The organism is Nocardia sp. NPDC004260, assembly GCF_053603155.1.
The window spans coordinates 57,672-112,982 of the sequence record NZ_JBSGEZ010000005.1 but is presented as its reverse complement, the minus strand read 5'-3'; the positions used below and the strand labels follow the sequence as shown (position 1 = coordinate 112,982).

The following is a 55,311-nucleotide window of genomic DNA, read 5'->3' as shown; positions in this document are numbered from 1 at the left end:
ACGGAGACGACGCGGCACGCGGACATCATCCTGCCGCCGATCTCGCCGTTGGAGCGCGAGGACGTCAACATCCTGTTCCCGGTGTTCAGTGTGCGCAACAATCTGCGTTTCGACGCGCGCGTGTTCGAGCCGCCCGCCGATGGGCTGGAGGATTGGCAGATCATGGCGCGGTTGGTCACCGAAATGGTGCCGTTGCCTGGGCGGCGGCTCACCGCGCGGGTGCTCAACGCGGTGTTCGATCGGGTCAGCCCCGTGCGGATCGCCACGCTCGGGGTGGCGGCGGGGCCGTACGGGGTGTTGCGGCGGGGTCGCAAGGGTTTGACAGTGGGCAAGGCGCGTGCGGCGGCGGGCGGTATCGATCTGGGTCCGTTGCGGCCGAGGCTGCGGTCGCTGCTCGGGACGAAGGATCGGAAGGTGCATGTGGCGCCGGAGGATTTCGTGGCGGCCGTGCGTGAAGTTCTCGCGGACGCGCAGCGGGGTCAGGCGGTGACCGCGCCTGCCGACGGCTACGACTTGAAGTTGATCGGTCGCCGTCATCTGCGCAGCAACAATTCGTGGCTGCACAATGTGCCGTCGATGGTGAAGGGGCGCGATCGTTGCACGGCGCTGATGCATCCGCAGGATGCGGCGGCGCGCGGGTTGCGCGACGGTGAGCCGGTGACGGTGCGTTCGCGCACCGGGGCGATCGTGGTGCCGTTGGAGGTCAGCGACGACATCCGGGCCGGGACGGTGGCGATCCCGCACGGGTGGGGACATCAGGAGCCGGGTGTCGGGTGGACGGTGGCGGCGTCGCTGCCGGGCGCGAATGTGAACCTGCTGCACGATCCGGCGGTGACCGACACGTTCTCGGGGACGGCGGCGGTGAACAACACGTGGGTGACGGTGACGCGGGCGTCGGTCGACTCCGGGGAGCGTGTGGACCTCAGCGAGCGCGAACCCGCGCCGACCGCTTGACGAGTGTGGACCGCGGGGTGGGCGGCCATCGCGAGGTCGGTGGTTCAAATCTCCCCCGGTTACCGCATGCAAGGCGCGTTGCGGGGCTATAGCCGTGACTGGGAACAGCTTCAGGCCGACACGCGCGAATGTTGGCATGATGGGCGCGCCTCCACCCGCAGGCACTGAACACCGATGTCTCGCAACGGGCTGTTGAACCGTGAAGCCAGGGCGGGTCACGAGACACGGTCGACCCGGACATGAATCCGGCGAGTCCGGTTCCGACGGGCCCGACGGATCAGGGAGAACCGATGACAAGCGATGCGCTCGAACGTTTGCGGCGGATTCTCCCGCCGTCGCCGGCCAGCGCGGAGTGGGCGGCGCTGGATCTGCAGGGGGTGGCGGAGGCCGAGGCCGCGTTGGGGGTCCAACTGCCGCCGGACTACCTGGACTTCCTCGCGGTTTACGGCGCCGGGACGCTTGACGACGAGCTGCTGATCGCGGCACCGGCGACGGCGCCCGGCCACCGGTACAGCACGAGTGTGGTGGAGATCACCGGGACGTTTCGCCGGGCTGCCGCCAAGCCGTACAGGGCCGAAATTCTGGGTGACGGTGACAGGTATATCCAGTGGGGTGTTGATGGCGGTGGCGACTACTACTACCTGTGGCGCGTCGAGGGTGAATCGAGCGCCGAGTGGCCGGTGTGCGTATTCGACGACGAATTGACGGTCCTGCCGTACGGGATGGTGGAATTCCTGGCCAGAGGCTGTACCGGAGGCCTTCCCGGCGATCTGCAGGGCAAGTTCCGCAGCGACGGCCACGAATTCCTGCACTGGCAGGACCGGTACCGCCGCGACGTCGAGCAGTACGGGTCCGGGTCATACATCCCCGGCTGAGCGACTCGCTCCCGCTCCGCCGTTGACTGCACCTGACTATGAGCATCGAACGCTGACGGCCCCCGTTGGTGTCGTCCCCCGCGAGGTGGGTCATTTGCTCACCTGGTCGACGCGGGTGCCGTCCAGCCAGGGTTGGGGGTCGGCCAGGAACGGGGTGTCGGCGAGGCGGTGGAGGTCTTCGAAGAAGGCTTTGGTGGTGCGGGCGGCCGCGGTGGTGGTGCCGACGGAGACGAACCCGGCTTGTTCGGCGTCGAGGCCGCGGGAGAGGGATTTGTCGGAGCCGAAGTAGACGGCGCGTTTGAGTTCGGCGACGACGACCGGGTTGCGGGCGGCCAGCCGGGCCGCGGTGGCCTGGGTTTCGGCGAGCAGGGCCTCGGCCGGCAGTACGCGGTTCACCAGGCCGAGACGCAGCGCTTCCTGGGCGGTGAACGGCGTGCCTTCGAGGGTGACCTCGATGGCTTTGGCGGCGCCGAGCAGGCGGGTGAGGCGTTGGGTCGCGCCGCCGCCGGGGATGAGGTTGGCCAGCGTCTCGATCTGACCCAAGCGCACGTGGTCGGCGTCGGCGGCGTAGCGCAGATCGCAGGCCAGCGCGATTTCGTGCCCGCCGCCGAGTGCGGGTCCGTTGATGGCGGCGAGGTAGGCGACGCCGGAGCGGTTCATCCGCAAGGTGGTGCGTTTCCAGCGGTAACCCCAGACCAGGCCCGCACCGAGACCGCCGCCGTGGCGTTCGACCAGGTCGGTGGCGCCGGGAACGTGCAGGACGGCAGCGGCGGCGCGCAGGAACGGTGCGGCGGCGCGAGCGGGGACGAAGGGGCGTGGTTTCTCGATCATGCCGCCGAGGGCGGCGGGGTCGGCGTGGGTGAGGAAGCGGCCGGGCAGTCCTCCGGTGAGCACGACCGCGCCCACGGTGTCGTCGATATCGACCGCGGCGGTGAGAAGGTCGAGGTCGCGGACGACCGCGGTGGTGACGAAGTTCCACGGGGGCGCGACGACACGCGCGGTGAGTACCCGCCCGGACTGGTCGAGTTCGATGGTTTCCAGGGGCAGGTCGGCGGCGGACATCGGCGGCTCCTTCGGTGCGCATGTCGGCGGTCGGGACGCGATAACGGTTCCACGCGAACGCGTTTCGGAAGCGGTCCAGCGCGGTCGTGGACTACACCGTGATGGTGCGGATACACGGTGATGGTGCGGACCGGCGGGGCCGGTCCGCACCATCGGTCAGGCCGTGGGCTTGTGGACGCGGGTGTCGTGGAATTCCAGGAATGCCGCGAGGGTCGGCTCGGGTGCCTCCAGTTGCGGGTAGTGGCCGATTCGCGACAGTTCCACGACATCGGGGTCGGTGATCAGTTCGCGGTAGCGGTGCACCATGTGGCCGCCGGAGACGGGATCGGACAGGCCGTCGACGAGCCGGACCGGGACCTGGGCCTGCTGCAGTGCGCCCACCCAGCGCGTGCGCTGCTTGCGGCGTTCGGCCATGTAGCGGATGAGTTTGTGGCCGTTGCTTTTGCCGTGCCTGCTGCACCACAGCAGCCAGAACTGGTGCAGTTCGATGTCGGTGGGTTTGGTGTCGGGCCCGAATACCGCGGCCAAGCTGTGGTGGAAGGTGCGTTCGGTGCCCAGGACGCCGATCAGCGGGCCGAGCGGGCTCGCCAGCAGCCGCTGCACCAGGCGAGGGCGGTGTGCTTCGGGGAACAAGCCGCCGTTGAGCAGGCACACCGACTCGATCACCAGGGATTCGTCGCCGGCCGCGCGGCGTTCGGCGTCGCGGGCCAAAAGCTCCTGGGCGACGGTGTCACCGTAGTCGTGGGCGAGGATGTGGTACCGGCTGATGCCCTGTTCTCGCAGCAGGTTCTCGTGGATGTCGGCTTGGTCGGTGATGCGGTAGTCGTAGTGGCGGGGTTTGGCCGACCAGCCGAATCCGATCATGTCGGGGGCGATGACCCTGGCGAATCGTTCGCACAGGGCGGGCCATATCCGATGCCAGTCCCAGGACGCGGTGGGAAATCCGTGGATGCACACCAGCGTCCCGTCGGTGCCTGCGCCTCCGTCGCGCCAGAAGATCTGGTGGCCGCGATGAGTGTGGCGTCGTCCGTTCGCCCGCCAGGACGCGAACTCCTCCATGTCTACCTCCTTGTCGTGGACAAGCATGGCGCGTGTGTGCGCCCGGGCACAGTAGTTCGGTCGGTCGTGCACGTGTCATCTACCGCGCCGACCCGATAGCCGATCGTGCGCTCTGGGAGAATTTCACCGTGCATGTCGCGATCGGCCTGGTTGTTCTCGTCGCGTCGGCGGCCGCGTTGGCGGCGCTGGCGCGACGGTTCGGGATCTCCGAACCGCTGGTACTGACGGTGGGTGGGGTGGCGGCGTCGTATTTGCCGTTGCTGCCGGAGATCCATTTGGAGCCGGAGATCATTCTGCTCGGTTTCCTGCCTCCTTTGCTGTATACGGCCGCGATCCGCACGTCGCTGGTGGATTTCCGGGCGAATGCGCGCACGATCGGGTTGTTGTCGGTGGGGTTGGTGTTGTTCACGACCTTCGTCGTGGCGGTGGTGGTGTGGTGGCTGCTGCCGGTGCCGTTCGCGGTCGCTGTCGCGCTGGGTGCGGTGGTGGCTCCGCCGGATGCGGTGGCCGCCACGGCGGTGGCGCGGCGGATCGGGATGCCGCGGCGGATCGTGACGATCCTGGAGGACGAGTCGCTGTTCAACGACGCGACCGCGCTGGTGGCGTTGCGGACGGCGCTGGCGGCGATGGTGGGCACGGTGTCGGTGTGGGCGGCCGGCGCCGATTTCCTGCTGGCGGCCGGTGGCGGCGCGGCGGTGGGAGTGGTGGTGGCCTATCTGCTGGCGATGCTGCGGCGGCGGATCACCGACCCGGTGATGGACACGACGTTGTCGTTCCTGGCGCCGTTCGCGGCGTATCTGCCCGCCGAGGGCATCCACGCCTCGGGGGTGATCGCGGTGGTCGTGTGCGGGATGATCCTCGGACACAACGCGCCGGTGTGGCAGAGCGCCGCGTCGCGGATCTCCGAGCGCATCAATTGGCGCACGATCCAGTTCATCCTGGAGAGCGCGGTGTTCGTGCTGATCGGGTTGCAGGTGCGCGGCATCGTGGAGGGTGCTTGGCGCAGCGAGCTCGACCACGCCACCCTGCTGTGGTCGGCGGTGGCGGTGCTGGCCGCGACGATGCTGGCGCGTCCGGTCTGGGTGTTCGGGTCGTCGCTGTTGTCGCGCAGTCTCGGTGGTGGCGACGCGGTGCCGGTGAGTCATCTGGTGGTGGTGTCGTGGGCGGGGATGCGCGGGGTGGTGACGTTGGCGGCGGTGCTGCTGCTGCCGCAGGACACTCCGTTGCTGGCCGTGCTGCGCCTGCTGGCGCTGGTGGTGGTGGCGGGAACGCTGCTGGTGCAGGGCACGTCGTTGCCGTGGCTGGTGCGGTGGCTGCGGTTGCGCGGGCCCAGTCGCGCCGAGGACGCGTTGCAGAAGGCCAACGTGTTGCAGCAGGCCACCGCGGCGGGTTTGGCCGTGCTCGAGCGGGAGGTCACGCCGGACACGCCGCCGGGGGTGGTGCAGACGTTGCGTGATCGCGTCCTGTGGAAGGCCAATGCCGCCTGGGAGCGGTTGGGGCGGGCGGAGTCGGAGCTGGTGACACCCACCGCGGAGTACCGGAGGCTGCGGTTGGCGATGTTGCAGGCCGAACGCGAAACGGTTTTGCGGGTACGGGATTCGGGCACCGTCGACTACGAGATCCTGCAGCACGTGCTGGCGCAGTTGGATCTCGAGGAGTCGATCATCGATCGCTACGACGAGACCGAGGAAGAACGGGTCGAACCGCTGGCCGCGGCGGGGGCCGACGACGCTTGCGCGCATCTGCGGGATGCGCCGCTGGTGCGTGCGCAAGGCGGGCCGGACGAATGCGGCGAATGTCTCGCGGAGGGGCAGGCATGGGTGCATCTGCGGATGTGCTTGTCGTGCGGGCACATCGCCTGCTGCGACTCTTCTCCGGGCAATCACGCGACCAAGCACTACGCCGCCAGCGGGCATCCGGTGATGCGCAGTGTGGAGCCGGGAGAGGCGTGGCGCTGGTGCTATGTCGACGAGCTGCTCGGTTAGCCGGAGTGGGTCAGCGCTGGGCGTGGGAGTAGATCAGGCGCGCGTATTCGGCCAGCAGCTGGTCCAGTGACAGGTTCTCCCCGCCCGCGGCGATCTGCTGGTAGCCGACGAGCATCGCCATGCCCAGTGAGGTGACCACGGCGGCGGTGTCGTTGTCGCCGACGACTCCCTTGATCGCTTTGTGCACGGTGCGCCTGCGGGATTCGTCGACGCGCTTGAGTGCGAGGTTGACCGATTCGTCGTTGGCCGCCCAGGCGCGGATGGCGGCTTCGGCGGAATGGTGCAGTCCGGCGGCGAGGTCGGACATGGCGCGGATGTCGTCATCGGGGTTGCCCTGGTTGAACGGCATGGTGCCCAGGATGCGCACTTGGCGGTTCTCCCAGTGTTCGAGCAGGGCGTCGACGAATCCTTGCCAACTGCCGAAGTGGTGGTAGAACGATCCGCTGGTGACGCCGAGCTGCCGGCACAGGACGCCGATGTTGAGACCCTTGAAGCCGAGATCGGCGAGCACTTCCAAGCCGGTGTCGAAGTACTGCTCCTTGGTGACCACTCGTGACATACGCGCGCCGTTCTCTTCGTTCGGTCAGGGGGAGGGACCGAACAGTACCCCATCGTAGCGTCGGCTGGACCGACCTCGGGAAGTACCGATGCGTACGCCGAGAAGGCGCTTCGGTACCTGTTACCTGCTGAAGTATTCAGCGCGCGTGGGTGATCTGGCCGCGCGAGACACGCGGCGAATAACAGAGCAATCGCTCTGTTATAGTGACGGCATGCCCCGCCCCCGGACCCACGACCCCGACACCGTGCTCGACGCCGCAGAATCGCTGGCCGTTCGCTCCGGCCCCGCCGCAGTCACCACGCGCGCGGTGGCCGCCGCCACCGGCGTGTCCAACGGCGCGATCTACCACACCTTCGGATCACGCGCGGAGCTGCTGGCCCGCACCTGGTTGCGTGCCGCGCGCCGCTTTCTCGACCTGCAAACCGCGCTGGTCGACGCGGCATCGGACGACCGAGGCGACGTCGAGGCCGTGGTCTCGGCCGCGGAGGCGCCCGCGCTGTTCGCCGAACGCCACCCCGCGTCGTCGCGGCTGCTGCTGGCCGTGCGGCGTGAGGAGTTGCTCAGCGAGGTGCCCGAAGGTGTCGCCGCCGAGCTGGCCGCCACCGACGCGGTGCTTGTCGAGTTGCTGGTGCGGCTGTCGCGGCAGTTGTGGCAGCGCGGCGATCGCCATGCCGTCGACGTCATGACGCTGTGCCTGGTCGATCTGCCGACCGCGGTGCTGCTGCGCCGCGACCGGCTGGCCGATCCGCGCGCACGGGAATACCTGCGCAGCGCCGTGCGGGCCGTGCTCGCCGTCGGTCCCCCACCCCTGTGACCCCTGTTTTCACCCCCTACCGGAAGGACCCCCGATGCCTACGCTCGACTACCACGACAAGATCGCCGTTCTCGACCTCGGTGGCGACGAGAACCGTTTCTCCCCCGACTTTCTCGACCAGCTCGGCGCCCACCTCGACACCGCCCTCGCCGACGGCGCACAGGGCCTGGTCACCACCGCGAGCGGCAAGTTCTACTCCAACGGACTGGACCTGGGTTGGCTCGGCGCCAACGCCGATCGCGCCGAGTGGTACGTCGCGCAGGTGCAGGCGCTGTTCGCGCGGGTGCTCACCCTGCCCGTGCCCACCGCCGCCGCGCTGCCCGGGCACGCCTTCGGCGCGGGCGCCATGCTCGCCATCGCCCACGACTACCGCGTGATGCGCGCCGACCGCGGCTACTTCTGCTTCCCCGAAGTCGACATCCACATTCCCTTCACCCCCGGGATGGCCGCGCTGATCCAGGCCAAGCTCACCCCGAAAAGCGCCGTCGCCTCGATGACCACCGGCCGCCGCTTCGGCGGCCTCGACGCCGCGGCCTACGACATCGTCGATGCCACCGCCGCCGAAGGGGCCGTCACCGACTCCGCCGTAGCGCTGCTGGCCCCGCTGGGTGGTAAGGACCCCGGCACGCTCGGTGCGATCAAGAACACCATGTACGCCGCCGCCGTCACGGCACTGACCACCTAGCGCTCCGACCACCGTGCGGGGCGCACCGGAAATTGCTGCGTCGCAAGAATTCTCCCTCGTTTCGTGGGGTGATATTTCCTGACGGATTGCTGTGTCGCGCCTTTTCTTCGGCTTCACGGTGAAGTCGTCGGCGGAATGCAGCGCGGTGGGAGCGGGAATCTTTCATCGGACCGGGTGCTGGCCGAAGCCGGAGAGATGGCGATGAACCCCCAGTTCAGCGCGTATCAGAGGTTGAACGCCGGCGGTCACCCCGTCCGGTGCCGGTCGGTTTCTGTTTATTCATTCCACATTCACGAGAAGGACGATCGCGTCATACACGCTGCTGACTTCGTGTTTTCTACCGAAACGGAGCGATCGTGGAATTGCTGACAGTTATCGCCGACCTCATGACCGCCGTGTTCCAAGCCGGCAGCGGCAGCGCGGCGTGACCCGCCCCGCCGCGGCGGTCGGTCCGCGACCCCATCGCCCGGGCCGGGCGGGCAGCGGACTTCGCACGGCCGGATCCACCGATCCCGTTGCCGCGGAAGTGGTTCGGTCGTGCGCGGACGAACCGGTCGCGGATCCGGAAACGGGCGAAAGCGCCCCGCCGAGCACGGCCGGACACCTGCGGTCCGGGAAAGCCGGGTGTACCGAACGGGGTTGTGCGATGACCGAACCGAACACGTCCTGCGCCGCATTCCAGCACAGCGCCGCGATCGATCCCGACGCGGTGGCCGTCCGGTCCATCGGCGGCGAACAAACGCTCACCTGGCGGGTGTACGCCGAAGAGGTACCCGCGGTCGCGGCGGGCCCGGCCGCGTTGGGTGCCGGCCGCGCTGGCCGACGTGCACCCCACCATCTGGGGCGCGGTGCCGCGTGTGGGAGAAACTGAAGGCCGCCATCGAATTCTCCGTCGCCGCCGAACCCGACGACGCCCGGCGCGGTGCGCTGCGGTGGGCGCTGGATGTGGCGGCGCGCAAGGCCGACGCCCAGCTGCGCGGCGAACCGCTCCGGCAGGCGCTTGCGGCGGGCGCGTGACAGTTGGGACATCGGTGATGTTCTACCGCGTCGGCTATCGGTGAAGTCTGACGCCATCGGCGAGCGGCTCCGGCGCGCCTGGGTGAGTCCGGCGAACGCACTCAATGGAAACCCCACCGATCACCGGATGTACGCCACGTGGGAGGCGCCCCCCGGCAGGACGTTCAGGGGCGGTGTTGCAGGGAGGACAGTCCCCATAGTTCCGCGATGCGCCCGTCACGTATCCGGAAGATTTCGAGCATTGTCGGCTCTGGCTGGTCCGGGATGCCTTGCACGCTGGTGCGGACGGCGACGGTGTTGTTCTCGACGATCATGTCCTCGACGGTGACCTGCGCCTCGGGGAATGCCTCATGGAACCGCTGCCAGGCTCGGGTGACGCTGTCGGGACCTGTCATGTCGAGAGGGTGGCTGTAGAAGTCGGCGGTGAAGATATCTTTCGCGGCATCGTAGTTGTGGGCGTTGAACGCCGCATACATACGTCGAGCCACCGCCCGCACGTCATCGGTCACGAGTTTTCCTGTTCGGTTGTGTTCGCGCGGATGCGCCGCAGCGCATCGAGCGCGGTCTGTCGTTGTTGCCCGGGGATGTCGTCGGGCAACCGTCGCTGGTATTGCTGGTGTGCTCGAGGTCGGCGGCTGTTTGCTCGCCGAGGGAGTCAGCGCGGTGTGGGTGTAGCGGTTGTCGGCCGGGTCGAGCCGACGGCCGGGCAGCCCCTGGGTTTCCAGCTGCTTGACCAGCCGGGTGAGACTCCCGCCGTCGATGCCCAACGCTCGACGCAGGTTACTGCGGCCTGGTCTTCCCCGTCACGCCGCCGCCGGATCAGTATCTGGACCTGAGGGGGACTGCGGTCGACGTGCCGGGCGAACGCCTGCCGAAGTCATCGAGAGTTGATGTGGTCCTCAGGCAACCCCCGCGGTCGGTGACCTGCCGGAACCGGCGGGATCGGTCAGCGGTGGAGCTGACCGATCCCGTCCACTGCCACGTGACCACGGCGGCGTCTGGACGGATGGCGCCCGCTCGCCTTCACCAGGTCTTGCCGGCCTGCTCCCGGATCGTGTGGTTGATCCGGTTGAAGAAGTTGGTGATTGCGATGTTCAGGATGATCGCGGACATCTGCTTCTCGTCGAAGTGGGTGGCAGCAGCGTCCCAGATCTCGTCGGTCACTCCCGCCGAGCCGTCCTGGATCCGGGTGGCGGCCTCGGCCAGCGCGAGCGCTGCACGTTCCTTCTCGGTGAAGAACGGGGTCTCACGCCAGGCGGCGACGCTGTGCAGCCGCTCCTCGGTCTCTCCGAGCTTCTTCGCCGACTGGACGCCAGCGAACACACACGGGCCGCATCCGTTGATCTGGCTGGCCCGTAGATGGACCAGCTCGAGCACGAGCGGGTCGAGGCCACCGGCGTGAATCGCCTTGTGGAGATGCTCGATCCCTGTGAGCAAGTCGGGACTCGCCACAATCTTCATGCGTGTTTCCATGGGTCCTGCCCTTCGTCGGTTTACGTGCGCCGTCCGGCCCCGTCATCCAATGCCCCCTTGGCCGAGATCGTCTGCGACAGCGCCTCACGCGCTCGCAGGCATCAGCGACCACCAGGTCGCGGTGCTGCTTCGGCGTTGGATGGGATGGAGACGATCACTGGCGATCCTTCCGGGGCTTGCGGGGATGGAGGGATTCGCCGCGAGCGAGCATGTCGACATACTCGGCCAGCTTGCGGTCACGAGTCGCCGGGCGCTTGACAGTGTTGAGCCGGTAGGCAATGGCGTAGCGATTGGCTGCGTCCAACCGGTCGAACGTGGCGGCCGCGGCGGGATTGGCTGCCAGCGCTCGAACTAGGTCGGGCGGGGTCCGCATGTCGGCCTGCCCGCGGTAGGCCGCTTGCCACCGCCCTTGCGCCTTGGCCCTGTCGACGGCCGCGATCCCGGCCGGCTGCATCCGCCCGGCTTCGGTGAGGCGGGCGATGTGCTCGACGTTCCTGGCGGACCAGGGGCTGTTGGGCCGGCGGGGCGTGAAGCGCTGGCGATAGCTGTCGTCGTCACGTCGTGCGATCTGCCCGTCGATCCAGCCGAAGCACAGCGCCTCGTCGAGCGCTTGCGCGTAGGTCAGGGTCGTCGTCTGACCGCCCTTCTTGTGCAGCACCAGCCACACGCCCGGATGGTCGGCGTGATGACTGTCCAACCAGGTGCGCCACGCCTCGGCGTCCTGGACGAGCAGCTCCGCGAGATCGGACACGGCGCGGCGCTACGGTGTGGCCGCGGGACGGGGACTCAGGCAAAAAGGTTGGCCGTCGGGATCGAGCAGCACCCGCCAGCGCTGAGCTCCGGGTTGGAAGTCGGGTTGGCTGGCTCCGATCGCGCACAGGCGCTCGGTCGCCTCGTCGAGGTCGTCGACCTGCAGGTCGAGGTGGAAGCTTTTGACGCCAGCTTCGTCGGGCCACTGCGCAGGCCGGAATCCCTCGATCTTGCCGAAGCCGATCTTGATGCCGTTGCCTTCGACCATCCCGTAACTGTCGTCGCTGTAGGTGACCTCCCAGCCGAGCGCGGCCGCGTAGAACCGTGCCAGCCTCGCTGGGTCCGCGCTGTCGATGTTCAGCATCGACAGCGCCGCCGTCGACTCACCACGCCCGGATGAAGTATGTGTATGACTCATACATGTAATCTAGAGCGGTGACGCGAAAACAGTCAAGCCGCCAGCACGCAGCCAACACCCTGGGCGCGTTGAGCCTCATAGTCACCGACCGCATGAACTCGGCCATCGAAGCGGTCGCGGCCCTCGGCCCGTCGGCTCCCGCCGCGCTGACCGCCTTGCACGAGTTCCTCGACGGCGGCACGGTCACCCAGCTGAGTTCCATGCTGGGCCTGTCCCACTCCGGCGCAGTCCGCCTCGTCGATCGCCTCCGAGCCGAAGGCCTCGTCGAGCGGGCCGGTGCGCAGGACGGAAGGGCCGTATCCGTCGTCTTGACCCCCACCGGCCGTCGCATGGCGGTGCGGATACTTCAAGCACGGGAGGCGTCGCTGACGAGCGCGTTATCGGCGTTGTCCGCGGACGAGGTCGACAACCTGGCGGCAACGCTGGACGCGATGCTGACCACGGTCACCCTCGCCAGAGCCGAGGAACGCGCGGCCGGCACTCACGACCGTTCACAACCTTGGCTGTGTCGCCTCTGCGACTTCGCAGCGTGCGGTCGAAGCGAAGGCAACTGCCCGGTCAACAACGCGATTACGACCAGCAACCAGAGCTAGCGCGACAAGGCAACTCGACCCGGAGCCGGCGCTGATCACACTCGAAGAACCGGTACACGCTCACAGCTGAAAGGTGAGCCGCTGCGGGTGCACGTAGTCGGCCGGATCGTGCAGGGTGCGCAGTTCCGGTCGCCGTGGCGTGGAGATCCGTTCCAGTTCCGCGCGCAACGGTGCGTCGTAGGTCGCCGCGCTCGCGGTGAGTCCGGGCAGCCAGTTGTCGTGATGGCTCGGCACGAACAGCGCGGGGGTGAGGGCTTCGATGTAGGTGCGGGGATCGCGCAGGCCGTTGCTGATCTGGTTGTAGCCCTGCACCGCGCCGATCTGCACGTCGGTGGCCGGGAGCGCGGCGAGGGTGTCGAACACCTGCGGGGCGCGTTCGGTGAGCGGTCCGGTCGAGTCGTGCCACACCAGGCACAAGCCCGGCACCCGGAACTGATACAGCAGCACCCCTCCTTCGGGGTCGCCCAGCCGCGGCACACCTTGCAGCAGACCGCTCAGCGTCGGCGGGTGGGTGAGCACGATACCCGGTTCCGGGCGGGGAAAGAAGCGCGGTGATCCGCCGACGGGATCGGGTGGGGTGCGTGCGGAGTGCAGGTGCCGCACGACGGTCACCTCGACCGCGCCCACAGCGAAATCCTTCCTGGCGCCGATCGCGGTGCCCGCGTCACCGTGCACGGCGGTGGGGAACGCCGGATCGGTGACCTGTGCGGCGATGGTCGCGCAGTGCTCGGCGGTGCCGTGCACGACCGCGCCGGTGGCTGCGGCGATGCGGCCCGCGTCGGCGGCGTGGTCGAAGTGGCCGTGGCCGATGAAGATCGCCGCGGGCGCCAGGTCCACCAGGTCCTGTGGGGTGGCGGGGACGTAACCGGTGCTGGTCAGCCGGGGCACCCACGCGTCGAGCAGGAACACCGAACCGCCGATGGCCAGGGCGAAGGTGGTGCAGCCGAACCACGACAGCACGACCCGGTCGGTGCGCAGTGCGCCGGTCCGCGGGTCGACGGTGTCGGCGCCGAAGAAGCGGGCGCGCGCGGCGATCGTGCGCGGGTCGGCGGGATCGGCCGGGGGCCGCAAGGGGCCCGCGCTGAGGGAGGTCAGTTTGCCGCCGGGGCCGAACAGGCCGAGGCCGGGAAGCTTGCACACCCCCGTACCCCATCACGCGCGGGGGATGCGGGCAAGAGACCGGCTACAGGCGTACGCCCAGCAGGGCGTCGACGGCGGTGGCGATCAGCGCGGGCGCGTCGGTGTCCTGGCCGCCGTAGTCCAGTGCCTGGCGGGCCCAGTTGTCGAGCGCGTCGAGCGCCTTGGGGGTGTCCAGATCGTCGGCCAGGTGCTGGCGCAGGCGGGCGACGGTGTCGGTGGCCGACGGGCCGGCGGGCAACGCGGCGGCTTCGCGCCACAACTCCAGGCGCTGCTGCGCCCGCTCGAGCAGGGCGTCGGTCCACATCCGGTCTTGCCGGTAGTGGCCGGCCAGCAGGCCCAGGCGGATGGCGGACGGGTCGACGCCGCCGCGGCGCAGCGTGGACACCAGCACGAGGTTGCCGCGGGACTTCGACATCTTCTCCCCGTCCAGCCCGATCAGGCCGGCGTGCACGTAGTGGCGGGCGAAGCGGCGGCCCGCGATGAGCGACTCGGCGTGCGCGGCGGAGTATTCGTGGTGGGGGTAGATCAGGTCACTGCCGCCGCCCTGGATGTCGAATTCCGGGCCGATGCGGTTCAACGCGATCGCCGAACACTCGATGTGCCAGCCGGGTCGGCCCGGGCCGAACGGGGCGGGCCAGGACGGCTCGCCGGGCCGCGCCGAGCGCCACAGCAGCGCGTCGATGGTGTCGCGTTTACCGGGACGGTCCGGGTCGCCGCCGCGTTCGGCGAACAGTCGCTGCATGGTGGCGCGGTCGTAGCCGGATTCGTAACCGAACTGGTCGGTGGCGTCGGCGCGGAAGTAGACGTCGGGGTACTCGGCGTCGTCGACGACGTAGGCGGCGCCGGAAGCCAGCAGTTTCTGCACGAATTCGACGACCTCGTCGACGGATTCGACGGCGCCGACGTAGTCGCGGGGCGGCACGATCCGCAGCGCGGCCATGTCCTCACGGAACAGGTCGGTCTCCGCCGCGCCGAGGTCGCGCCAGTCCACGCCGTCGCGGGCGGCGCGTTCGAACAGCGGGTCGTCGACGTCGGTGACGTTCTGCACGTAGTGCACGTCGTGGCCCGCGTCGCGCCACAGCCGGTTGACCAGGTCGAAGGTCAGGTAGGTCGCGGCGTGCCCGAGGTGGGTGGCGTCGTAGGGGGTGATGCCGCAGACGTACATGGTGGCGGTGGAGCCGGGGGTGACCGGGCGCACCAGACGGTCGGCGGTGTCGTACAACCGCAACGGCGGTCCTGCTCCAGGGACGGTGGGGAGGGCGGTATCGGACCAGGACTGCATGCTTACGAGGGTAAAGGTGTGGTGGAGATCATCGGCCCCCGGCCCGGTCGCCGCGCCCCTGCGGCCGGTAGGGTCGCCTGCCGCGACCTGCGTCTTCCAGCAAATCGTGGGATGTCAATAATTACGGTTTCGCTGAATCAGCTGTCGGTGCCGCGGGTGGGATCGGTGACGGTGTTGGGGCCGATCGCGAACGTGCCGTCCAGTTCGGGGATGTCGGGATCGGTGTCGGCGAGCGCGAGCTGAGTGAATTCTCCGCGCGCGACATCGAACTCGAGTTCGTGATAAGCGACCGTATCGCCCCAGTCCGCGGAAGGCAACGAGATGAACCGCATGGTGAACCGCCCGGAGTCCACCGAACCCTCGGTCATGACGTAGACGCCGAAGTGGTTCTCCCCCGCCGAGCTCAGCCAGTAGACCCCGTTGTCGTAGAGGTGCAGGTCGGTGTCGGGGTAGGGCTTCTTGTCGTAGAGGTGCACGTAGTGCAATGCGATGCGATAGGTCGGCGCGCCGACGACGACCCGCACCACCGGCGCCGCGCGATCGGGAGTGGAGTGGGGCATCGCGTCCTCCTCGTCGTCGCACCGAGCTCGAAGCTTCAACTGTGCCAGGAAACCTCGCCCACGGCAGCGGTCACGATCAGAACGCAGGCCACGGAATGGGCCGGGAGGTGCGCGGCACCGGCATCACCGGGTCGTCGAGCACCTTCTGGGTACGTTCGATCAACGCGTCGATCTCGGCGTCGGTGATGTGCTCGCCGAGGGTGTCGGCGAACGCGCCCGGCAGCTGCTTGGCGAACGCGGTGATGTCGGCGATCAGCCCGTCGTCGATGGGCTGCCCGGCCCAGCCCCACAGCACCGTCCGCAGTTTGTGGTCGGTGTGCAGGCAGATGCCGTGGTCGACGCCGTAGACCTGCCCGTCCACCCCTTCCAGCGCGTGCCCGCCCTTGCGGTCGGCGTTGTTGAGCAGGACGTCCAGCACCGCCATGCGCTGCAACCGCGGATCGTCGGCGTGGATCAGCGACACTTCGTTGCCGACGTCGTCCACCGCGCGCAGCACCTCGCGGAAGCCGTCGGGCACCGCGCCCGCCGGGCACAGGCCGATCAGGTCGAGGCGGTCGCCGCGGTCGGTGTGGTTGTCCGCGCTCACGACCCAGCGTTGCACCATGCCGGAGCCGAAAGGGCCGTCGCGCAAGATGGTTTCGGGGATCACGCCCCAGCCGATCGCCTCGGAGATCAGATACGAGGCGACCTCGCGTCCGGCCAGGGTGCCGTCGGGGAAATCCCATAGCGGTCGTTCGCCGCGGATCGGTTTGTAGACCACCCGCAGGGGTGTCTCGCCGGCGACGGTGTCGTTCACGTCGCAGACCAGGGTGACGTTGCTGGCGGTGCTCACCCGCCCGACCACGGTCAGTTCACCGTTGTGGAATCCGTCCCCGGCCTCGGCCACCGAATCACTCCTCCATTTCGGCCGCGCCGAAGATCTCACCGCGTTTGTAGCCGTTGGTGCGCACGCACATGTGCCCGCGCGCCGACAGCGGCTCACCGCACAGCGGGCACGGCGGGCGGCCCGCCGCGATCACCCGGGTGGAGCGCAGCGCGAATTCGCGGGCCTGGATCGGGGTGAGGAACACCCGCACCGCGTCGGGGCCCTCTTCGGTGTCGTCCAGGACCACCGACTCGTCGACCTCGGTCTCGGTGATCGCCAGCAGTTCCACCACCACCGCGCCCGCGTCGGCGTCCCAGCCCAGGCCCATGGTGCCGACACGGAACTCGGCGTCGATGGGGGTGACCAGCGGTGCGTTGTCGGCGACGTCCTCGGCCTGCGGGGGCACTTCGGCGCCGAAGCGGCGCGCGACCTCGTCCAGCAGCAGACCCATCCGGTCGGCGAGCACCTTGACCTGCTGCTTTTCCAGCAGCACGCTGACCACGCGCGGTTCCTGCACGGCCTGCAGATAGAACGAGCGATCGCCCGGCTCACCGACGGTCCCGGCGACGAAACGATCGGGGGTGCGGAATACATGGATTGCGCGTGACACATGCACCTCCTGATATGACCCTGATCGACTACCCGCGGCGCGGGGATCCCATACAACGACCGCTCGGTTGTTTACAAGGAATCTCGACGCTCCGCATTCCCATTATCCGCACTTGCGCTATTGCCGAGCTCGCCACCGGGGACTGGTCCGGAGACCTCGCCTCCCGGCGTCGACGACGCCGCCGTCTGCTGTTGACCGCCGGAGGCGGCGAGGGCCGACAGGTCGGCGCCGGTGTCGTTGAGCCGCCACACGTACGGTGCGGTCGGGGTGTAGCGCACGACGCTGAGCGAGGCCGGTTCGACGAGGATCCGCTGGAAGCCGTCGAGGTGGATGCCCAGGGCGTCGGCGAGTACCGACTTGATCACGTCGCCGTGCGTGCACGCCACCCACAGCGCGTCGCGGCCGTGCTGCTCGGCCAGGGCGCGGTCGTGCTCACGGATCGCGGCGACCGCGCGGGCTTGTACGTGCGCGAGCCCTTCTCCGCCGGGGAACACCGCGCCGGAGGCGTGCCGTTGCACGACCTTCCACAGCGGTTCCTCCAGGAGTTCGGCGATGGGCCGCCCGGTCCACTCGCCGTAGTCCACCTCGAGCAGCCGGTCGTCGAATACCGGTTCCAGCCCGAACTTTTCCGCCAGCGGCGCGACCGTGCGCTGGCAGCGCAGCAGCGGGGAGTGCACGATCCGTTCGATCGGCAGCCCGGCCAGTCGTTCGGCCACGGCCCTCGCCTGCTCCTCGCCGCGCTCGGTGAGCTCGACACCGGTGCTGCGACCGGCCAGGGTGCGGGCGGTGTTCGAGGTCGACACACCGTGCCGCAACAGGATCACCGTCATGCGGTCAGCCTAGCGATCATGTCGCCGAGACCACCCCGCCCGCCAGCAGACCCATGAGGATCGCGCCCAGCACGATGCGGTAGCCGACGAACCAGTACAGCGAATGCCGTGCCACGAAACGCAGCAGCCACGCCACCGACGCGTAGCCGACCGCGAACGCCAGCACGGTGGCCACCAGCAATTGCGGTCCACTGGCGTTGAGGCCCTCACCAGCGGGTTCGAACGCGTCCGGCAGGCTGAACAGGCCCGATGCGGTCACGGCCGGGATGGCCAGCAGGAACGAAAACCGTACGGCCGCTTCGCGCTCCAAGCCCAGGAACAGGCCCGCGGTGGAGGTGGCGCCCGAGCGCGAGACACCGGGGATCAGCGCCAGGCACTGCGCGAAACCCATGGCCAGCCCGTCACGGGTGGTCAGTTGCTCGATCGGGCGATCCTTGCGGCCGAAGTGTTCACCGGCGGCGATGACCAGGGCGAAGAAGATCAGCATGAACGACACCAGCCACAGATTGCGGGCGCCGGTGCGGATCTCGTCTTTGAGCAAGAATCCCAGCACACCGATCGGGATGGTGGCGATGATCACATACCAGCCGATGCGGTAGTCGAGTTCGCGCTGGGCCTGTTCGTCGAAGACGCGCTTGTGGTCGGCGGTGATGACCGGAAGTCTCGTCGTGGGCTGATCGTGCAGCGGGATCTGCTGGCGGCCGCGGGTGGTCAGTTGCTCGCGCAGACCCGCGAACCAGGCCAACAGGATCCGCCAGATGTCCTTGGCGAAGTACACCAGCACCGCGGCCTCGGTGCCCAGCTGGGTCACCGCGGTGAACGAGGCGCCCGCGTCGTCGCCGAAGAAGACCGACGAGACGATGCGCAGATGCGCCGAGGAGGAGATCGGCAGGAACTCCGTCAGTCCCTGCACCAGACCCAGCACCAAGGCCTGCACCCAGGTCATCGACTCGCCTACCACGAACCATCCTCCACTTCCGCGCCGAATACGCGTTGCTACCTGGGCATTGGTGCGGCGATCGGTCGATTCTTCCTGACCACCGCGCCAATCACGCAGCGACAGTACAGTGTCGAGGCCGCGGCGGCGTGCCCGGCCGTGGTGCTGCCGCCACCGCGCGGGTCGCGGGTGTGCTCGCCGCACCCGGGCGCGACCCACTGTGCTGGTGGCCGCCGAGTCGCGTATCCACACTCTAGGCTTGGCGCCGTGACGAATGCGCGGACACGGTGATGGAACAGCGGACGGTGGGCCGCAGCGGCCTGCGGGTGTCGCGGATGGGCCTGGCGACCCATACCTGGGGTGCGCACACCGACGCCGAGGACGCGGCGGGTCAACTGGTGGCGTTCGTCGAGGCGGGCGGCACGCTGGTGGACACCTCCCCCGCCTACGCGGGCGGGGCCGCGCAGCGGATCCTGGCCGAATTGCTCGGTGACCTGGTCTCCCGCGACGAGCTGGTGCTCAGCGGTTGCGCCGGGATCGCGCCGTGGGGATTCGCCGCGGCGGGGATGCCGGAGGCGGCGCAGGTCACGGTGGACACCTCGCGGCGGGCGCTGCTGCGGCAGCTGGACCGCACGCTGCTGGAGTTCGGCACCGATCATCTCGACATCTGGAATGTCGCGGTGTGGGATCCGCGGACGCCGTTGGAGGAGGTCGCCTCGACGTTGGAGCAGGTGGTGCGCTCGGGCCGGGTACGTTACGCGGGGGTGCGCGGGTTCGGGGCTTGGCAGCTGGCCAGTCTGGCCGCGGTGGCGCCGGTGACCGCGGCGCAGACGCCGTATTCGCTGCTGGCGCGGGGGGCGGAGACCGATGTCGTGCCCGCCGCGCGGTTCCACGGTGTCGGGGTGATCGCCTCGGCGCCGTTGGCGGGCGGCATCCTCACCGGCAAGTATCGCGACGGTGTTCCCGCTGATTCGCGCGGCGCCGACGAGGCGACCGCGGCGGAGATCCGCAGTGGTCTCGACGACCGCGCCACCCGGGTGGTGGATGCGCTGGTGACCGCCGCGGACGGGTTGGGCACCTCGCCGCTGGCGGTGGCGCTGGCCTGGATCCGGGACCGGCCGGGTGTGGCGAGCATGATCGTCGGCGCCCGCGATATCGGGCAGCTCACCGGCGTGCTGGCCGCGGAGACCCTGGAGTTGCCGCGGGCGATCGCCGCGGCCCTGGACGACGTCAGTGCACGCGCGGAGTGACACAGATTAGCCTTGCCTGCATGAGCACTGCAGCGGCCAGGGGTGGGAGTCGGATCCGAACCGGATGGCGGAGCGCCCTGCCGATGTTGTTCGCGGTGAGCGGGCTGGCGGTGGTGGTCGCGTGTGGCGCCGACGCCGGGTCCTCGCACGGCGGGCACGGGCCGACGACGGCGACGCTGACCGATCTGGATCCGGTGCCCATCGGGCCGGAGCCCACGCCCACGCTGCCGGTGACGGTGCGTTCGTTCGACGGCGCCGAGGTGACGGTCACCGACGCCTCCCGCGTCATCGCCGTGGATCGCTACGGCACCCTCGCCCAGATCGTGTACGCGCTCGGGCTGGGGCCCAAGCTGGTGGGCCGCAGCACCTCGGCGGCGTTTCCCGCGGTGCGGGATGTGCCGAACGTGGCCGGGGGCAACGGGTCGCTGAATGTGGAGTCGGTGCTGGCGATGCGGCCGTCGGTGTTCTTGACCGACACCACCAGCGCGGCGCCCGCGGTGCGTGAGCAGTTGCGTGCGGCGGGGGTCACGGTCGTGTACTTCGATCCGCAGCGCACGATGGACGGGGTGGTGCCGCAGATCGAGGCGGTGGCGAGCGCGTTGGGGGTGCCGGAGCGGGGGCAGGCGCTGGCGCGGCGCACCCGCGACGAGATCGCCGCCGCGAGCGCCGCGGTGCCCGCGCAGGACCCGCAGCTGACCATCGCGTTCCTGTATCTGCGTTCCACCGCGATCACGATGCTCGCCGGGCCCGGGTCGGGTGCGGACGCGTTGATCGCGGCGCTGCGTGCGCGGGACGCGGGCGCGGTGGCCGGGGTGAAAGAGCCGTTCACGGCGATCACCAGTGAGGCCATGATCGGCGCGGCGCCGGATGTGCTGCTGGTGATGTCGGACGGGTTGAAGTCCGTCGGTGGTGTGGAGGGGCTGGAAAAGGTGCCGGGGATCGCGCAGACCCCGGCGGGCCGCGACCGGCGTGTGGTGGACATGTCGGATGCGGTGCTGCTGAGTTTCGGGCCGAACACCGGCCGGGTGATCGCGGCGTTGAGCGCGGCGGTGTACGGCACCGGGCACGCATGAGCGTCTCGGAGACGGACACGGCGCGGCCGCCGGTGCCGCCGCTGCCGAAGTCGCGGGGACGTTCGCGGGTGCTGCTGGTGTTCGCGGTGGCGGTGGCCGGGCTGGTCGCGCTGGCGGTGGCGTCGGCGGCGATCGGTCAGGTGCCGACGACGCCCGCGGAGGTGGCGGGCAGCGTATTGCATCGGATGGGGCTGGATGTCGGGCCGATGCCCGCGCATCCTGCCGGTGAGGTGACGTTGTGGCAGGTGCGGTTCCCGCGGGTGGTGCTGGCGATGCTGGTCGGTGCGGCGCTGGCGACAGCGGGTGCGTTGTTGCAGGGTGTGTTCGCCAATCCGCTCGCCGAGCCCGGCGTGATCGGGGTGTCGGCGGGGGCCGCGGTCGGTGCGGGCACGGTCATCGTGGTGGGCGGGGCGTTCGTGGCGGCGTGGTCGGTGGCCGCGGCGGCGTTCGTGGCGGGGCTGGCGACGACGTTGCTGGTGTATCTGCTGGCGCGCTCGGGCGGCCGCACCGAGGTCGTCACGCTGGTGTTGACCGGTGTGGCGATCAACGCGTTCGCGGGCGGGTTGATCGCGCTGCTGCTGTTCGTGGCCTCCCCCGCCGCGCGCGATCAGATCGTGTTCTGGCAACTGGGGTCGCTCAACGGGGCCACCTGGGAGTCGGTGGGTGTGGTCGCGCCGCTGGCCGCGGTCGGTGTGGCGGCGGCGGTGCTGCTGGCGCCGCGGCTGGATCTGCTGGCGCTCGGAGAGTCGGCGGCCCGCCATCTGGGTGTCGACGTGGAGCGGTTGCGGCGCAACGTGATCGTGGTGGTGGCGATCCTGGCCACCGCCGGTGTCGCGTTCACCGGCATCATCCTGTTCGTCGGTCTGATCGTGCCGCATCTGGTGCGGATGCTGGTCGGCCCTGCCCACCGGATCCTGATTCCGCTCAGCGCCGTCGTCGGCGCGGTGGTGCTGCTGGCCGCCGACGTCGCCGCCCGCTCCCTCGTCGACAACGCCGACCTGCCGCTGGGCATGCTCACCTCCCTCATCGGCGGCCCGGTCTTCTTCTACCTGCTGCGCCGCACCCGCGCCCGGGCCGGAGGCTGGGCATGAGCGGGCCTCGCCGAGTGGCGCATGGCTGCGGCGGACGCCGAGAAGACCTCTCCATGGTGTGCTGCTCGACGGGAGATGCGGGGTGAAGGTGCGGGTTGTGCACGAGGTGCCGGGGTGGCCGCGGCGGGGAGATGTGACGGTGCGGGCGTCGGGGGTGAGTGTGGAGCGGCGCGGGGGCGGGCAGGCGCGGCGGGTGCTCGACGGTGTGGATTTCGAGGCGGTGGCGGGGCAGGTCGTCGCTCTCGTCGGGCCCAACGGGGCCGGTAAGTCGACGTTGCTGGCCGCGTTGGCCGGGGAGTTGGCGCCGAGTGCGGGGACGGTGGAGCTCGACGGGCAGCCGTTGGCTCACTGGACGACGTTGGACATGGCCCGGCGGCGGGCGGTGTTGCCGCAGACCCACACCGTCGGGTTCCCCTTCACCGCGCGGGAAGTGGTGGCGATGGGCCGCGCGCCCTGGGTGCGGACCGAACGCCGCGAACACGACGAGAAACAGATCGCCGCCGCGATGGCCGCCACCGATGTCGCTCATCTGGCCACGCGATCGTTCCCGACCCTGTCCGGTGGTGAACGCGCCCGGGTGGCGTTGGCGCGTGTGCTGACGCAGGACACCGCCACCCTGCTGCTGGACGAGCCGACCGCCGCGCTGGACCTCGGCCACCAAGAGGCCGTGCTGCGTCTGGCCGCCGAGCGCGCCGCCGACGGTGCGGCGGTCGTGGTCGTCTTGCACGATCTGGGTGTCGCGGCCGCCTACGCCGACCGCGTCGCGGTCTTGGACTCAGGTCGCATCGCCGCCGACGGTCCACCGCGTGCAGTGCTCACCACCGAACTGCTCACGCGGGTCTACCAGCACCCGGTCGAAGTGCTCGACCACCCGGTCACCGGGGCGCAACTGGTGCTGCCGGTGCGCCGCTGACCGCAGCGGCCCCGCCTAACCGTCGGCGACGTCCGTGTGGTCCTGTGTTCGCGACCGTCAGCCGTGCCGGGGATACAGCCGGGTCGAGCCCAGAGCTGCCGTCAGGGAGACCTGGTCGTCGCGTCTCGGAGGCCGCGGGTGGCGGGGTCGTCACCGACCGCTCGCGCGGGCGGGACCGGGCGGGCGAGCCGGTCTGGTTTCGGCACCACGAGAGCCTCTCCGGTGCGGACCGCCGCGCGCGTCTGGTCCGGCTCGGGACGCTGAGGGTTGGTGCCTGTCGATCCGTGGACGCGATAGCCGCGTCGCCCGGTGCTGCCGAGCTCACACAACCGGTCGCGTGAAGCGGTGAGATCCTTTGTGCGTGCAACAGCGGGCGTAGCCGATCGACGTGCCGGACATGCCCGAAAGCGTAAACGATTGCCGGTGTCCTACCGCCAGATCAGTTTCAGCACCGCGGGTGTCAGCAGCATGCGGATGACGGTGGCGTCCAGGATCAGGGCGGCGATCATGCCGTAGGCGATGTATTTCATCAGCACCAGATCCGAGAACCCGAACGCACCGGTGACCACGATGAGGATCGCGGCGGCGGAGGTGATCACGCCGCCGGTGTGGGCGATGCCGTAGCGGATGGCCTCAGGTGCGTCCGCGCCGGCGGCACGCGCCTCCGACACCCGCGACAGCAGGAATACCTCGTAGTCGGTGGACAGCCCGAACACCACCGTCACGATCAACGCCAGCACCGCGAACATCAGCGGCCCTGGCGTGAAGTGGAAGATCCCCGCGCCGTGCCCCTCGACGAACATCCAGGTGAGCATGCCGAGGGTGGACACGAGGCTGAGCGCGCTCATGGCCACCGCTTTCAACGCGAGCACCAGCGAGCGGAACGCCGCGTACATCAGCGCCAGTGCCGCGGCGACCAGGATGGCCAGCAGTACCGGCAGGCCGTCGAGCAGGCCGTTGATGCTGTCGCGTTCCAGGGCCGGCACGCCCGCGACCATCACCTGCGTGCCGGGCGGTTGAGGAATGGCGCGCAGTGCGGCGATCACCCGGTCGGCGTCGCGTTTGTCGGTCAGCCCGGCGGCGAGCACGTTGATGCCGTCCTTGGTGGGTGCGGCGGGTTCGAAACGGCCGGTCAGGCCGGGGATCTGGTTGGCGGCGAAGCGGATGTCGCTCAACTGCTGTGGGTCGGCGCCGAGCACCACCAGTTTCAGTGGCTCGGTGCGGAAGCTGGGAAACAGGGCGTCGAAACGTTCCTGCGCCACTCGCGCCGGGTTGTCGTCGGACAGATAGCGTTCGCTCAGGCCGCCGAATTCGATGTGACGTATCGGGATGCTCAGCGCCAGCAGGGCCAGCACGATCGGCACGGCCACCGCCAAGGGGCGGCGCATCGCCCACAGCGCCAGGCGGGAGAAGAAGCCGGCGTCGATCTGGGCCTCGGTCTTGCTGCGGGAGAAGCGTTTCCACCCCAGGAAGTCGATGCGGCGCCCGACGATGCTCAACGCCGCGGGCAGCGCGGTCACCGACAGCAGTGCCGCCAGCAGCACCGAGCTGATACCGCCCAGCGGCACCGAGCGCAGCACCCCGTTGGGGAAGATGAACAGCGCCCCGAGGCTGAGGGCGATGATCGCGGCGGAGAACAGCACGGTGCGCCCGGCGGTGGCGACGGTGCGGGAGGTGGCCTCTTCGACGGTGTGGCCCGCGGCGAGTTCCTCGCGGAAGCGGGTGACGGTGAACAGGCCGTAGTCGATCGCCAGGCCCAGGCTGACCAGGGTCATCACGGCGCTGGCGAAGACGTTGACGTCGAGGTGGTCGGTCAGCGCCCGCAGCGCGCCCTGGGTGCCCAGGATGGTCATGCCGCCGATGAGCACCGGCAGCAGCGCGCCGATCACGCCGCCGAACACGAAATACAGCAGGATCGCCACCAACGGCAGGGCGATCATCTCCGCGCGTTTGATGTCGCGTTGCATGCCGGTGTTGATGCCTTCGACGATCGGCTGCAATCCGGCCAGTTGCACGGTCGTGCCGCCCGGGCCGGCGCCTGCGCGTCCGGCGCCGAGATGGTCTTTGATCGCGGCGTAGTTCTGCACCGTCGCGGTGCCCGAACCGCGCAGGCCGACGCTGGCGAAGGCGTGGGTGTGCGCGGCGTCGGTGGCCTGGGCGGAGAACGGGCTGTCCCAGTAGCTGTCGATCTTCTGGATGCGGTCGGGGTAGGCGGCCAGCAATCCGGCCAGGTGCTGGGTGACCGGGCCGCGGACGGCCGGGTCGTCGACAGTGGCGCCGTCGGGTGCGGTGTAGAGCAGGATCAGGTCGCTGTCGGTGTCGCGGCCGAAGGTGCGGTCGGCCAGTTCGGCCGCGGCCACCGATTCGCTGCTCTCGTCGAACCAGCCCTCCTGGGTCAGCCGCCCGGCCAGGTCGCGGCCGTACCAGCCGGAGACCAGCACGAACAGTACGAACAGGGCGAGAACGAGGTAGCGGTTGCGGTGGACCCACCGCCCCCACCGCAGTGATCCGGAACGGCGCATCGCGTCGCGGGTCAGCCGCAGGCCGGGGTGCGGTAGTCGGCCGAGCGCAGGATGCCGCACAGGTCGGTGCGCGAGATCTTCCACTTGCCGTCGACGAGCACGAAGTGCACGACGGTGGTACGGACCGCGGCGCCGGTGCCGTCCTTGTCCAGCCGCATGGTGGCGGTCAGGGTGCCGTCGTGGTTGTCGAACACCGGATCGGTGACGCCGTAGACGGCGCGCGGGTTGTCCTGCAGCGCCTTGTACATGTCGGGGATGGCCTGGCGGAAGGATTCCCCGTCCTCGATGAGGGCGGTGCGTTCGCTGTCGGGCAGCGCCGGGTCCAGTGCCCGCTTGATCTGGGCGTCCAGGTCGGCGGCGGTGGGCAGCGGCGGGTGGGCGGCACGGGAGGACACGGCGATCGAGGACGACAGCGACGCGTTCGCCGAGGACCGGGCGGCATCGACGGCGGCCTCGTCGGTTCCGGTGTCGCACGCGGCGACGACCGCCGTCAGCAGCAGACCGGCGGCGGCGAGCGCGACGCGGGCGAGTGGTGTGTGGGTCATCACTTCCTACATACCTTCGATGACGGAGCTGATCCGTCCCAGCAGGGCACGCACGGTCGTGACGTCCCGTCCCGCGGCGGCCTCGATCGCCGCGGTGTCGGGGATCATATCCCGCACCAGGGCGGCGACACTGCGCTCGTCGTCGAGGTCGATGTCGGTGACCGTGGCGTCGGCGGTGGCGAGCACGTCCTCCGGGCCCGGGACGGCATCGCCCAGATCGCGGCGGTAGATCTCCAGTGTCAGGGTGGCGCGGACCGTGCGGAACGCGAACGGGTGGCCCTCGGCGGTGGTGCCGAAGCCGTGCGCGTGGGGGCCTACGGTGATGTCGTCGATGACAAATCCCGACGTATGGTCGGCTTTCAACCCGGATCTCCCTGTATCGGACAGTGTGGTCTCCACCGTAGCCGCCGCCGCCGACATTCCGCTCGAGCCGCCACCCCGGTCGGTCGGTTGGTTGCCGCATCATGGTCAGATGGTGAGGTTGCGGAAAATTCGTCGGTAGAAGGAGTTCGGTGGATGCGCCCTCGCGGCTCGCTCGTCTCGGTGTTCGCGGGTGCGGCGGTGCTGGTACTGCTGGCCGGCTGCTCCTCCGGCTCGGGCGGCCCTGATCTGCCGACCAGGGAACCGGCCACCCCCGCGGTCGCGCCTGCGGTCACGACGCCGCCGGTCGGGCGGGTGCTGCCCGCCGGTCCGCTGGCCGAGCTGCAAGCCGATTACGGCGGCGGGTTGCTGGCCGGTCTGGACGGCTCGGTCCTCACCGTGCTCGATCCCGCCGCAGCCGCGCCGGTGGTGCGCACGGTGACGTTGCCCGATCGCGCCAGCGGTCTCACCCCGGGCAAGCCGGGTGAGATGCTGGCGGCCGCACCGGGGCGGGTGCTACGGGTGGACCTCGCCTCCGGGGCGGTGTCCGCGGTGGCCGTCGACGGCGATGTGCGGTCGGTACATGCACGCCCCGACGGCGGGTTGCTGGTCGGAACCGCCGACGGCCGGGTGCTGGACCTGGCACCTGACGGTGCGGTGACCCGCACGGTGTCCGGGCTCGTCTCCGCCGACGTGCTGGCCGAGGCCGAGGGGAAGCTGACCGTGCTCGACCGGCATCAGACCGCCATTTTCGAACTCGAGCCGGGCGAACAGCGCCCCGGATTGGCGCTGCGCGCCGGTGATGGGGCCACGCAGCTGATCGGCGACACGCGCGGACGGTTCGTGGTCACCGACACCGCGGGCGGCGAACTGCTGGTCTACACCGCGGGACCGCTCGTGTTGCGGCAGCGTTTCCCGGTAGGATCTTCGCCTTACGCACTTGCCTACGATCAGCGGTCGGACACCGTGTGGGTGACGTGCACGCAGCGCAACGAGGTCGTCGGATTCGACCTGTCGACTGGTATACCGAAGGAAGTGGGCCGCTACGCCACCGTCAGGCAACCGAACTCGGTGGCTGTCGAGCAACGCACCGGTGATTTGTTCGTGGGGTCCGCGACCGGCGACGGTCTGCAACGGATCGGTGCGGACGATCGGAAGAGAGGGCACTGATGGCTCTGACACCGCACGCGGACGAGGATCCCGCGGCATCCACCGAACCGGCAGCGCATCGGGGGCGCGGGCGCGCACTGCCCGCGGGCTGGGAAACCACCAGCGACGACTACGAGTACGTGCCGTTGCGGCTGCCACCGGATGTCACGCGGGTGACCGCGTCCATGCGGCTGGCGATCCAGGCGGAGTTCGGCGGCTGGGAACTCTCGCGGGTGCGCGCCTACACCGACGGCAGCAGGCGGGTGCTGCTGCGGCGGCGAAAATCCGCACTACTACCCCAGCCCGAACCCGGAATGTGAGCCGATGTACGCCCTGCTACTCCGACTGATGTTCCTGGTCGCGCCGGAACGCATCCACCACCTGGTCTTCGCGGTCATGCGGCTGGCCGCCCGGCTCGCGCCGCTGCGCTGGGCGATGAGCAAGGTCCTCGTCAGCCGCGATCCGATCCTGTGCGCCGAGGCATTCGGGGTCGAGTTCCCCGCGCCGCTGGGCCTGGCCGCCGGTTTCGACAAGAACGCCGACGGTGTGGATGCCTGGGCGCCGCTGGGGTTCGGTTTCGCCGAGATCGGCACCGTGACCGCGCAGCCGCAGCCGGGCAATCCGGCGCCGCGGCTGTTCCGGCTGCCGGCCGACCGCGCTCTGATCAATCGGATGGGGTTCAACAATCACGGCGCCGCCGCGGCCGCCGAACGGCTGCGTGCCCGGCGCGGTGGGGTGCCGATCGGCGCGAACATCGGCAAGACGAAGATCGTGGCGCCCGAGGCCGCGGCCGCTGACTACGCCACCAGCGCCGCGCTGCTGGGGCCGCTGGCCGATTTCGTCGTGGTCAACGTCAGCTCCCCCAACACGCCGGGCCTGCGGGATCTGCAGGCGGTGGAATCGCTGCGGCCGCTGCTGCGGGCGGTGCTGGACAGTGTGCGGGTGCCGGTGCTGGTGAAGATCGCGCCGGATCTGTCCGACGAGGACATCGACGCGGTCGCCGATCTGGCCGTGGAACTCGGCTTGGCGGGCATCGTGGCCACCAACACCACCATCCGCCGGGACGGTCTGCGCACCGACGCGGCGCAGGTGGCCGCCATGGGGGCGGGTGGCTTGTCCGGTCCGCCGGTCGCCGACCGTTCGCTCGAGGTGCTGCGGCGGCTGTACCGGCGGGTGGGTGATCGGCTGGTGCTGATCTCGGTCGGAGGTATCGAAACCGTCGACCAGGCGTGGGAACGCATCCTGGCCGGGGCGACGTTGTTGCAGGGCTACACCGGTTTCATCTACGGCGGCCCGTTCTGGATGCGCAGGATCCATCGTGGGCTGGCGCAGCGGTTGCGTGCCGGGGGCTATCGCAGCATCGGTGAGGCCGTCGGCGCGGAGCACAAAGCCCACGCCTGAATCAGGTGAGTCAGCCGAGCACGAACGGTGGTTCGGCAGTGCGGGTGCGCACTCGCCGGGATCGCGGTCGATGCCCCGGCGGTGCCGGATCTCCCTTCGGCCGCAATTGCTGGCCCAGCCGAGCGGCCATTCGCTTGGCGAGCAGGATCACCGCGTGGTCGCGCAAGATGCCCAGTTGGTCGGCATAGGCCTCGACGCGGGCCTGGGTCATGCGGTCGTGCACGACGTGCGGGTCGCTGAGCAGTTCGTCCAAAGACATCCCGGCCAGTGCCTGGCCCCGGGTCAGCCGCCGGTCCGGTAGCCAGCTCAGCCGCCAGCTGTCGGTCGCGTCGGTGTCGCGGTAGGCCGATTCCGGGGTTATGTCACTGGTCATCGTCCATTCGGTGGTGTGTATGGTCATCGCGGTCTCCGGTGCAACAGGTGGAGTGAGGCCGGCTCCAGGGTGCTGAGTTCGATGATCACGAATGCCTCCTGTCGTGCATCCGCTGGTGCGGCGCGGTGGAGGCGCCGCATCGTGTGTTCCGCCGGTCCGGCGGGCGCGGGGGTGGGTGTGCCCGGGCCGGAGAGGTCCGATGCCGGGCCGGGTGGTCCAGAGGGTGGCTCGCTGTGCGGCGGCCGGGGGCACCGCGGTATCGGGCGAGTCGGTGGGCGTCGCGCGCCGATGGTGGCGTGCGAGGCTGGATCGGCGCGGTGGCAGGTGCCACGGCTGCGGAGTTCAGGAAACGGAGTGGGCCCTCGGGCCGAGAGGCCGGGGGCGCTACGGCGTGTGGTCGGCGTACCGCCGCGAGGCGGTGATGACCGGTGCGTTGCCGCGGGGAGTGTCCGGCGGCTGGTTCAGTCCCTCACCCGCTTGGGCACCAGCTCGGTATCGGATCCGCCGGAGCGGTGTTGCCGTCGCCGTCGCGGCTGCCGTATCTGAAGAATCATTCTCATCACCAGCCCTCCCGATGTGCCTGGTGGTGCGATGGGGATCGCCACATACAGTGTGGCATTTGCCGCTCCCCGCGCGCAATTGCCGTTGTAATTTGGTAATTGACAATTTGCCCGCTGGCTAAACCCGATTTGCGTGGCCAACATGCGCGCGACGGCCCGGTGTCGCGCCGATAGAGGAGGGTGGCATCGCCATGGTCCCGCAGGATTCGGGAATGGTTGCCGTTCGCAATATCCTCACCCGCTTGTGCAAACGCTCCGGCCTGAGCTCGGATCGGTTGCGCAACACCGAGATCGACGTACTACCCCTGCTGGATCTGCTGGCCGTGCGGCAGTACGCCCGACGTGCGGGCGTCGACCGGGAAGAGGCGGTGCTGCCGCTGGTGCGCGAAATGGCGCTGCGCTTGGAGCCCACCCACCGGCTCGTCGTCGACGCGGAACTGTCGCTGGGGCTGTTGCGCGAAAACCCGCCTACCGGAGTGGATCCCGCCCGGCTCTACGCGCCGGACCTGGGCGAGCGGCGCGAATATCTCGCCGAGCGATGGGCGGTGTTGCACGAAGCCCTTGGAGCGCAACCGATTCCCGGCACACTCACGGTGCGCTCACTGCGTGGCGCTCCCGAGCGCCGGGCGTTCACCGAACTGGCCGCGCGACTGGCCACGGCATCGGTGTTCGACGGCGCGCACGTCGTCGATTTCGGTGTCTCGGCGGAAACCGCTGCGGCCGAAACGGTCCCGGTGGACGACCGCGGTGTGGTCACGGTGATCGGCGACGCGGTCATCGACCACATGTACGTGGTCGACCGTATCCCCGGCTCCGGCGCGACCGCGCGCGGCAGCTACCGGGAGCATCCCGGCGGCAAGGGCCTCACCCGTGCCGTCGCCGCGGCCCGGCTGGGGCTGCGGGTGCGGTTGATCTCGGCAGTCGGCGACGACGACGCGGGCGATCGCATCCTGGAATACCTGCGCAGCGAACGCGTCGAGACCGAACTCGTCAAGGTGGTGCCTTTCGCCCCGACACCCGTGACCGCGGTGATCGTGGCCCGCACCGGCGCGGCGAGCACGATCGGCTGCAAGGACGAGCGAATCCGGTTGAGCGCGCAGGAATTGCGCACCGACGCGATCCGGTCGGCGATCGCCACCGCGGACGCGGTGCTGCTGACGTTTGAGCAACCCACCGGCGTCATCGAGCAGATCATGGGGCAGCTGCGCGAACTGCCGCGGCGGCCGCTGGTGGTGGTGCATCCGGCGCCGCGATTGGAACGCCCGCAGTACCTGTATCAGCATCTCGGGGCGGTGGACTACCTCGTCGGCGGCGACAAGGACCTGCAAGCGCTGGCGATGGCGGGCGATGACGCGACCCGGTGTGGCGAGCCGACCGCCACACGGCTGCGCGCGCTCGGCGTCGGCGCGGTCTGCGCGATCCAGGATTTCCGGTGCGAGGTGTGGTCGGACCAGGTCAGCGACCGATTCCAGCCTTTCCCGACGGCGCTGGAGGACTCGGTGGGCGCTCACGCTGCCTTCTCCGCCGCCCTGGTATATCGTCTCGTTTCGACGCGCCGCCCCGCCGAACGCAACGACTACGTCTGGGCGACCGCCGCAATGGTGGCGACGCAATCGATCGGGGATGTCCCCGCGGCAATGCCACTGGTGAGTGAGGTCGAGCGAATTTACAAACTCGCTACGGAGGAGCATTGACCAAAGTTGTGGATCCTGCCGACACCGAGCATCGGTTCCGTCGCAACGGGCATGATCTGCGAGTTCGGGTGGTGGAGTTGACCGGGGAGGGCGAGAAGGGGCACCTGCTGTTGTTCGGCGCGGTCGCCGACGGCTGCCTGGTGCGGGTGCACTCGCGCTGCCTCTACGGAGAGGCGCTGCGGTCGCAGGACTGCGACTGCGGGCCGGAACTGGACAAGGCGCTGGATCTCATCCAGGCCGCGGGCGCGGGCGTGCTGGTCTACCTGGAACAGGAGGGCCGCGGCGCGGGCCTGATCGCCAAAGCGCTGGGCTACCGGCAAAGCGAGCGCTCGGGCGCGGATACCTTCGCCAGCTACGAAGCCCTCGGCTACCCCGCCGACGGGCGCACCTACGTGGCCACCGCCCGCGCACTGGCCGAACTCGGACTGCGTTCGGTGCAACTGTTGACCAACAATCCCGCCAAGGTCGAGGCCCTGCGGCAGGAAGGGTTGCGGGTCACTCCCGTGCCGTTGCGGACCCGGGCGCTGAGCGAACGCGCCCGCGAGTACCTCGAGGCCAAGCGCACCCGGCGCAAGCACTGGATCCCGACAGACTCCGCGCCGTGGGCGTTCGACGAGCACGACAGCGATTCCACCGGCGAACTTCGGGGGGCCGTGGACGCGGTCGTGCTCGCACCCGGTGAGAACGTCCGTCCGCGTCCAGGGCCCGGCGCCGCGCCGGATCTGATCGGTGCCTGAAGGATTGTTGAAGTTTGCCCCACCCGGCTTCCCGCCTGTGGCTACCATGAGTGAGTCGCGCCACATGTGGCGCGACTCACTCGTAGGACCGACAGCGCCTTCATCGCGCTGTGTCACGACTTCGAGTCCTGGATCGGGCGCCGGCGCAGACCGGCGCCCGGTTCATGCCAGCGCTATCGGGAACAGGGATATGACGACAACAGAAATCGGATACGCGCATCAGTCGGGCAAAACGGTGTACACCGTTCCCGCCGCATTCCAGGAGACCGCGCGGCTGCGCCCCGACCAGATCGCCTTGCGCAAGGTGGGCGGCACCCAGCAGTACACCTGGCGCGAGTACGCCGAACGGGTGCGTTCGATCGCCGCGGGCCTGGCCGGGCTCGGCGTCGGCCACGGCGACACCGTCGGCATCATGCTCACCAACCGCCCCGAGTTCAATCTCGTCGACACCGCCGCCCTGCATCTGGGCGCCACCCCGTTCTCCGTCTACAACACCAGCTCCCCCGAGCAGATCACCCACCTGTTCACCAACGCGGGCAACAAAATCGTTGTGACAGAACAGGTTTTCCTCGACCGGATCACCGCCTCCGGCGTGCCGGTCGACCACATCATCCTGGTCGACGGCCCCGCCGAGGGCACCGTCACCCTGGAAGAGGTGGAGGCCGCGCCCGCCGCCGACTTCGATTTCGACGCCGCCTGGCAGGCCGTCGGCGCCGACGACCTGGCGACCCTGATCTACACCTCCGGCACCACCGGACCGTCCAAGGGTGTGGAGATCACCCACCGCAATGTGCTCGCCCAGATCATCGTCCTGGTCAGCGGCCCGCTGCAGGTCGGCCTGGACGACCGGGTGGTGTCCTACCTGCCCGCCGCGCATGTCGCCGACCGGATCTCCGCCCACGCGCTCAACCTGCTCACCGGCATCCAGATCACCACTGTCCCCGACCCCCGCGAAGTCGCCGCCGCCCTGCCCGATGCGCGCCCGACCAGCTTCTTCGGTGTCCCGCGCGTCTGGCAGAAGATCAAGGCCGGTGTCGAGGGCAAACTTGCCGAAGAACCGAGCCCGGTCAAGAAAGCGCTGGCCAACTGGGCGATCAGCACCGGAATCGCCGCCGCGCGCGCCGATCTGGCGGGCAAAGGACGCAGTCCCCTGCTGAGCGCGCAGCATCGGATCGCCGAGACGCTGGTGCTGTCCAAGCTGCGCCACGCCTTGGGCCTGGATCAGTTGAAGGTGGCCTCCTCCGGCGCCGCGCCCATCCCGCCGGAGACCCTGGAGTACTTCCTCGGCCTCGGCTTCACCGTCAGCGAGGTGTGGGGCATGTCGGAAACTACCGGCGTGGGCACCTACACCGAACTGGACAAGCCCCGCCCCGGTTCGGTCGGGCGCGCGGGCGACGGCGTGGAGGTGCGACTGGACGCCGATGGCGAGGTGCTGGTGCGCGGCGCGATCGTCACTCGCGGCTACCGCAACATGCCGGACAAGACCGCCGAGGCCATCGACTCCGACGGGTGGCTGCACACCGGCGACATCGGCACCTTCGACGCCGACGGTTACCTGCGGATCGTGGACCGCAAGAAGGAACTGATCATCAACGAAGGGGGCAAGAACATCGCTCCCAGCAACATCGAGAACTCGGTGAAGGCCGCCTCCTCGCTGATCGGTCAAGTCGTGGCCATCGGTGACGCCAAGCCCTACATCGCCGCCCTGATCGTGCTCGACCCCGACGTCGCCGCCCTGCGCGCCAAGGAACTCGACGCCACCGGCGAGGACATCGCCGCCCTGGCCGCCCGGCCGCAGATCGTCGACGAAGTACTCGCCGCGGTCCAGGCGGGCAACGCCAAACTGTCGCGCGTGGAACAGATCAAACGCTTCACCGTCCTGGGCGCGGTCTGGGAACCCGGCGGCGACGAACTGACGCCGAAGATGTCGCTCAAACGCGCGCCCATCGCGGCCAAGTACAGCGCGGAGATCGAGGCGCTGTACGCCAAGGAGCCCTCCGATCAGGTGGTCAGCGTCAAGTAGTCCGGCGAAAAGCGCTGTGGGCACAGGGCATCACGCCTGGGTCCACAGCGCTTTTTGTGGTTCCGGGCCCCAGGGGCGATGATCGTGGCCACCCGTCATGCGACTGCCGCCACGCGCGACGCGACGCTCAGAACCGTAGTTCGCGGACAGTATTGAGGTCGATGCCGTGCCGGGCGTAGAGCTTGATCGTGTTCTCGCCGGTGAGGTCGGCTTCGGTGTAGCCGAGCAGCTCGGCGATCCGGATCACCTCATCCTTGGTGGCGGCTTCGATCTCCAGATACGGCGGGATCCGCGGCCAGGCATCTACTTCGAGCTGCGCGCCGTCGAGGACGAAGCTGACCCGCTTGGTCTCCTGATAGGACTTCGCGGTGAAACCCAGCATCTCGAGCAGGGCATTGGCGGTAGCGAAGTCGTCGACGCTCACCTCGACTTCGTGGGTGCCGTCGATGGCGTCGCTGGTGATGTGCTTGACGGCGAGCGTGGTCCCATCGCCGTTGTCGCGCAACCGGATCCACTTCGAGTCATCGCCCGGCGCGATATCGTAGACGTAACGGTGCGCTCGCCGGGTTTCCGGCCGCCTTTGTCGATGATGTGCCATGCGATGGGGTCGATGTAGAGGATCTTGGCTTCGTGCTCGATGGGCACTGCTGACTCCTGTTCGGATCGGCGGTCCATCGAACTTACCCGGCGCCGGATGCCCGGCCGTGCGGTGTTCACCGGACCTTGTGGACTCGTGTCGTTGCCGCTGTGAGGATTTCGGCCGCCGGGGTCTCGGGGCGCAGTCCGGCGACCGGGCTGCCGTCGAGGTCCACGAGTGTGGAGCGCGGCTCGTTGCCGGCGAAGGAGGCGGACCGCTGGTGAGAACATCGCGCATGAGATCTTTCCGGCGGCCAGCTGCCCCTGGCGGATGAAGTGCTCGATCACGCGAAAACTGCCGGGTTCGCAGTCGAGCGGGTTCATGCGCTGGGCCCGCATTATGCGATCACGCTGCGACACTGGGCGCACGCGCTGCAGACCCGCCGTGTAGAGGCGATCGCGATGACCTCACCGGAGACCTACGACAGCACCTGCGGTATCTCAACGGTTGCGCCGACTTCTTCCGGTAAGGCTATATCGACGTCATGCAGTTCAGCCTGGCAAAGATCTAGCGGCACCCGACCGTGGTGGCCGGGCTGAACGCGAAGCTGCTGGACGAATAGCTGATTCGTGCCGCAGCTTCGCGTTCAGCGGTGATGGATCACATCATCGGCATGCAGGGAAACATCTGGTTCCACCAGGCACGCGCCATGGCCATAATCTGATCCAAGGTCATCATCGTCGTCCTCCTGTATCGGATGAATCCCGACCCACTACCGAGCTACCCCGCTGACGCCACTTCTATCAACACAGCCGCCCCGTTCCTCCGGTCGGCCCGCCACGGCACGTATTCGCCCATGAGAGCCGAGCTTCGCGTGCGGACCGGTGTGTGGCTGGGCGCCATCATGAGTCGAAGACGGCAGCGACGTAGAGCTCAGCGAAGAGAGCTGACCCGGGCGGACGACGCCGAATCGAAACGCGGCGGGTGACCGCGATAATGACGGCTCGGGCCGTGCTGGTGTTCTCGGCGCGCTTCGAATATCGCGTGACGCCTATGACCCTCGGTCTGGGCAGATGCCGACCGTTGACCGAGCCCTCGTTTACCACCCATCGTGGATACGGACACTGGAAGCGGTCGCAGATCTCGGGAGGGCAGACGTGGATCGCAGGAAGCTCCTTGCCACAGCTCCATTCGCCGCCGTCGCGGCGATCGGGCCATCCCGCGACTGGCTGCTGAACACTCTGGATCAGCTACCGGATGAACGTCGGCGAGTACGGCTCGAGGACGTCACCGCGGTGAAGAACATGTTCGGCACATTCCAAGAGATGGATATCTTCCAGGGCGGTGGCTCGGGGCGGCTGGTGCTGGCGGCCTACATGAACGAGCACGTGTACCCGCTGCTGCGGCGCGCGCAGAAGACGTCCGCGTGGCGCTGTGCGGTGCGGTGCGGCGGCCGAACAGACCTACCTGCTCGGATGGATGGCGTTCGACAACGGTGAGCGCGGCACGGCGCAGCGGTATCTGATCCAGGCGCTGCGCTTGGCCGAAGAGTCACGTGATCCCGCGCTCGGCGCGCACATCCTCGCCGGACTGGCCGACCAGGCGACCTTGCTCGGGCATCCGCACGAAGGCCGACGCCTCGCCCAGGCGGGTCGCCAAGGCCTGGCGAAGGTGGACGCGCCCGCTTGCCTCGCGGACTTGTGGACCTTGGAGGCTCGCTCGCTCGCCGTCATCGGTGACAAGGCAGGTGCGGCGCGTGCGATCAACGCCGCGGAAAACGCGTTCGCTCGGGTCGAGCCCGATCGTGAACCCGAATGGGCACTGTTCATCGATCAGGCATACATCTGCGGTGAGTGGGCGAACGCGTTTCGCGACCTAGGACAGACGGAACAGGCCGCATCGCACGCCCGCCGATCGATCGCCTACGCCCGTGCGCAGGACCGTGCACGGCGAGGAGCGCTCTCGCACGCCGCGCTCGCGGTCACCCACCTGCAAAGACGCGACCTCGAGGCCGCTCACGCCACCGGCGTGCGGACACTGGATCTCGCCCGAAAGGTCAAGTCCTCTCGCTCCGTGGAAGCCGTGCGCGACATCCAGCGGCGCATGGTCGCTTTCGGTCCACATCCTTTGGTCGCGGACTTCGCCGAACGCACCCGATCCTTGCTCGCGGCCTGACCGCGCAGCAGCGGGCTGGAAGGCTCGGCTTGCCCGGGATTTGCCTGGCTAGCTCAGTTGCTCGACGGCGAAGCCGACCAGTAGCACGGCGAATCCGCCGATCTCACCGACGATCAAGGCGGCGAGGACGAAACGCATCGACGGCGGCGGGTTGCGCATCTGGTTGTCGGTCTCGCGCTGTAGTCCGAGCCGGATGTAGTTCGCGATCGTCACCACGAACAGCAGGATGATGGCCCCTGCCGCGGTGGCGTTCACCGCGGTCGGCCAGCCCGACAGCTCGACGAACCACGCGATCAATCCGGTCGCGAACGAATACAGCAACGCGGCCCGGTGGGCGATGTCGACGTAGGGGTGGGCGAGACCGTCCGGCGAAGTGGTCATCGCCTGCCACTTCCACACGCCGAGCGCCAGCGCCCACAGGAAGATGAGCCCGGCGAAGAAGAGCACCCAGGCCGTTTCGGTGCGAATGATCAAGTTCTTACCCTCATCGATCCCTCACGCGCCCACTTGGGCGGCTGTCCAGCGGCAGCGTAGCGCCTGCGAACGGCCAGGGCGCGACGAGAAACGGGTCAGCGCTGGGAATACCGACTGGTCGAATCAAGTTGCCGGTTCGAGTTCGCCGTACGGAACCAGATGGGCGCGATCCACCGTGCTCTGCCAGCCCCGCTCGGTCGCCGCCAGGGCGTGGCCGCTCGCGGCGGGATCCCTCGGCCACGGCTCGCGCAGGTGGATCTGGATATCGTCCTGCAGAACCTGCACGAGCTCCATCGCGAACCCTTCGGCGTCGTACTGCCCAGGTCGCTGGGATCCAGGGCTATGGCCGTGCCGACCTCCGGCACCGAAATGCTCTCGGGATCGGACGCCCCGCCAGCTCGTGGAAGCGGCGCCACCGTTCGGGGTACTCGGTGCCGAGCTTTGCCGAGAAGCCGAGGGACCGTTCGATATCGGCAGCGAGCAGGCGCGCGCCTCGGACCGCTTCGGAGATGTCCATAGGGCGATTCTGCGACGGCGCAGGCCGATTCACGCCCGCGAATTCCTGTTGCATGAGCGCTGCCAGCAGAAAGCGCCGTGGCCCCGAGCGTTTCGCTCAGGGCCACGATCGTGCGGCGGTTCCTACTTCTGCTCGTAGGTGGCGATCAGGGTCGCACGAGCCAGCGTGTGGGAGAACAGGTTGAAGCCCAGGTAGGCGGGGCTGGCGGTCTCATCGATGCCCAGGCTCTCGACGTCGACGGCGTGTACGACGATGAAGTAGCGGTGCGGGCCGTGCCCGGGCGGAGGGGCCGCGCCGACGAAGCCGTGGAAGCCGCCGTCGTTGCGCAGGGTGATCGAGCCGGTCGGCATGGCGCCGCCCTCTTCGCCGCTGCCCGCGCCCGCGGGCAGGGAGGTCGCGCTCACGGGGATATCGGCGACGACCCAATGCCAGAAGCCGGAGGCGGTGGGCGCGTCGGGGTCGTACACCGTCACCGCGAAGCTCTCGGTCTCCGCGGGGAAACCCGACCAGGACAGCTGCGGGGAGATGTCGTGGCCTCCCGCACCGAAGATGCCGCTGACCTGCTCGTTCTTGAACGGCTGCCCGTCGGTGACGTCGTCGGAGGTGAGGGTGAACGACGGCACCTTCGGCAGCGCGTCGTAGGGGTTGTAGGTCATGAAACCTCTCTTCCGGATCGGATCAGCTGTGCAGAAGGAAGTGTTCCAGCACGCGGGTGCCGAACTCGAGGGCCTGCACCGGCACCCGCTCGTCGACGCCGTGGAACAAGGCGGTGAAGTCCAGCTCCGGCGGCAGCTGCAACGGCGCGAAACCGAAGCAACGAATACCCAGGCGCGCGAACGCCTTCGCGTCCGTGCCTGCGGAGAGCATGTAGGGGACCGTGCGGCCGCGTGGATCGTGCGCCAGCACGGCGTTGTTCATCGCGTCGACCAGATCGCCGTCGAAGGTCGTCTCGTAGGCGTCGAGCTTGGTGATCCACTCGCGTTCGACGTCGGGGCCGATCAGCTCGTCCACCTCCCGCTCGAACGCCGCCTGCCGTCCGGGAATCACACGGCAGTCCACCACCGCTTCGGCGGTCTGCGGGATCACGTTGGCCTTGTACCCGGCCTGCAGCATGGTGGGGTTCGCCGTGTCGCGCAAGGTGGCGCCGATGATGCGGGAAATGGTGCCCAGCTTCGCCAGCTGGCCCTCGATGTCGGGGCCGGACGGATCGAACTCCAGACCCGTCTCCTCGGCGACGGCGGCCAGGAACGCGGCCACCGAATCCGACAGCACCAGGGGAAAGGTGTGCTTGCCCAGCCGCGCCACCGCCTCGGCGAGGATGGTGACCGCGTTGTCCTCGTGCAGGAACGAGCCGTGGCCCGCACGGGACTTGGCGCGCAATCGCATCCACCCCAGGCCCTTCTCGGCGGTCTCCACCAGATACAGCCTGCGTTCGGTGCCGTCGGGCCGCGGCACGGTCAGCGAGAACCCGCCGACCTCCCCCACCGCCTCGGTGACGCCGTCGAATAGATCGGGGCGGTTGTCCACCAGCCACTGCGACCCCCACTTGCCGCCGTTCTCCTCGTCGGCGAGGAAGGCGAAGACCAGATCGCGCGGCGGCACCGTGCCCTCGAGCTTGAACTGGCGGGCCACCGCCAGCGCCATCCCGACCATGTCCTTCATGTCGATCGCGCCGCGGCCCCACACGTAGCCGTCGCGCACCGCACCGGAGAACGGATGCACGCTCCAGTCCGCGGCCTCGGCGGGCACCACGTCCAGATGCCCGTGGATCATCAGCGCGCCGCGACTCGGGTCGGCGCCCTCCAGTCGCGCGAAGACGTTGCCGCGCCCGTCCGCGCCGGACTCGACGTACTCGGTGACATACCCCGCTTGATGCAGTTGGTCGGCCACCCACTGCGCACACTCGCGCTCGCCTTTGGTGGTGGCCAGGTCGCCGGTGTTGGAGGTGTCGAAGCGGATCAGCGTGCTGACCAGCTCCACCACTTCCGACACCGCGCGGGAGTTTCTGTTCGGGTCGAATCCTTCGCCAGTTGCGGACACGCTCCCTTTCCTACCACCTGCGCGGCAGGGCGAACGTGCCGACGGGGTGTCGCGGCGCGGCGATGCGGCCCGCACGGTGCGCGATCAGCCGTGACAGGGTTGTCATCAGGGTGATCGGAACTCACACCGGATCAGGCGGCTGGACCTTGTCGGGGAACACCACCCGCACGAAGGCCCAGAACCGGAACACCATCCCCAGCGCGGTGCCGATCAGCTGCGCGGCCACGAAGTCGGCCACGTTCTGGGTGAAGCGGGAGACCTCGGGCACCTCGAGATGCAGCACGTACCGCGACACCCACAGCGGCGCGGTGTTGATCGCGACGGCAAGGAAGCTGACCAGGTAGAACAGCGCGGCCTCGTGATGACCGCGCCGCCCGCCGCGTTCGTCGAAGGACCACTGCTTGTTGAGCACATAGGACAGCGTGATCGCCGCCAGCACCGCGACCACTTTCGCCGTCACCGGATGCGGCTCGAGCACAGTGCTCTTCAAGGTCAGGAACACCGCGGTGTCCAGCGTGAACGCCGCGACACCGACAGAAGCGAAACGGAATAGTTCTCGACGCCGTGCCTCGCCCCCCAGCGCGGACGTCACCCGAGCGAAAACGGGGCTTTCGGAAAACAGCACAGGTAAAGTTTCCGGCACATGTCCCTACCCCACAACAAGATCGGCAGATTCACCGCACCGCCTGTTGCGCGAGTGCACGGTCGGTGGATCGCGGGCAGGTGAGTAGCGTGAAAAAGACCAAGCGGCACGCCCGCTCCCGGCCGGACCGCGTCGGCGCGGAGCCGATCGCCGTGATCGGCATGAGCTGTCGCTTCGCCGGCGGCGCCGATTCTCCGGAGGCGTTGTGGCGGTTGCTGATCGAGGAGACCGACGCGATCGCCGACGAGCCGCCGCCCGGTCGCTGGTCCGGCGACCACCGCGGGCGCGATCGCGCCGCAGTGGGCAAGACGGTGTCGGTCGCGGGCGGGTATGTGGCGGATGTCGCCGGTTTCGACGCCGAGTTCTTCGGGATCACCCCGCGTGAGGCGGCCGATATGGATCCGCAGCAGCGCTTGGCACTCGAATTGGCCTGGGAAGCCTTCGAAGACGCGGCGATCCGCCCCGACCGGGTACCGGACACCGGCGTGTATTTCGCCAACAAATTCAACGATTATCGCGCCGTCAAACTCGCCAGGGGCGTCACCGCCATCACCCCGTTCACCAGTACCGGAGATGTCGAGGGTGTGATCGCCAACCGGGTGTCGTACTTCCTGGGTTTCGACGGTCCCAGCATGACCGTGAACGCTTCCTGCGCCGGATCGCTGGTGGCGGTGCACCTGGCCTGCCAGGCGTTGCGGACGGGTGAGAGCGCGCTGGCCGTCGCCGGTGGCGTGCAACTGAATCTGCTACCGGAGACCGCGATCGGGTTGTCCGCGCTGGGTGTGCTGTCCGCACGCGGCCGGTCACACACCTTCGACGCCTCCGCCGACGGCTACGTGCGCGGCGAAGGCGGTGCGGTCGTCGTGCTCAAGCCGCTGCGACAAGCGTTGCGCGACGGCGACCGCGTCTACTGCACCCTGCTGGGTAGCGCCACCAACAACAACGGCAGGCACCGCTCCATGCCCGCCAGCAGCGCCGACGGTCAACGGCAGCTATTGCGGCGGGCCTGCGCGCGAGCGGGTGTGGACGCCTCGACGATCGACTACGTCGAGGCGCACGGCACCGGCACCGCCGTCGGTGACAACGCCGAATTGACCGCACTGGCAGAGGTTTACGGCACCGGCAGAGCCCCCGGCGCACCGCTGATCGTCGGCTCGGTCAAAACCAACATCGGGCACACCGAAGCGGCCGCGGGCATGGCCGGACTGGTGAAGGTCGCGCTGGCCCTGTCGCATCGCCGGATACCGCGCAGCCTCCATTTCGACCACGCACCCGCCGGATTCGATCCCGCCGCGACGGGAGTGCGCGTGGCCGACACCGCGATGGCGTGGCCGCGGCACGACGCCCCCGCCCGCGCCGCGGTGAGCGCGTTCGGTTTCGGCGGCTCGAACGCCCACGTCATCGCCGAAGCAGCGCCCCCACCCGATCCGGTCGTCGACAGCGGCGTCTCGGAGCGGCTGGTGGTGCTGTCCGCCCGCACCGAAGCCGCTTTGCGGGAGCACGCACGTCGGCTGCGTGAGCAGCTCGTGCGCGACCCCGACATCCGTTTGGGCGACCTCGCGCACACACTGGCCACGAGAACCGCCTTCCGGCACCGGATTTCGATAGTGACCGACGAGGTGGACAAGGTCGTCGAATTCCTCGACGCCTACCTCGACGGGGCTGCGACGGACGCGGACAGAGACGAGAACGCGGTGCTGGGTGTCGTGTTGTCCGCGGCCCTGCGTCCCGGCACGGTGGATCACCGCGACCTGCTGCACGCAGCGGGCGCGCTGTTCGAGCGTGGCGTCGAGCCCGACTGGGCCGCGGTGAACCCGCCCGGCCGCCCGGTCTCCCTACCCACCTATCCTTTCCAGCGCGAACGGCACTGGGCGGAGCCGCAGCCCCCAGGCGAGGCACTCGCCGAACCCGCGTCGCCTTCGCGGGACTTCGGGCCCACCCTCTCCGACCTCTCTCACGAGTGGATTCCGAACTCGCAGGCAGCGCCGGTCGTATCGTCGGAGACCGCGAGCGAAGCTGTCGAGTCGTTCGCGACCGTACGGCACTCGGCGGCGATCGCGTCGTCTGCCGGGTCCAGCGAGCCTCGACGTTCCGACGCACCTGGTGTCGCGGCGCTCGCCGCCCTGGTCACCACCGAACTCGCCGAAGTCGTCGGTATCGCGCCCGACCGTGTGGCCGCCCGGCAGAACTTCGAACAGCTCGGGATCGGCTCGGTGCACGCCGTGGAGCTGTCGGCCCGCCTCGGCGCCCGCCTCGGTATCGACGTCCCCGCCGCCGTCATCTGGGGCTGCCCCACCGTCGAGTTGCTGGCCGCGGAACTCGACATCCGCCTCACTCCCGCGTACCCGCAAGGCGCTCCACCGTCCACACCTGCGTCGGGGGCGGATCCACGACCGCCGGTGGTGGAAGAAGCCCTGTCGACCGCTGAACTGCTGGCATTGAGCCGGCAATTGCTCGGCTGAGCCGCAACCGCGGGCGAGACAGCACTCGAGAGGACCGAGATCGAGTGTCCGCCGCCTATGGAACCGACGTTTCTTGCGCGCGTAGTGTCGCGTCCATGGCTTGCCGGATCACCGAACTCGTCATCGACTGCGCCGACCCGCAACGGCTGTCGGACTTCTGGTGCGCAGTACTCGGCTATGTCGAACTCGGCTGGGAAGGCGACGCTTTGGAGATCGGTCCACCCGGAACCGGCTTCGGCGGGCCGCAGCCCACAGTGGTGTTCATTCGCAGCGTCGAGCCGAAGCACGGGAAACTCCCTCTGCACTTCGACGTGAATCCCACCGACCGCGATCAGGACGCCGAACTGGAGCGGCTACTGGCCGCCGGTGCCCGGAAGGTCGACATCGGCCAGTCCGGCACCGCATCGTGGCACGTGCTGGCCGACCCGGAGGGGAACGAATTCTGCCTGCTGCGCCGCCGGGTCGAGCCGTTGGGATGACTCGGAGTGGGGATCCTCCGCCGTCCACGACCGGGTGCCGGGGCGGATCTTCTCAGGCGGAATCCGAGTAGGATTCATCCTCGAGAAACGAGGACACCGCGGCATGGTGGCTGCCGAGGGTCTCCAAGTCGGATTCGATGCGCTGCAGGGTTGTTTGCATGGCTGCGACGATGTTGGGGCACAGTTCGAGCTGTGGGCGCGGGCCGCTGGCACAGGGCAGCAATTGCGCGACGGTTTGCGAGTTGAATCCGGCGTCGAGCAGTGCCCGGATCTGGCGGACTCGCATCAGACACGCCTCATCGTAGTCCCGGTAGCCGTTGTCGGTCCGTTCGGACGCGAGCAGGCCTTGCTCCTCGTAATAGCGCAACGCGCGCGTCGTCGTGCCCGAGCGGCGGGCGAGTTCACCGATCCGCATGCCGTGACCTGCGTGGTCCGGATTTCGTCTTGACCTTCACGCCAACGTCAACGCTTAGGTTCGCGGCATGATTTCCGATACGCGGCGTCAGCAGTTGTTGGACAAGGTAGACGTCGTCGACAGCGGTGCCGGTCCGGTGGTCGCTCTCGCCCACGGCGCCGGTGGTGGAGTCCGCGAGAACTTCGCACCACTCATCGACACCATTGCCGATCGGCGATTCGTCGGACCCTACTATCCCGGCGCCGGCAAAACACCGAAGGCGACCGCGCCGCTGTCGATCGATGAACTCGCCGACACCGTGGTCGCGACCGCCTTGGAGGCCGGTGCAGAACGATTTCCGATCGTCGGGCTCTCGCTGGGTTCTGCTGTCGCCGTGACCGCAGCCACCCGGCATCCCGAGCACGTCAGCGCACTGGTACTGACCGTCGGGCTGGTGTATCCGGACGCGCAGGCACGTGCACTGGCCCGTGTGTGGCGGCATCTGGCCGAGCGCGGCGACTTCGACACCTTGGCGGAGTTGCTCTTCTACGCCAACTCACCTGGAACGCTCACAAATGTGTCCGAGGGCGAGCACGCGGTAGCGGTCGGGCAGATCCGCGCCGGCTACCCCCTCGGCGGCGCCGATCATGTAGAGCTGGTGACCCGCACCGACATTCGGCCGCTGCTCGCCGCGGTCGACGTGCCCACCCTCGTCGTCGTGAGTGGCGAGGACCGGGTCGTGTTGCCGGATACCGTTCGCCAGTTGGCTTCTGGCATCGCCGGTGCCGAGCTGATCGAATACCCCTCGGCCGGACATATCTTCACGCCTGCCGAGGCTGGGCCGTGGGTTGCGGAAGTGTCCTCCTTCCTGGACCGCCTGCCGCGATGACGCGAATGGCGGCAGCGCGAACGACCACGGCCGGTGCACTGTACGGGCGATTGGCGGTGCTGGGCCTGGCACTGTTCGTGTACCTGACCGCCGAGCTGTTTCCGATCGGCGCATTGAACGATCTCGCCATGGGATTGCATGTGGCCCCCGCCACGGCTGGGCTCCTGCTCACGGTGTACGCGATCGCGGCCGGGGCGGCGACGCTGCCGGCGGTGTGGGCTTGTCGGCGGCTGGACCGGCGTCGCGCCCTCACCGCCTCCCTTGTGCTGCTGGCCCTCTCGCAGGTGACATTCGGTCTGGCTCCCAACTTCACGGTCGCGGCACTGGCACGCGGCGTGGCGGCGATCGCACACGGCCTGGTGTGGTCACAGATCCCCGTGGTAGCGGCACAGTACGCACCGGACGGAATGCGCGGCCGGGCGACCGCGGCGGTCTTCGCGGGCTCTTCGCTGGGCCTGATCGCCGGTGCGCCGATCGCCACCGGCCTGGCACACGAACTGGGCTGGCGCGCAGCCTCACTCACGCTCGCCGGTGCGGCCGGCGCCACCGCGGTCCTGCTACGAGCCGCGTTACCCGCGACACCCCCACCACCGCGCGAGATACGCAACCGCGACACCTTCAGTCTCGGAGCAGTTCTCGTAGTCTGCCTCGTCACGACCGCACTGGTCGTCGGCCACTATGTGAGCTACACCTACCTGACCCTACTGATCGCACCGACCGGGTTGAGCGGATCGCTGCTGGTGGTCGTTCTGGCCGGATACGGCATCGCGGGCTTATTCGGTGTAACTCTCGTCGGACGCGCACTCGATACCCATCCGCGTCGCACCGCTCTCATCGTGGCCACGACGCTGACCTGCGCGGTGACAGCGCTCGGCATCGCGCACCTCCGCTGGGTCGTCTTCGTCCTCGTCATGCTGTGGGGCGCCGCCGCGGCGGCCTTGCCGGTAATCCTGCAACACGCTGTCCTACGCGCAGCTCCGGACGCCCCGGACGTCCCGTCCGGCGCCTACGTCGTGTCCTACCAACTCGGCATAACAGGTGGCTCCGCGCTCGGAGCCGCCCTGCTCAGCCACACCCGGGCCGCATCTCTGCCCTGGTGGTCCGGCATCGCGCTGGCCGCCGGAACTATCCTGATCATCACTACACCAGCTGTTTCGGACATCGACAGCCTTCCCTCACGGATCACGCGCCCAGCCGGGGCGGCGAACAAGCCAGCGAAAACCGCTGCTGAACAACATGATCTGTGCGATCGATGACATCGAGCCATGTCCGGTGGCTGTCTTCCCCCGTGCCGACAACCGCAACCCGCCGGTGGATCCCTCATCGGATCCGCCGTGGCAATCCTTGTTCGCGACAGCCGACACACTTCGGCGGGGATGGATGATCCGCGGAGCGAGCTGCGCCGCCTGCTCCTGCGTGCGAACACCCACCGCGACGTCCGGCACCGCCTTGTCGATCGCAGCCTGAACGCTGCTGATTCTCCGGTTCGGAACCGAGGGTTATGCTGCCTGCGGTCCGAGTGGGCCGGGTCTAGAAGGGGGGCCATCGGTGTTGAGGCAGCACGAGTCGTTCGCCGGCTACGTGATCGAAGGCGTGCTCGGGCAAGGCGGTATGGGCACCGTCTATCTGGCCCGGCACCCCCGTCTGCCGCGGCTGGTGGCGCTCAAACTGCTCAATCGCGCGGTGTCCGAGGACGAGGAGCTGCGCAGGCGGTTCGAACAGGAAGCCAATGTCGTTGCGCGCCTGGAGCATCCGGGCATCGTCGGCGTCTACGATCGCGGCACCGAGGACGGGCACCTGTGGATTTCCATGCAGTACGTCCGTGGCACCGACGCTGCGCGGCTCGATCCCCGCAGCACCCGCCCCGAACAGGTCGTGCAGATCGTCGGCGATACGGCGAAGGCGCTGGACTACGCCCACAGCCGAGGTGTGCTGCATCGCGACATCAAACCGGCCAACATCCTGATCGCCGAGCCGGAAGCCGGTCGCGAAACACGCGCTGTGCTCACCGATTTCGGGATCGCGCGAATACTCGACGCCGATACCAAACTGACCGCCACCGGAACGTTCACCGCCACCCTCGCCTACGCCTCGCCGGAGCAACTGTCCGGTGAGCCGGTCGATCACCGCGCCGATCAATACTCCCTCGGCTGCACCCTCTACACCATGCTGGCGGGGCAGCCACCGTTCCCCTCGACCAATCCCGGTCAAATCGTCGCCGGGCACATCGCCAAGCCGGTGCCGCGCCTGAGCGATTCCCGTCCCGACCTGCCACCGCGACTCGACGAGGTGATCGCTCGCGCGCTGGCCAAGCACCGGGACGAACGCTTCGCCAGCTGCGGCGACTTCGCGGTGGCCGCGGCGGCGGCCCTGCGCGGCGACGCTCCCGCCGCAGCGCCCGCGCGGACTTTCGTCGACAAGCGCTCCGGCCACCCGGCCACGGCGGTCGACCTGTGGCCACGTTCGGCCCCGACCCTGCTGAACCAGCCTTCGGAGCCTCGGTGGCCCGCCGAGCAGCTCCCGCCGCTGCAACCGCTCACGCCCATCCACGATCCGGTCCGGCCATCCGGCGTCGTCCCCCGAATCGGCGCCGTCGTCGCGTTCGGCTTCGGGCTGGTCTTCTGTCTGATCATCGCCAACGGGGTGATGGAGCTGATGACCCCGCACATCGAATACGGTCGCCGCCAGACGCGGCGTGAGGTTGCCCTCGAACTTCTCGCCCCCATGGCGATCTCAACCACGATGGCACTGGTGCTGCTCGGCGGCTCGATCGCACTGTTCCGGCGCAAGCGAGCGGGCCGCATCGCCGTGGCGCTGGGTACCGGGATCCTCACGCTGGTCGGCTTGGCCGGAGCCGGAGCCAGCCTGGGTGGCGACAGCCGTACCAGCGACCTGGTTTTCGTCGGCACGCTCCTGTTTTTCTCCTGTACGGGGCTGCTGTGCACCCTGTCCCCCGCGACCAGGCGCTGGCTCGCTGACAATCGTCCCAGGAACCGGCCATGAGCCCGCAGAGCGCTCAGGGCACCACCACGATCTTTCCGGCGGCACGGTTGTCCTCCATGTACCGGTGGGCTGCCACGATGTCGTCCAGGCCGAAGACACGGTCGACGTTGGGCCGATAGACCCCGGCCTCGACCTCGTCGATGACGCGCTGCAGCACGGTCGCGCCCGCGCTGCCCTTCAGGTTGTCGCTGTGGAAGGCCGTGAGCTTGGTTCCGGACGAGATCATCGCTATCGGCTCGAAGTCGTGGATGAGCCAGCCACTGAGCGAGCCCGCCACGCACACCGCTCCACCCCGGCGGACCAGGCGCAGGGAGTCCACCGCCGTGCGCGCCCCGACGAGATCCAGCACATAGTCCGGCCCCTCCGGCCAGACCGCGTGCACACCCGCCGCCAGCGACCCACCGTCGTCGACGAGCACGTGGTCGGCACCGGCCGCGGCCAACGCGTCGATCTTGTCGTGGCGCCGGGTGGTGGCGGTGATCTCGATACCGTGGCCGGACGCGATCGACGCGGCCGCCATACCCACCGACGAGGTGCCGCCGCGAATCAGCAACCGCCCCTCGCCGTTCGGCACCACCCCCAACGCGTCGAGCGAGCCGTGCGCGGTCAAATAGGTCTCGGGCAGCGCGGCCAGTATCTCCCAGGGCAACGTGGTGGTGACCGGCATCAGCAGCGAGTTCGGCAACAACGCGTACTCCGCGTAGCCGCCGTCGAACTCCCGGCCCATCTCCCCCATCACCGCCGCGACGGTCGCGCCGACCGGCAACACGGGATCGGTCGAGGCTGCCACGATTCCCACACATTCGATCCCGAGCACACGCGGGAACTGCACGTTCGGGGAATGCCCCTGACGGGTTCGCAGCTCCGAGCGGTTCAAGCCCACGCCCTTCACCCGCACCAGGCTCCAGCCCTCCCGAACCGCAGGCACCGGCAGCTCACGGATCTCCAGTACCTCCGGGCCACCCGCCCGGACACAGACCGCGGCTCGCATCGTCGTACCCGTCGTCTCACACCGCATCAGAGCGGCGGTGCTGTCTGAATGGAGGTCATTGCGCATGCGTCCACTGTCGCCAGGCGACCGGGTGGCCGTCTACCGATAGAATGCCAACTCATGCCCGTTGGCCGCCAACTTCCCCGGCTCGGCCCGACATCCCAGCTGTGGCCGTCCGGAGGGGTGCACCTGTGGCCGTCGGGGGGAACGAGTTCGGTGCACTCCCATCCGCGTGGACACCTGGTCTACGCGGCTCGCGGCGTCCTGTCCGTGCACACCGAACGGGGCACATCGATCGTTCCGGCCAATCGAATCGCGTGGACCCCTGCCGAGTTCACGCACTACCATCGGGCACACGGCGACACCGACATGCGGATCGTCTTCCTACCCCCATCCCAGGCGCGGCTCGTGCCGGACCGTCCCGCCGTGTTCCTGGCCTCCGCCCTCGCCCGCGAAATCCTGCTCACCCTCACGAGCCCACGCGACCACGACCGCGCCGCACGTGCTCGCCTTCGCCGCGTCCTCGTCGATGAACTACAGGAAGCACACGAACAGCCACTCGTGCTGCCGAAACCCCATGACGACCGGTTGCAGGCCATCGCGCGGATCCTCTCCGAGAACCCCGCGGACAACACGTCACTGGCCGAACTCGGGCGCACGATCGGAGCCAGCGCCCGCAGCCTCAGCAGACTGTTCCACAACGAACTCGGCATGACCTTCTACGAGTGGCGCACCCAACTCCGCGTCTACTACGCACTCGTCCTGCTCGCCGACGGCCACGACACCACCCGCGTCGCCCACGCCTGCGGCTGGGCGAACCCCAGCAGCTTCATCGCCGCTTTCACCAACCTCATCGGCACCACCCCGGGCCGCTACCGCACCACTCCATGACCTCGGCACCACATCACAAGGCTCCGCCCGTCGGTGGCGACCAACGACGTCGACCCGACGACGGGGCGAGCGCGCGCTGGTAGCGCTCGCTGATCGTCCGCAGAGCCCGCACCAGTTCGGGTGAATCCACGATCTCGAAGTCGGCGCCCAACAGCCCGAGGTAGAGCGCCAGCATTTCCGGATGGTCGGAGCCGGGTTCGAACGCGCACCGGTCCTCGCTCAACGGCTCGACGTCGACGGGAATCGGGAGTCGGCTGCGCACGTGATCCGCGGGCGCGTGCACGATCACCCTGGCGCGGAAACGCCACGTCGACTCGCCGATTCCGCGGGCGACTCGTGCGGTGATCTCACGGTCGGGCGGCAGCGGCCGCGGCGTGAAGCGGGGGCCGGTCGGTGTGCGGAGTTGCATCCTGTCGACGCGAAAGGTCCGCCAATCCACGCGGTCGAGGTCCCAGGCCATCAGGTACCAGCGTTGTCGATCGTTGATCAGGCGATACGGCTCCACCGAACGCCGACCGGCGGCCCCCGAATGCGTCTGGTAGTCGAACCGCAGTCGTTCATGGTCGCGGCAGGCGTCGGCGGTCACGGTCAGCACATCCGGGTCGACAAGCGGGCCGCGCGGGGGAAGCGCGAGGGTGTGCGACCCGAAGGCGTCGACGCGACGGCGCAGCCGCGACGGCAATATCTGTCGCAGTTTCGTCAGTGCACGCAACGAGGTCTCCTCGATGCCCGCGATGGAACCGGCTGCGGCGCTGCGCAGCCCGATCGCGATCGCGACCGCTTCGTCGTCATCGAGCAGCAGCGGCGGCAGCGCACCTCCGACACCCAGCCGGTATCCACCGTCGACACCCGGCCGAGCCTCGACTGGATAGCCGAGCCGTCGCAGGCGGTCGACGTCGTTGCGGACGGTGCGCACGGTGACCTCCAGCCGAGCGGCCAACTCGGGTCCGGTCCAGTCGCGGCGCGCTTGCAGCAGGGAAAGCAGACGAAGCAGTCGTGCCGAGGTTTCGATCATTTGTCGATCTTCTCCCGAATTGAGGAACCAGCCTTTCCGCAATGGCAACTACCTTATGTTTCACCGGCGCGAAACGCTCGCCCGAGCCAACAGAAAGAACCCCAATGAGTGACGCCATCCAGCCCTTTCGCATCCACATCGCGCAGTCCGATCTCGATTACCTGCACCATCGGCTCGCCGAGGCCCGCTGGCCGGCCGAGTTGCCCGATGTCGGCTGGAACCGCGGCATACCGCAGCTCCATCTGAAGGAACTTGCCGAATATTGGCGCACGGGCTACGACTGGCGTGCGCAGGAAGCCGCGCTCAATTCCTATCCGCAGTTCACGACCGAGATCGACGGCCAGCGCATTCATTTCCTGCACGTCCGCTCCGGCCGAGCGGACGCGACGCCACTGCTGATCACCCACGGCTATCCCAGCTCGGTCGCCGAATTCCTCCACCTCATCGAGCCTTTGGTCAACCCGGCCGAGGGGCCTGCGTTCCATGTCGTCGCGCCGTCGCTGCCCGGTTATGCCTTCTCCACTCCGCTCAGCGCAACCGGCTGGGCGATGGGCCGCACCGCGAACGCGTGGATCGAGCTGATGCGCAGGCTGGGCTACCAGCGCTACGGGGTTCACGGCGGCGACGTCGGTGCCGGCATATCCGGCCTGATCGGCGCCCGCGACAGCGAGCATGTCATCGGCGTCCACGTCGTGACCGATCCGCTGACCGCCGCCAATGTGGCGACGTTCATTCCCGGAATGGCCGAGCGCCTCGATGCCGACGACCCGGTCGACAAGCTGATCCTCGAGCGCATGGACGCGTTCCGCAAGGAGGGTTCCGGATACTTGTCGATCCAGCAGAGCCGACCGCAGACCATCGGTTACGGTCTCGTCGATTCGCCGCTACTGCAGCTGGCGTGGATCGCCGAGAAGTTCGAGGAATGGACCGACTTGCCGATCGATCGCGACCAATTGCTCACTACCGTCAGCCTTTACTGGTTCACCGGAGCGGGCATCACCGCGGCGCACACCCTCTATGACCAAGCGCACTCCTCGGATTGGGGAGCGCCCGCGGTGCCGCAGGGCTTCGCGGTGTTCAGTGCGGACGAGACCGTGCGCAAGGTAGTCCCGGCGCCGCCGGACGCGCACTGGACCGAATTCGAGCACGGCCTGCACTTCCCGGCCATGGAGGCGCCGGCTCAACTGGCAGCCGATCTGCGAACATTCTTCGAACATCTGCGCTAGCCCGAACCCGATGGAGTAATCGCAGCTGTTGCGCTGTGCACACTGCCTCGGCTCGGGTTCGTGCCGGACAAGGTGTCGACGGCGCCGCCGGTAGCGGTGGCCCGGCTGGCTACCGAGCTGAACGTCGATGCGAGCGCAATCGGTTCCTACGGCCACCGAGCGGCAGACACGCACCGATCACCTGCGCTCGGTGGCGCAATATCTGTGCTGGCGGGGGCCTGGTCCGGTGGTCCTGGTGGAGCACGTGGCTCATGCCCGCGAGTAGGCGCAGCGGGAAACCAATGACCTGCTGGTGCGCGAACTCACGCCGCAACGGTGCGCACAGCTGGACGGGTTGCTGGTCACCGATGTGTCGCCGAAGGTGTCACGGTTGCGGTGGCTGTCGACCAGGCCGGTGGAGGCGCCTGCGGCGGCGGTGAACTCGGTGCGGCCGGCGAACAGGGGTGCCGCAGTGTGCCGGTCAGAGGCGTGTCGCGGTGTGGACGAGGTCGGCAACGGCTTTGGATCTGCTGTGTGGCGGCCAGGCGATGACGGTCGTGACCACTGGTGCGTCCGGCACCGGCACCACGGCATGATCGTCGCGTAGCTGAGTTCGCAGCGACTCGGGCACGACCGCGCAGGCCAGTCCGAGCGCGATCAGTTGGAGCAGTTGGGTATGGTCGCGCACCTGCGGGCCGGGGCCGTCCGGATAACTTCCATCCCGTCGCGGCCAGCGCGGCAGAGGCAGATCCGTCTGGGCGTTGAGTTCGGCGAACGACACATTCGCCCGGTCGGCGAGGGGATGACCCGCAGGCAGGACCAGGACCTGCTGTTCAGTATGTAGATCCTCGGTGTCGAATCCGGCTGTCGTGTCGTAGGGCCGGTGGAGCAGAGCAACGTCGGCACGCCCGTTGCGCAGCAGGCTTTCCGGTTCACCGGGCCCGCACAGCGTCACCTCGACGGCCACGGCGCCCGGTTCGGCGGCGTAGGCGTCCAGCAGCTTCGACAACAGTTCTCTGGACGCGCCGGCCTTGGTGACCAGCACCAGACCCGGCTGGTCGGCCGCGGCGCGGCGGGTGCGGCGCTCGGCGGCTTCGACCGCGTCGAGCGCGGTCCGGGCCTCGCGCAGCAGCACCGCCCCGGCCTCGGTCAAGGCGATGGCGCGAGCGGTGCGGTGCAGCAGAACGACTCCGAGCCGCCGTTCGAGCTGCTGGATGGCTCGCGAGAGTGGTGGTTGCGCCATGGAGAGCCGTTGCGCCGCCCGCCCGAAGTGCAACTCCTCGGCGACGGCGACGAAATATCGCATCTCCCGCGTCTCCACCACGTCATCGTATCCGGCGCTCACCACGACCGATACCCGTGCGGTATCGACGCCAACCCGACCGGTCTTGGACGCCGCACCCGCAACCGCAGCAGGATCGGCAGTGTGAGTGAACAGACGATCGCGCTGGTGACCGGCGCGAACAAAGGAATCGGATACGAGATCGCGGCGGGCCTGGGTGCCCTCGGCTGGCGAATCGGTGTGGGCGCGCGGGATCGGCAACGCCGCGACACCGCGGTGGAGAAGCTACGCGCGGCCGGGACCGATGCGTTCGGTGTGCCGCTCGACGTGACCGACGACGCGAGTGTGGCCGCGGCGGCCGAATTGATCGCCGACCATGCCGGAGGGCTAGACGTCCTGGTGAACAATGCCGCGATCAACGGCGTCACCGGCGATATGCCGCAGACACCGACCACGGTCGATCCCGCGACCGTGCGAGCTATCGTGGAAACCAACGTGATCGGGGTCATCCGCGTCACCAACGCGATGCTGCCGATGCTGCGCGCCTCGGCCTCACCGCGAATCGTCAACATGTCCAGCAGCGTCGGCTCGCTCGCCCTGCAAACCACACCCGGCATCGACATGGGCCCGGTTCCTGCTGCCTATTTGGCGTCGAAGACCTTCCTCAACGCCGTCACCATCCAGTACGTCAAGGAGCTGAGTGATACCAACATCCTGATCAATGCAGCCTGTCCCGGTTTGACCGCCACCGACTTCACCGGTTTCAGCGGCGACCGTACACCGCAACAGGGGGCGGCCATCGCGATTCACCTCGCGACCCTGCCCGACGACGGACCGACCGGCGAATTCCTCAACGACGCCGGAACAGTGCCCTGGTGACGGGCACACCCGTGCGAACCGTTCCCGTTCCCGAAGTCGGCCGCGCATTGCGCGCCGGGGGAGAAGCAAAACAATGACAAAGGCAGTCAGGTACGACGAATTCGGCGGAATCGACGTCCTGCGGATCGAGGAGGTCGATCGCCCGGTGCCCGGGGAAGGGCAGGTCCTCGTGCAGGTAAGAGCGGCAGGCATCAACCCCGGTGAGGCGGCATTACGCACCGGTGCGATGACGGACATCTTTCCCTCGACCTTTCCCTCCGGACAGGGCAGCGATCTAGCCGGAGTCGTCGTCGAGATCGGCGCCGGCGCGGACCGATTCTCGCCCGGCGACGAGGTGATCGGATTCTCCGAGAAGCGGGCCGCCCAGGCCGAGCTGGCCCTCGTCGACGTCGACAACCTCACCCCCAAACCGCGCAACGTCCCATGGGAGGTGGCGGGCGGCCTATACATTGCCGGCGTGACTGCCTGGGGGGCAGTGCATTCCGTACAGCTGGAGAAGGGCGAGAGCGTCGTCGTCTCCGGAGCCGCCGGAGGAGTCGGCTCGTTCGCGGTTCAGCTCGCGCGCCGTGCCGGAGCCACGGTCATCGGTCTGGCGAGCGAGGGCAACCACGAGTGGCTGCACAGCCACGGCGTGATCCCCGTCGCATACGGTGACGGCGTCATGGACCGGATCAAGGCCGCCGCACCGGGCGGTGTCCATGCCTTCATCGACACCTACGGCGGCGGGTACGTCGAACTGGCCCTCGCTCTCGGCGTCGCAATCGAACGGATCGACACCATCATCGATTTCGCAGCAGCCGCGAAGTATGGGGTCAAGACCGAACCCGGGCCCAACGGCAGGCCAGGCGCCGAGGTGCTCGCCGAATTGGCCGACCTGATCGCCGACGGACACCTCGAAGTCCCTATCGCGAACGTCTACCCGTTGACACAGGTCCGCCAGGCCTACACGGAACTCGAACGCAGACACACCCACGGCAAAATCGTGCTCGTGCCCTAACCTGCACCAACACAATGCGCCCCAGTGGCACTGCTCAACCGTAGGAAGAATCAGGTCGGCCCGAACCCGCTCGCATCCTCCGTCCCGGCGACCCGGCTCCAAGCCACCAGGTGCTCGGGCGGCCGGAGGACCGGTGGTGAGCTGAACTCGACGCGCCACCCGTTTGGTCGGTGCCCGCGGCTGCCTGGACCGGCCAGCTCACTCATTGCACGCCGCGGAGTCCGGCACGCCTTTCGGCA

Annotated in this window: 58 protein-coding genes and 1 pseudogene (1 of these 59 cut by a window edge); 31 read left to right on the top strand and 28 right to left on the bottom strand. The window is 68.7% G+C overall.

The annotated features are described in order from the left end of the window. Positions 1-954: the 3' end of a molybdopterin oxidoreductase family protein gene (locus tag ACWEO7_RS05435; RefSeq protein ID WP_452421010.1), read on the top strand. It extends 1,260 nt beyond the left edge of the window; 954 of the gene's 2,214 nt are visible here — the last part of the coding sequence; its start codon lies off the left edge, out of view; the stop codon is at positions 952-954. Between the two features lie 290 nt (positions 955-1,244). Continuing rightward, entirely contained in the window at positions 1,245-1,829 is a 585-nt protein-coding gene (locus ACWEO7_RS05430) for an SMI1/KNR4 family protein (protein WP_452421008.1), read from the top strand. A gap of 90 nt (positions 1,830-1,919) precedes the next feature. Here the strand turns inward: ACWEO7_RS05430 and ACWEO7_RS05425 are convergent, their stop codons facing one another. Both ACWEO7_RS05425 and ACWEO7_RS05420 read right to left on the bottom strand, forming a co-directional pair. Next, positions 1,920-2,891, bottom strand: a complete 972-nt coding sequence (locus ACWEO7_RS05425) for an enoyl-CoA hydratase/isomerase family protein (protein WP_452421006.1) — start codon at positions 2,889-2,891, stop codon at positions 1,920-1,922. A 156-nt stretch (positions 2,892-3,047) separates the two neighbouring features. Next, positions 3,048-3,950, bottom strand: a complete 903-nt coding sequence (locus ACWEO7_RS05420) for an alpha/beta fold hydrolase (protein WP_452421004.1) — start codon at positions 3,948-3,950, stop codon at positions 3,048-3,050. 128 nt (positions 3,951-4,078) lie between these two features. Between ACWEO7_RS05420 and ACWEO7_RS05415 the strand changes: the two genes are divergently transcribed. After that, positions 4,079-5,935, top strand: a complete 1,857-nt coding sequence (locus ACWEO7_RS05415; RefSeq protein ID WP_452421002.1) for a Na+/H+ antiporter — start codon at positions 4,079-4,081, stop codon at positions 5,933-5,935. A gap of 10 nt (positions 5,936-5,945) precedes the next feature. Here the strand turns inward: ACWEO7_RS05415 and ACWEO7_RS05410 are convergent, their stop codons facing one another. Continuing rightward, on the bottom strand, positions 5,946-6,494 hold the full coding sequence (locus ACWEO7_RS05410) for a TetR/AcrR family transcriptional regulator (RefSeq protein WP_452421000.1): 549 nt from the start codon (positions 6,492-6,494) through the stop codon (positions 5,946-5,948). Between the two features lie 211 nt (positions 6,495-6,705). Here ACWEO7_RS05410 and ACWEO7_RS05405 point away from each other — a divergent pair, with 211 nt between their 5' ends. From ACWEO7_RS05405 to ACWEO7_RS05390, 4 genes are all read left to right on the top strand, one after another. Continuing rightward, positions 6,706-7,308, top strand: a complete 603-nt coding sequence (locus tag ACWEO7_RS05405; RefSeq protein WP_452420998.1) for a TetR family transcriptional regulator — start codon at positions 6,706-6,708, stop codon at positions 7,306-7,308. 34 nt (positions 7,309-7,342) lie between these two features. Next, on the top strand, positions 7,343-7,993 hold the full coding sequence (locus ACWEO7_RS05400; RefSeq protein WP_452420996.1) for an enoyl-CoA hydratase-related protein: 651 nt from the start codon (positions 7,343-7,345) through the stop codon (positions 7,991-7,993). A 646-nt stretch (positions 7,994-8,639) separates the two neighbouring features. Further along, the gene (locus tag ACWEO7_RS05395; protein ID WP_452420994.1) at positions 8,640-8,864 is read left to right on the top strand and encodes a hypothetical protein; all 225 of its coding nucleotides are present in this window, start codon (positions 8,640-8,642) and stop codon (positions 8,862-8,864) included. Next, positions 8,849-9,010 carry a hypothetical protein gene (locus ACWEO7_RS05390; RefSeq protein WP_452420992.1) on the top strand — a complete coding sequence of 54 codons (162 nt, stop codon included), beginning with the start codon at positions 8,849-8,851 and terminating at the stop codon, positions 9,008-9,010. The genes ACWEO7_RS05395 and ACWEO7_RS05390 overlap by 16 nt, the downstream gene beginning before the upstream one ends. A gap of 164 nt (positions 9,011-9,174) precedes the next feature. Here ACWEO7_RS05390 and ACWEO7_RS05385 read toward each other — a convergent pair whose 3' ends face one another. From ACWEO7_RS05385 to ACWEO7_RS05370, 4 genes are all read right to left on the bottom strand, one after another. Beyond that, a complete protein-coding gene (locus ACWEO7_RS05385) occupies positions 9,175-9,519 on the bottom strand; it encodes an ester cyclase (RefSeq protein WP_452420990.1) in 345 nt (114 codons plus the stop codon). Positions 9,520-10,033: 514 nt separating this feature from the next. Beyond that, positions 10,034-10,471, bottom strand: coding sequence for a carboxymuconolactone decarboxylase family protein (locus ACWEO7_RS05380; protein WP_452420988.1), 438 nt, complete (start codon positions 10,469-10,471; stop codon positions 10,034-10,036). Positions 10,472-10,637: 166 nt separating this feature from the next. After that, positions 10,638-11,234: a YdeI/OmpD-associated family protein gene (locus tag ACWEO7_RS05375; protein WP_452420986.1), complete on the bottom strand. Its 597-nt coding sequence runs from the start codon at positions 11,232-11,234 to the stop codon at positions 10,638-10,640. A gap of 9 nt (positions 11,235-11,243) precedes the next feature. Further along, positions 11,244-11,651: a VOC family protein gene (locus ACWEO7_RS05370; RefSeq protein ID WP_452420985.1), complete on the bottom strand. Its 408-nt coding sequence runs from the start codon at positions 11,649-11,651 to the stop codon at positions 11,244-11,246. Positions 11,652-11,668: 17 nt separating this feature from the next. Here ACWEO7_RS05370 and ACWEO7_RS05365 point away from each other — a divergent pair, with 17 nt between their 5' ends. After that, positions 11,669-12,244, top strand: coding sequence for a MarR family winged helix-turn-helix transcriptional regulator (locus tag ACWEO7_RS05365; RefSeq protein ID WP_452420983.1), 576 nt, complete (start codon positions 11,669-11,671; stop codon positions 12,242-12,244). A 60-nt stretch (positions 12,245-12,304) separates the two neighbouring features. Here ACWEO7_RS05365 and ACWEO7_RS05360 read toward each other — a convergent pair whose 3' ends face one another. The 7 genes from ACWEO7_RS05360 to ACWEO7_RS05330 form a co-directional block, all read right to left on the bottom strand. After that, on the bottom strand, positions 12,305-13,384 hold the full coding sequence (locus tag ACWEO7_RS05360; protein WP_452420981.1) for an MBL fold metallo-hydrolase: 1,080 nt from the start codon (positions 13,382-13,384) through the stop codon (positions 12,305-12,307). A 43-nt stretch (positions 13,385-13,427) separates the two neighbouring features. After that, the gene (mshC, locus tag ACWEO7_RS05355) at positions 13,428-14,666 is read right to left on the bottom strand and encodes a cysteine--1-D-myo-inosityl 2-amino-2-deoxy-alpha-D-glucopyranoside ligase (RefSeq protein ID WP_452420979.1); all 1,239 of its coding nucleotides are present in this window, start codon (positions 14,664-14,666) and stop codon (positions 13,428-13,430) included. Positions 14,667-14,803: 137 nt separating this feature from the next. Continuing rightward, positions 14,804-15,226 carry a hypothetical protein gene (locus tag ACWEO7_RS05350; protein ID WP_452420977.1) on the bottom strand — a complete coding sequence of 141 codons (423 nt, stop codon included), beginning with the start codon at positions 15,224-15,226 and terminating at the stop codon, positions 14,804-14,806. 76 nt (positions 15,227-15,302) lie between these two features. Further along, positions 15,303-16,112 (bottom strand): SCO1664 family protein, encoded by an 810-nt coding sequence (locus ACWEO7_RS05345; RefSeq protein WP_452420975.1) that lies wholly within the window; start codon positions 16,110-16,112, stop codon positions 15,303-15,305. Positions 16,113-16,116: 4 nt separating this feature from the next. After that, a complete protein-coding gene (locus ACWEO7_RS05340) occupies positions 16,117-16,701 on the bottom strand; it encodes a DUF3090 domain-containing protein (RefSeq protein ID WP_450017461.1) in 585 nt (194 codons plus the stop codon). A 71-nt stretch (positions 16,702-16,772) separates the two neighbouring features. Continuing rightward, entirely contained in the window at positions 16,773-17,531 is a 759-nt protein-coding gene (locus tag ACWEO7_RS05335; RefSeq protein ID WP_452420973.1) for a histidine phosphatase family protein, read from the bottom strand. 16 nt (positions 17,532-17,547) lie between these two features. Continuing rightward, the gene (locus ACWEO7_RS05330; protein WP_355078058.1) at positions 17,548-18,477 is read right to left on the bottom strand and encodes an undecaprenyl-diphosphate phosphatase; all 930 of its coding nucleotides are present in this window, start codon (positions 18,475-18,477) and stop codon (positions 17,548-17,550) included. A 281-nt stretch (positions 18,478-18,758) separates the two neighbouring features. On the opposite strand from ACWEO7_RS05330, the gene ACWEO7_RS05325 reads away from it, so the two are divergent. From ACWEO7_RS05325 to ACWEO7_RS05310, 4 genes are all read left to right on the top strand, one after another. Beyond that, on the top strand, positions 18,759-19,718 hold the full coding sequence (locus ACWEO7_RS05325; RefSeq protein ID WP_355078005.1) for an aldo/keto reductase: 960 nt from the start codon (positions 18,759-18,761) through the stop codon (positions 19,716-19,718). Between the two features lie 20 nt (positions 19,719-19,738). Further along, positions 19,739-20,791 (top strand): heme/hemin ABC transporter substrate-binding protein, encoded by a 1,053-nt coding sequence (locus ACWEO7_RS05320; protein WP_452420971.1) that lies wholly within the window; start codon positions 19,739-19,741, stop codon positions 20,789-20,791. Then, positions 20,788-21,882: a FecCD family ABC transporter permease gene (locus ACWEO7_RS05315; RefSeq protein ID WP_452420969.1), complete on the top strand. Its 1,095-nt coding sequence runs from the start codon at positions 20,788-20,790 to the stop codon at positions 21,880-21,882. Before ACWEO7_RS05320 ends, ACWEO7_RS05315 begins: the two co-directional genes overlap by 4 nt. Before the next feature lie 82 nt (positions 21,883-21,964). After that, positions 21,965-22,795, top strand: coding sequence for a heme ABC transporter ATP-binding protein (locus tag ACWEO7_RS05310; protein WP_452420967.1), 831 nt, complete (start codon positions 21,965-21,967; stop codon positions 22,793-22,795). A gap of 428 nt (positions 22,796-23,223) precedes the next feature. On the opposite strand, the gene ACWEO7_RS05305 is transcribed toward ACWEO7_RS05310, so the two are convergent. From ACWEO7_RS05305 to ACWEO7_RS05295, 3 genes are read right to left on the bottom strand one after another with little or no spacing between them, the layout of a single operon-like run. Beyond that, positions 23,224-25,317, bottom strand: a complete 2,094-nt coding sequence (locus tag ACWEO7_RS05305) for an MMPL family transporter (RefSeq protein WP_452421069.1) — start codon at positions 25,315-25,317, stop codon at positions 23,224-23,226. Positions 25,318-25,328: 11 nt separating this feature from the next. Continuing rightward, positions 25,329-25,862, bottom strand: coding sequence for a hypothetical protein (locus tag ACWEO7_RS05300; protein ID WP_452420965.1), 534 nt, complete (start codon positions 25,860-25,862; stop codon positions 25,329-25,331). A 6-nt stretch (positions 25,863-25,868) separates the two neighbouring features. After that, positions 25,869-26,225 (bottom strand): hypothetical protein, encoded by a 357-nt coding sequence (locus ACWEO7_RS05295; protein WP_450017447.1) that lies wholly within the window; start codon positions 26,223-26,225, stop codon positions 25,869-25,871. 153 nt (positions 26,226-26,378) lie between these two features. Here ACWEO7_RS05295 and ACWEO7_RS05290 point away from each other — a divergent pair, with 153 nt between their 5' ends. The 3 genes from ACWEO7_RS05290 to ACWEO7_RS05280 are packed head-to-tail and all read left to right on the top strand — an operon-like array spanning position 26,379 to position 28,772. Next, the gene (locus ACWEO7_RS05290; RefSeq protein ID WP_452420963.1) at positions 26,379-27,392 is read left to right on the top strand and encodes a hypothetical protein; all 1,014 of its coding nucleotides are present in this window, start codon (positions 26,379-26,381) and stop codon (positions 27,390-27,392) included. Further along, positions 27,392-27,691, top strand: coding sequence for a DUF5703 family protein (locus ACWEO7_RS05285; RefSeq protein ID WP_450017443.1), 300 nt, complete (start codon positions 27,392-27,394; stop codon positions 27,689-27,691). The genes ACWEO7_RS05290 and ACWEO7_RS05285 overlap by 1 nt, the downstream gene beginning before the upstream one ends. A 4-nt stretch (positions 27,692-27,695) precedes the next feature. Next, a complete protein-coding gene (locus ACWEO7_RS05280) occupies positions 27,696-28,772 on the top strand; it encodes a quinone-dependent dihydroorotate dehydrogenase (RefSeq protein WP_452420961.1) in 1,077 nt (358 codons plus the stop codon). Between the two features lie 10 nt (positions 28,773-28,782). Here the strand turns inward: ACWEO7_RS05280 and ACWEO7_RS05275 are convergent, their stop codons facing one another. Then, complete coding sequence (locus tag ACWEO7_RS05275; protein ID WP_379252475.1) at positions 28,783-29,172, bottom strand: hypothetical protein; 390 nt, start codon at positions 29,170-29,172, stop codon at positions 28,783-28,785. Between the two features lie 745 nt (positions 29,173-29,917). Between ACWEO7_RS05275 and ACWEO7_RS05270 the strand changes: the two genes are divergently transcribed. The 3 genes from ACWEO7_RS05270 to ACWEO7_RS05260 all read left to right on the top strand — a co-directional run bounded on the left by ACWEO7_RS05270 (position 29,918) and on the right by ACWEO7_RS05260 (position 34,159). Beyond that, on the top strand, positions 29,918-31,399 hold the full coding sequence (locus tag ACWEO7_RS05270) for a PfkB family carbohydrate kinase (RefSeq protein ID WP_452420960.1): 1,482 nt from the start codon (positions 29,918-29,920) through the stop codon (positions 31,397-31,399). Then, positions 31,396-32,136, top strand: a complete 741-nt coding sequence (gene ribA, locus ACWEO7_RS05265) for a GTP cyclohydrolase II RibA (RefSeq protein WP_452420958.1) — start codon at positions 31,396-31,398, stop codon at positions 32,134-32,136. The genes ACWEO7_RS05270 and ribA overlap by 4 nt, the downstream gene beginning before the upstream one ends. Positions 32,137-32,326: 190 nt before the next feature. Further along, on the top strand, positions 32,327-34,159 hold the full coding sequence (locus tag ACWEO7_RS05260; RefSeq protein WP_452420956.1) for an AMP-dependent synthetase/ligase: 1,833 nt from the start codon (positions 32,327-32,329) through the stop codon (positions 34,157-34,159). Positions 34,160-34,286: 127 nt separating this feature from the next. On the opposite strand, the gene ACWEO7_RS05255 is transcribed toward ACWEO7_RS05260, so the two are convergent. Further along, positions 34,287-34,757 (bottom strand): hypothetical protein, encoded by a 471-nt coding sequence (locus tag ACWEO7_RS05255; protein WP_452420955.1) that lies wholly within the window; start codon positions 34,755-34,757, stop codon positions 34,287-34,289. Positions 34,758-35,053: 296 nt separating this feature from the next. Here ACWEO7_RS05255 and ACWEO7_RS05250 point away from each other — a divergent pair, with 296 nt between their 5' ends. The 3 genes from ACWEO7_RS05250 (at position 35,054) to ACWEO7_RS05240 (ending at position 36,911) form a co-directional block, all read left to right on the top strand. Then, entirely contained in the window at positions 35,054-35,335 is a 282-nt protein-coding gene (locus ACWEO7_RS05250) for a class I SAM-dependent methyltransferase (RefSeq protein WP_452421067.1), read from the top strand. Positions 35,336-35,893: 558 nt separating this feature from the next. After that, the gene (locus tag ACWEO7_RS05245) at positions 35,894-36,235 is read left to right on the top strand and encodes a hypothetical protein (protein ID WP_452420953.1); all 342 of its coding nucleotides are present in this window, start codon (positions 35,894-35,896) and stop codon (positions 36,233-36,235) included. Beyond that, positions 36,216-36,911 (top strand): hypothetical protein, encoded by a 696-nt coding sequence (locus tag ACWEO7_RS05240; protein WP_452420951.1) that lies wholly within the window; start codon positions 36,216-36,218, stop codon positions 36,909-36,911. Before ACWEO7_RS05245 ends, ACWEO7_RS05240 begins: the two co-directional genes overlap by 20 nt. 48 nt (positions 36,912-36,959) lie before the next feature. On the opposite strand, the gene ACWEO7_RS05235 is transcribed toward ACWEO7_RS05240, so the two are convergent. The 5 genes from ACWEO7_RS05235 to ACWEO7_RS05215 all read right to left on the bottom strand — a co-directional run bounded on the left by ACWEO7_RS05235 (position 36,960) and on the right by ACWEO7_RS05215 (position 40,567). Then, positions 36,960-37,385 carry a hypothetical protein gene (locus ACWEO7_RS05235; RefSeq protein ID WP_452420949.1) on the bottom strand — a complete coding sequence of 142 codons (426 nt, stop codon included), beginning with the start codon at positions 37,383-37,385 and terminating at the stop codon, positions 36,960-36,962. A gap of 123 nt (positions 37,386-37,508) precedes the next feature. Further along, positions 37,509-37,679 carry a hypothetical protein gene (locus tag ACWEO7_RS05230; protein ID WP_452420947.1) on the bottom strand — a complete coding sequence of 57 codons (171 nt, stop codon included), beginning with the start codon at positions 37,677-37,679 and terminating at the stop codon, positions 37,509-37,511. 345 nt (positions 37,680-38,024) lie between these two features. Next, the gene (locus ACWEO7_RS05225; RefSeq protein ID WP_452420945.1) at positions 38,025-38,558 is read right to left on the bottom strand and encodes a YbhB/YbcL family Raf kinase inhibitor-like protein; all 534 of its coding nucleotides are present in this window, start codon (positions 38,556-38,558) and stop codon (positions 38,025-38,027) included. Positions 38,559-38,580: 22 nt separating this feature from the next. Next, positions 38,581-39,942, bottom strand: coding sequence for a M20/M25/M40 family metallo-hydrolase (locus ACWEO7_RS05220; RefSeq protein WP_452420943.1), 1,362 nt, complete (start codon positions 39,940-39,942; stop codon positions 38,581-38,583). Between the two features lie 121 nt (positions 39,943-40,063). Further along, on the bottom strand, positions 40,064-40,567 hold the full coding sequence (locus tag ACWEO7_RS05215) for a GtrA family protein (RefSeq protein WP_452420941.1): 504 nt from the start codon (positions 40,565-40,567) through the stop codon (positions 40,064-40,066). A gap of 107 nt (positions 40,568-40,674) precedes the next feature. Between ACWEO7_RS05215 and ACWEO7_RS05210 the strand changes: the two genes are divergently transcribed. Together ACWEO7_RS05210 and ACWEO7_RS05205 are read left to right on the top strand one after the other, a co-directional pair. Next, positions 40,675-43,047: a beta-ketoacyl synthase N-terminal-like domain-containing protein gene (locus tag ACWEO7_RS05210; RefSeq protein WP_452420939.1), complete on the top strand. Its 2,373-nt coding sequence runs from the start codon at positions 40,675-40,677 to the stop codon at positions 43,045-43,047. A gap of 95 nt (positions 43,048-43,142) precedes the next feature. Continuing rightward, positions 43,143-43,526 (top strand): VOC family protein, encoded by a 384-nt coding sequence (locus tag ACWEO7_RS05205; protein ID WP_450017412.1) that lies wholly within the window; start codon positions 43,143-43,145, stop codon positions 43,524-43,526. A 52-nt stretch (positions 43,527-43,578) separates the two neighbouring features. On the opposite strand, the gene ACWEO7_RS05200 is transcribed toward ACWEO7_RS05205, so the two are convergent. Then, entirely contained in the window at positions 43,579-43,941 is a 363-nt protein-coding gene (locus tag ACWEO7_RS05200; RefSeq protein ID WP_452420937.1) for a MerR family transcriptional regulator, read from the bottom strand. Between the two features lie 67 nt (positions 43,942-44,008). Here ACWEO7_RS05200 and ACWEO7_RS05195 point away from each other — a divergent pair, with 67 nt between their 5' ends. The 3 genes from ACWEO7_RS05195 (at position 44,009) to ACWEO7_RS05185 (ending at position 47,812) form a co-directional block, all read left to right on the top strand. Next, a complete protein-coding gene (locus ACWEO7_RS05195) occupies positions 44,009-44,809 on the top strand; it encodes an alpha/beta fold hydrolase (RefSeq protein WP_452420935.1) in 801 nt (266 codons plus the stop codon). A 5-nt stretch (positions 44,810-44,814) separates the two neighbouring features. Beyond that, positions 44,815-46,065, top strand: coding sequence for an MFS transporter (locus tag ACWEO7_RS05190; RefSeq protein ID WP_452420933.1), 1,251 nt, complete (start codon positions 44,815-44,817; stop codon positions 46,063-46,065). Positions 46,066-46,357: 292 nt separating this feature from the next. Continuing rightward, positions 46,358-47,812, top strand: coding sequence for a serine/threonine-protein kinase (locus tag ACWEO7_RS05185; protein WP_452420931.1), 1,455 nt, complete (start codon positions 46,358-46,360; stop codon positions 47,810-47,812). A gap of 13 nt (positions 47,813-47,825) precedes the next feature. Here ACWEO7_RS05185 and ACWEO7_RS05180 read toward each other — a convergent pair whose 3' ends face one another. Continuing rightward, positions 47,826-48,869 carry a zinc-binding dehydrogenase gene (locus tag ACWEO7_RS05180; protein WP_452420929.1) on the bottom strand — a complete coding sequence of 348 codons (1,044 nt, stop codon included), beginning with the start codon at positions 48,867-48,869 and terminating at the stop codon, positions 47,826-47,828. 54 nt (positions 48,870-48,923) lie between these two features. Here ACWEO7_RS05180 and ACWEO7_RS05175 point away from each other — a divergent pair, with 54 nt between their 5' ends. Next, positions 48,924-49,694 (top strand): AraC family transcriptional regulator, encoded by a 771-nt coding sequence (locus ACWEO7_RS05175; RefSeq protein WP_452420928.1) that lies wholly within the window; start codon positions 48,924-48,926, stop codon positions 49,692-49,694. Between the two features lie 13 nt (positions 49,695-49,707). On the opposite strand, the gene ACWEO7_RS05170 is transcribed toward ACWEO7_RS05175, so the two are convergent. Continuing rightward, complete coding sequence (locus tag ACWEO7_RS05170; protein ID WP_452420926.1) at positions 49,708-50,709, bottom strand: helix-turn-helix transcriptional regulator; 1,002 nt, start codon at positions 50,707-50,709, stop codon at positions 49,708-49,710. A 104-nt stretch (positions 50,710-50,813) separates the two neighbouring features. Between ACWEO7_RS05170 and ACWEO7_RS05165 the strand changes: the two genes are divergently transcribed. After that, positions 50,814-51,935, top strand: coding sequence for an epoxide hydrolase family protein (locus ACWEO7_RS05165; RefSeq protein WP_452420924.1), 1,122 nt, complete (start codon positions 50,814-50,816; stop codon positions 51,933-51,935). 24 nt (positions 51,936-51,959) lie between these two features. Then, a pseudogene (locus ACWEO7_RS05160) lies at positions 51,960-52,359 on the top strand (DUF4158 domain-containing protein); the annotation flags it as partial. Positions 52,360-52,395: 36 nt separating this feature from the next. Here ACWEO7_RS05160 and ACWEO7_RS05155 read toward each other — a convergent pair. Next, positions 52,396-53,235: a LysR family transcriptional regulator gene (locus ACWEO7_RS05155; protein WP_452420922.1), complete on the bottom strand. Its 840-nt coding sequence runs from the start codon at positions 53,233-53,235 to the stop codon at positions 52,396-52,398. Between the two features lie 105 nt (positions 53,236-53,340). Between ACWEO7_RS05155 and ACWEO7_RS05150 the strand changes: the two genes are divergently transcribed. Together ACWEO7_RS05150 and ACWEO7_RS05145 are read left to right on the top strand one after the other, a co-directional pair. Then, on the top strand, positions 53,341-54,075 hold the full coding sequence (locus ACWEO7_RS05150; protein ID WP_450017392.1) for an SDR family NAD(P)-dependent oxidoreductase: 735 nt from the start codon (positions 53,341-53,343) through the stop codon (positions 54,073-54,075). 73 nt (positions 54,076-54,148) lie between these two features. Next, on the top strand, positions 54,149-55,072 hold the full coding sequence (locus ACWEO7_RS05145; RefSeq protein WP_452420920.1) for an NADP-dependent oxidoreductase: 924 nt from the start codon (positions 54,149-54,151) through the stop codon (positions 55,070-55,072). Positions 55,073-55,311: the final 239 nt, after the last annotated feature.

Bases quoted from the DNA above. Each gene is read 5' to 3' on its own strand.
- ACWEO7_RS05430 (WP_452421008.1), top strand. From the start codon at position 1,245: ATGACAAGCGATGCGCTCGAACGTTTGCGGCGGATTCTCCCGCCGTCG.
- ACWEO7_RS05425 (WP_452421006.1), bottom strand. From the start codon at position 2,891: ATGTCCGCCGCCGACCTGCCCCTGGAAACCATCGAACTCGACCAGTCC.
- ACWEO7_RS05420 (WP_452421004.1), bottom strand. From the start codon at position 3,950: ATGGAGGAGTTCGCGTCCTGGCGGGCGAACGGACGACGCCACACTCAT.
- ACWEO7_RS05410 (WP_452421000.1), bottom strand. From the start codon at position 6,494: ATGTCACGAGTGGTCACCAAGGAGCAGTACTTCGACACCGGCTTGGAA.
- ACWEO7_RS05405 (WP_452420998.1), top strand. From the start codon at position 6,706: ATGCCCCGCCCCCGGACCCACGACCCCGACACCGTGCTCGACGCCGCA.
- ACWEO7_RS05400 (WP_452420996.1), top strand. From the start codon at position 7,343: ATGCCTACGCTCGACTACCACGACAAGATCGCCGTTCTCGACCTCGGT.
- ACWEO7_RS05395 (WP_452420994.1), top strand. From the start codon at position 8,640: ATGACCGAACCGAACACGTCCTGCGCCGCATTCCAGCACAGCGCCGCG.
- ACWEO7_RS05380 (WP_452420988.1), bottom strand. From the start codon at position 10,471: ATGAAGATTGTGGCGAGTCCCGACTTGCTCACAGGGATCGAGCATCTC.
- ACWEO7_RS05370 (WP_452420985.1), bottom strand. From the start codon at position 11,651: ATGAGTCATACACATACTTCATCCGGGCGTGGTGAGTCGACGGCGGCG.
- mshC (WP_452420979.1), bottom strand. From the start codon at position 14,666: ATGCAGTCCTGGTCCGATACCGCCCTCCCCACCGTCCCTGGAGCAGGA.
- ACWEO7_RS05350 (WP_452420977.1), bottom strand. From the start codon at position 15,226: ATGCCCCACTCCACTCCCGATCGCGCGGCGCCGGTGGTGCGGGTCGTC.
- ACWEO7_RS05335 (WP_452420973.1), bottom strand. From the start codon at position 17,531: ATGACGGTGATCCTGTTGCGGCACGGTGTGTCGACCTCGAACACCGCC.
- ACWEO7_RS05330 (WP_355078058.1), bottom strand. From the start codon at position 18,477: ATGACCTGGGTGCAGGCCTTGGTGCTGGGTCTGGTGCAGGGACTGACG.
- ACWEO7_RS05325 (WP_355078005.1), top strand. From the start codon at position 18,759: ATGGAACAGCGGACGGTGGGCCGCAGCGGCCTGCGGGTGTCGCGGATG.
- ACWEO7_RS05320 (WP_452420971.1), top strand. From the start codon at position 19,739: ATGAGCACTGCAGCGGCCAGGGGTGGGAGTCGGATCCGAACCGGATGG.
- ACWEO7_RS05315 (WP_452420969.1), top strand. From the start codon at position 20,788: ATGAGCGTCTCGGAGACGGACACGGCGCGGCCGCCGGTGCCGCCGCTG.
- ACWEO7_RS05305 (WP_452421069.1), bottom strand. From the start codon at position 25,317: ATGCGCCGTTCCGGATCACTGCGGTGGGGGCGGTGGGTCCACCGCAAC.
- ACWEO7_RS05300 (WP_452420965.1), bottom strand. From the start codon at position 25,862: ATGACCCACACACCACTCGCCCGCGTCGCGCTCGCCGCCGCCGGTCTG.
- ACWEO7_RS05290 (WP_452420963.1), top strand. From the start codon at position 26,379: ATGCGCCCTCGCGGCTCGCTCGTCTCGGTGTTCGCGGGTGCGGCGGTG.
- ACWEO7_RS05285 (WP_450017443.1), top strand. From the start codon at position 27,392: ATGGCTCTGACACCGCACGCGGACGAGGATCCCGCGGCATCCACCGAA.
- ACWEO7_RS05280 (WP_452420961.1), top strand. From the start codon at position 27,696: ATGTACGCCCTGCTACTCCGACTGATGTTCCTGGTCGCGCCGGAACGC.
- ACWEO7_RS05275 (WP_379252475.1), bottom strand. From the start codon at position 29,172: ATGACCATACACACCACCGAATGGACGATGACCAGTGACATAACCCCG.
- ACWEO7_RS05270 (WP_452420960.1), top strand. From the start codon at position 29,918: ATGGTTGCCGTTCGCAATATCCTCACCCGCTTGTGCAAACGCTCCGGC.
- ACWEO7_RS05260 (WP_452420956.1), top strand. From the start codon at position 32,327: ATGACGACAACAGAAATCGGATACGCGCATCAGTCGGGCAAAACGGTG.
- ACWEO7_RS05255 (WP_452420955.1), bottom strand. From the start codon at position 34,757: ATGGCACATCATCGACAAAGGCGGCCGGAAACCCGGCGAGCGCACCGT.
- ACWEO7_RS05240 (WP_452420951.1), top strand. From the start codon at position 36,216: ATGGCGTTCGACAACGGTGAGCGCGGCACGGCGCAGCGGTATCTGATC.
- ACWEO7_RS05230 (WP_452420947.1), bottom strand. From the start codon at position 37,679: ATGGAGCTCGTGCAGGTTCTGCAGGACGATATCCAGATCCACCTGCGC.
- ACWEO7_RS05225 (WP_452420945.1), bottom strand. From the start codon at position 38,558: ATGACCTACAACCCCTACGACGCGCTGCCGAAGGTGCCGTCGTTCACC.
- ACWEO7_RS05205 (WP_450017412.1), top strand. From the start codon at position 43,143: ATGGCTTGCCGGATCACCGAACTCGTCATCGACTGCGCCGACCCGCAA.
- ACWEO7_RS05200 (WP_452420937.1), bottom strand. From the start codon at position 43,941: ATGCGGATCGGTGAACTCGCCCGCCGCTCGGGCACGACGACGCGCGCG.
- ACWEO7_RS05195 (WP_452420935.1), top strand. From the start codon at position 44,009: ATGATTTCCGATACGCGGCGTCAGCAGTTGTTGGACAAGGTAGACGTC.
- ACWEO7_RS05190 (WP_452420933.1), top strand. From the start codon at position 44,815: ATGGCGGCAGCGCGAACGACCACGGCCGGTGCACTGTACGGGCGATTG.
- ACWEO7_RS05180 (WP_452420929.1), bottom strand. From the start codon at position 48,869: ATGCGCAATGACCTCCATTCAGACAGCACCGCCGCTCTGATGCGGTGT.
- ACWEO7_RS05175 (WP_452420928.1), top strand. From the start codon at position 48,924: ATGCCCGTTGGCCGCCAACTTCCCCGGCTCGGCCCGACATCCCAGCTG.
- ACWEO7_RS05170 (WP_452420926.1), bottom strand. From the start codon at position 50,709: ATGATCGAAACCTCGGCACGACTGCTTCGTCTGCTTTCCCTGCTGCAA.
- ACWEO7_RS05165 (WP_452420924.1), top strand. From the start codon at position 50,814: ATGAGTGACGCCATCCAGCCCTTTCGCATCCACATCGCGCAGTCCGAT.
- ACWEO7_RS05145 (WP_452420920.1), top strand. From the start codon at position 54,149: ATGACAAAGGCAGTCAGGTACGACGAATTCGGCGGAATCGACGTCCTG.